The sequence below is a fragment of the Bacillus sp. FSL R5-0593 genome (genome assembly GCF_038603755.1).
Classification (GTDB): Bacteria; Bacillota; Bacilli; order Bacillales; family Bacillaceae; genus Bacillus; species Bacillus velezensis.
The window spans coordinates 574,731-625,000 of the sequence record NZ_CP152011.1 but is presented as its reverse complement, the minus strand read 5'-3'; the positions used below and the strand labels follow the sequence as shown (position 1 = coordinate 625,000).

Here is a 50,270-nt window from a genome sequence, read left to right as displayed (position 1 = left end):
TTTCACGTGTTCCGCCGTACTCAGGATCCACTCAGGAGAGAACGAAGTTTTGACTACAGGGCTGTTACCTCCTATGGCGGGCCTTTCCAGACCTCTTCATCTACCTCGTTCCTTTGTAACTCCGTACAGAGTGTCCTACAACCCCAAGAGGCAAGCCTCTTGGTTTGGGCTGGTCCCGTTTCGCTCGCCGCTACTCAGGGAATCGCATTTGCTTTCTCTTCCTCCGGGTACTTAGATGTTTCAGTTCCCCGGGTCTGCCTTCTCATATCCTATGTATTCAGATATGGATACCACTCCATTACGAGTGGTGGGTTTCCCCATTCGGAAATCTCCGGATCAAAGCTTGCTTACAGCTCCCCGAAGCATATCGGTGTTCGTCCCGTCCTTCATCGGCTCCTAGTGCCAAGGCATCCACCGTGCGCCCTTTCTAACTTAACCGTTAAAAAGAATCACTACGTGATATCTTGCATTACTAATTGAATGTGAATTACTTCTGTTATCTAGTTTTCAAAGAACAACATCTCGAAGAATCGAATGATCCTTCAAAACTAAACAAGACAGGGAACGTTCTGTTTATAAGACCCAAGGTCTTATATTCCGTTAAAATCCTTAGAAAGGAGGTGATCCAGCCGCACCTTCCGATACGGCTACCTTGTTACGACTTCACCCCAATCATCTGTCCCACCTTCGGCGGCTGGCTCCATAAAGGTTACCTCACCGACTTCGGGTGTTACAAACTCTCGTGGTGTGACGGGCGGTGTGTACAAGGCCCGGGAACGTATTCACCGCGGCATGCTGATCCGCGATTACTAGCGATTCCAGCTTCACGCAGTCGAGTTGCAGACTGCGATCCGAACTGAGAACAGATTTGTGGGATTGGCTTAACCTCGCGGTTTCGCTGCCCTTTGTTCTGTCCATTGTAGCACGTGTGTAGCCCAGGTCATAAGGGGCATGATGATTTGACGTCATCCCCACCTTCCTCCGGTTTGTCACCGGCAGTCACCTTAGAGTGCCCAACTGAATGCTGGCAACTAAGATCAAGGGTTGCGCTCGTTGCGGGACTTAACCCAACATCTCACGACACGAGCTGACGACAACCATGCACCACCTGTCACTCTGCCCCCGAAGGGGACGTCCTATCTCTAGGATTGTCAGAGGATGTCAAGACCTGGTAAGGTTCTTCGCGTTGCTTCGAATTAAACCACATGCTCCACCGCTTGTGCGGGCCCCCGTCAATTCCTTTGAGTTTCAGTCTTGCGACCGTACTCCCCAGGCGGAGTGCTTAATGCGTTAGCTGCAGCACTAAGGGGCGGAAACCCCCTAACACTTAGCACTCATCGTTTACGGCGTGGACTACCAGGGTATCTAATCCTGTTCGCTCCCCACGCTTTCGCTCCTCAGCGTCAGTTACAGACCAGAGAGTCGCCTTCGCCACTGGTGTTCCTCCACATCTCTACGCATTTCACCGCTACACGTGGAATTCCACTCTCCTCTTCTGCACTCAAGTTCCCCAGTTTCCAATGACCCTCCCCGGTTGAGCCGGGGGCTTTCACATCAGACTTAAGAAACCGCCTGCGAGCCCTTTACGCCCAATAATTCCGGACAACGCTTGCCACCTACGTATTACCGCGGCTGCTGGCACGTAGTTAGCCGTGGCTTTCTGGTTAGGTACCGTCAAGGTGCCGCCCTATTTGAACGGCACTTGTTCTTCCCTAACAACAGAGCTTTACGATCCGAAAACCTTCATCACTCACGCGGCGTTGCTCCGTCAGACTTTCGTCCATTGCGGAAGATTCCCTACTGCTGCCTCCCGTAGGAGTCTGGGCCGTGTCTCAGTCCCAGTGTGGCCGATCACCCTCTCAGGTCGGCTACGCATCGTCGCCTTGGTGAGCCGTTACCTCACCAACTAGCTAATGCGCCGCGGGTCCATCTGTAAGTGGTAGCCGAAGCCACCTTTTATGTCTGAACCATGCGGTTCAAACAACCATCCGGTATTAGCCCCGGTTTCCCGGAGTTATCCCAGTCTTACAGGCAGGTTACCCACGTGTTACTCACCCGTCCGCCGCTAACATCAGGGAGCAAGCTCCCATCTGTCCGCTCGACTTGCATGTATTAGGCACGCCGCCAGCGTTCGTCCTGAGCCAGGATCAAACTCTCCGATAAAGTAGTTTGACTGACTACGCACATCGCTGTGCGATTTATTTAAAACTTTGAATTAACAGGTACGTTTTGTCTTGTTTAGTTTTCAAAGATCATTATAATGGAGCGGGTGATGAGAATCGAACTCACGACATCAGCTTGGAAGGCTGAGGTTTTACCACTAAACTACACCCGCGTTTGAATTGGCGCGCCCGAGAGGAGTCGAACCCCTAACCTTTTGATCCGTAGTCAAACGCTCTATCCAATTGAGCTACGGGCGCTTATCAGGCGACTTAACTATCATACTACCAATCAGTTATGATGTCAAGTGTTTTTTTATTTCTTTTCGAAGTCTTTTTCTCGACCTCATTCATTATACACGCTTTTGAGAATTTGTAAAGTCTTTTTTTAAAAGATCATTTTCTCATTTGTCGTTTTCGCTTTGTTCATCAGCGACGTTTAATAATATACCACGCACTTTAAATTAGGTCAACACTTTTACGAAACTTTTTTCTCACTTGTTATTCCCTTCTATATAATAAATAAAAAAGCAGGATTCCTAGGAACCCCGCGTCTATTCAGATTACCCGCTCACCTTGGCTTCCGCGCTATTACGATCTGTTTTTTCATAAGCACGGAAGTTTTGTTCAAGCTGTTCGAGTGACAGACCTTTCGTTTCCGGAAGGAACCTTTTCACAAATATAACGGACGCTATCCCTAACAAGACAAAAATGAAGAAGGTTGCAGACAATCCGATGTTTGCGAGCAGGACCGGAAAAGTGAAACCCACAAGGAAGTTCACGATCCAGAGGCAGAAGACAGTGACCCCCATACCAAGTCCCCGCAATCGAAGCGGGAATATCTCCGACAGCATCAGCCAGGTCACCGGAGAGACAGCCCCCTGCTGAAACGCAAGGAAAGTGACTGTTAATGAAAGAACCACATAAGGAAGAGCGGGCGATCCTTTCAGCACGACAGACAGAACTCCGATCAAAAGCAGCACCGCAGTCGTTCCGATCAGCCCCGTCATCAGCATCGGGCGGCGGCCGACTTTGCCGAGAAGCCATATTCCTACAAAAGTTGCGAGCACCGAAATCACACCGTTAGCGATATTGCCGATTAATGCGGCTTTTGTCTCGAAACCGGCATCTTTTAAAATTTGAGTTCCATAATACATAATTGAATTCACGCCGGTGAGCTGCTGCACTACCGCAATTCCGATCCCGACAAACACAATGCGGCGCACCCACGGAACGGCAAGATCCTTAAAGGCGGCCTGCTCCATCTCAGCTTCCTTATGAAAGGCAGATTCAATCTCAGCGAGCTCAGACTTCGCTTTCTCTTCATTCCTTATTCGCCGGAGAACGTGCAGAGCATCTTCTTTTCTTCCTTTAGAAACCAGCCAGCGCGGACTTTCAGGAACTTTCAGCATACCGAAAAACAAGAATACCGCAGGAAGAGCCGCGATAACGAGCATATAACGCCAGGCGTGAGAGGTATCACCAAGCACATTGCCGATAATAGCATTACACATAAAGGCAAGCAGCTGGCCCGTTACAATCATCAATTCATTTTGGGTAACCATTCTCCCTCGGCTTTCCGCCGGCGACATTTCAGCCAAATACGCCGGAACGGTTACGGATGCTCCCCCGACGGCAAGCCCCAGCAGAAAACGGGAGATGACCATAACAGATACGTTAGGCGCCAGTGTACATCCAAGCGTCGCTGCAAAGAACAAAACGGCAAGGATAAGGATATTTTTACGTCTGCCGTTATAGTCCGACAATCTCCCTCCGAAAACTGCTCCGATCGCAGCCCCCAAGAGCAGGGAGCTCGCCACCATCCCTTCAGTCAAAGCGGTAAGATTAAGCTGGTCAGCTTCCGCCATAAACGGCAGCGCCCCATTAATTACACCTGTATCGTAGCCGAAAAGTAGACCCCCGAACGTCGATATTAAAATGATGGTTCTCAAAAATGAATGCTGGCTGCTATTTTTATTCATCTTCAAATCCTCCTAGTTTTTACATAGAGATAATATCAGAATATTCAGTTATCAATATTTGCACCCATAACGTCTGCATACAAGTTCTGACCGTACAAAACAGTTATATAAGAAGAAAATAATCCGAAAGCGTTATCATTTATAGTGATTATCCACTCTCCCCTCTCGTCAAATTGTTATTTTATAGTTACTTTGTAGTAAAGTTATAATGATATTATTGGCATTTATGTTATTATCATAATTTTAAAAGCGCTTTCAGTCAATGAATATTTCAGAAAATTTTATAACTTACCTTTATATTACCTATATGTAACCAATTTATGTTTTTAATCAACTCATTTTCACTATACGATCAATAGTTAATCTCTTTTTGATAATTAATTGATCATATATTGAAAACCCCCAATCAGCAGTTGGGGGTTTTTGATTTATTCTTCGTTTATTGTAACGATCGTTCTTCCTCTCGCTTCTCCTTTTAAAAGAGCAGGAAGCGTATCCGGCAGCTCTTCAAGTGTAATTTCCTTTTGAATAAAGGCCTCCAGATCTGCAGGCTTGAAGTCATCAGCTAAACGCTGCCATGTTTTCTTTCTTGTCTCCATCGGACAGAATACGGAATCGATTCCCAAGAGACTGACGCCGCGCAATATAAACGGAAAGACTGTAGCCGGGAGTTTCGTTCCCGCTGTCAGTCCGCTCACAGCAACTGATCCGCCGTACTGAATCTGGCTGAGAACTGAAGCAAGCGGCTCACCTCCGACCGGATCGACGGCCGCTGCCCATTTTTGTTTTTGCATCGGTTTTAACGTGCCGTTATACACTTCGTCACGGTGAATGACCGTCTTTGCTCCGAGGCTCTTCAAATAGCCGCTTTCGTCTTCTTTTCCCGTACTGGCCTCGACCTCGTAACCTAAGGTTGAAAGAATGGAGACGGCAAAGCTTCCGACGCCGCCTGTCGCTCCTGTCACCAGCACCTTCCCTTTTTCAGGAGCGGCATGGTTTTCTTCAAGACGCTGGACGGACAATGCGGCAGTGAAGCCGGCGGTTCCGATCGTCATGGCTTCTTTAAGTGTCAGACCTTCAGGCAGCGGCACGATCCAATCTGCCGGAATGCGGGCCATCCCGCTATAACCGCCAAAGCGGGAAACACCTATGCCGTAGCTTGTCGCAATGACTTTATCCCCCTCTTTGAAACGGGCGTCATCTGAGGAAACGACGATTCCTGCTAAATCAATTCCCGGCACGAAAGGGTACGACGTTACGATCTTGCCGTCAGGAATGGCAGCCAAGCTGTCTTTATAATTCACCCCTGAGTAGCAAACCTTAATCAGCACTTCACCCTCGGGAAGGTCCTGAACCGCCAGCTCCCGTACGCTGACTGAAAACCGGTCTTCACGTTGATCGACTACTAACGCTTTAAATTGATCTGTCATCACTACGTCTCCTTAAAATGAATTGAATGGCTTTGGAAAAGCATAAAATAAGTTTGATTTGTTTTCAAATGTCCTGCCCCGTGTAGTATGATCAAAAGTAAAAACAGCGAAAGAGTGGTTACGCATCATGTCTGATAAACAAAACAAAGATAACAAAAACAACAACAGCAGCAATCAGCCATTACCGGACATTATTCATACCGCCGTTTTCAAGGCGCCGATACAAGTTGTCTGGGATACGGTCTCCACTGCGGACGGCCTGTCTCTCTGGTTTATGCCGAATGATTTCACACCTCAAGAAGACAGTGAGTTTCAGCTGGAATCTCCGTTCGGTCCGTCTCCGTGCAAGCTGCTGGATATTGAAGCGCCGTACCGCCTTTCTTTTTCGTGGGATACGGAAGGCTGGATCGTTTCTTTTGTCTTAAAGGAAACGGAAAGCGGAGATACGGAATTCACTCTCATTCACGGCGGATGGAAAGAGCCGGAAGCCGTCATCAATAAAGTCAATCGGAAAAGCTCCGAGATTCACAGTACGATGGATCAAGGATGGAACGGGCTTGTCAACACGAAACTTCGCGGGGCGGTTGAGGCTTAACACAAAAGGACGGACACGCTTCCCGTCCTTTTTTTGATGCCGATACATAAAAACTGACTTTGCAAAGACACTAACAGAAGAACCGAAAACTTCTTTCAGGGGGCGCTGTTTATGTATTATTACAAAGAAGAGCTGATCAATATCATTAAACCGGACAAGCCGGACCCGGCCGCGGCCAAGGTGCTTCAGGAAATTTTAGGCGGGCACTACGGAGAAATGCGGACGATGATGCAATACTTTTTCCAAAGCTCTAATTTCAGAGGAAAAGAAAAACAGTTCCGTGACCTGCTTCGCGGTGTATTTTTAGAAGAGATCGCACACGTTGAGCTTGTCCAGCATACGATTAATGCGCTGCTCGACGAAAGCGGCGCTGAGGGCCCCGGAAATCAGGCGGCAGATCAGGCGCCGCTTGACGAAGCAGTTAAACACGCCAATCCGCACCATTTTATCATCGGAGCGCAAAGTTCTCTTCCTGTAGACGCCGGCGGCAATCCATGGAACGGGTCTTGGGTATACAACCACGGGAATCTGATTTCCGATTTATTGGACAATGTCGTGCTGGAATCAACCGGCGTGCTGCAAAAGACACGCATTTATGAAATGAGTTCAAATCAGACGTTCAGAGAAACACTCGGTTTTCTGATCGTCCGTGACAACGCCCATCAAAATGCATTTACAAAAGCGTTGGAAACACTGGGTGTCGATTGGGGCAAATTATTTCCCGTGCCGAATTATGATATTGAAAAATACCCGGAATGCCGGAAATTCGTTGAGATGGGTTATCATAATACCCAATTTAATTTCAGACTGGATCCGACACGGATCGGAGAAATTCTGCAGGGAACGACGCCGAGCCGAAACGGCGGCGAATTAAGTGTGTCCGAGCCTCCTAAAGGTTTCCCCGTGCCGGAACTTCCTGAACTTCCGAATGAGCACAGCCCCGGACTGAAAGATATGAACTTGTAACAAAAAACGCCTGTTTCGGGCGTTTTTTGTTTTTCTGAATATGAGGTTTGAATGTGATTAAAACGGGGAATATAAGCCGGGAGATCTTGCCATACGGCCGTTATTATAATGTGAGCACATTGCTGTACATACTTCGTTTCGAAAGTTGTCCTAATTTTCCAGCCGGCCGCTGGGTATGTTTGAATGATAATGGGAATTATGTAAAGAGAACAATGTCTTTTCTAAGGAGGCAGCGAATGTCTAAGCAAGGAAACTTCCAGAAAACTATGTCACTTTTTGATCTTATTTTAATCGGCATGGGAGCCATATTCGGTTCGGCATGGCTGTTTGCCGTCAGTAACGTCGCCTCTAAAGCGGGCCCATCAGGCGTTTTTTCCTGGCTGATCGGCGGGGGAATCATCTTATTGATCGGCTTGGTTTATGCGGAACTGGGCGCCGCGCTGCCGCGGACCGGGGGAATTATCCGGTATCCCGTATATTCACACGGACACCTCGTCGGATATTTAATTTCCTTTGTCACCATTGTGGCATACACGAGCCTTATTTCTATAGAAGTCACGGCAGTCCGCCAATACGTGGCGTATTGGTTTCCCGGTTTGACCGTAAAAGGCTCCGATTCTCCGACAATTGCCGGGTGGATATTGCAATTTGCGCTGCTCTGCCTGTTCTTCCTCCTCAATTACTGGAGTGTCAAAACCTTTGCGAAAGCAAACTTCATTATTTCGATTTTTAAATATGTCGTACCGATTACGGTAATTGTGGTACTGATTTTTCATTTTCACCCGGGCAATATGACCGTTCACGGATTCTCGCCTTTTGGTTTCACCGGAATTCAGGCCGCGATTTCCACAGGCGGCGTCATGTTTGCATATCTTGGGCTGCATCCGATTGTGGCTGTCGCGAGTGAAGTGCAGAACCCCAAGCGGAACATTCCGATCGCATTGATTGTCTGTATTATCGTGTCTACTATTATTTACACCGTGCTGCAGCTCACTTTTATCGGGGCGATCCCGGCGGATACCCTGAAGCACGGATGGCCGGCTATCGGGACTGAATTCTCCCTTCCGTTCAAAGATATCGCCGTTTTGCTCGGTTTGGGGTGGCTGGCGACATTGGTCATTTTAGATGCGATTTTATCACCGGGCGGTAACGGAAATATCTTTATGAATACGACTTCACGTCTCGTCTATGCCTGGGCCAGAAACGGAACATTATTCAGCATTTTTTCTAAAGTCAATAAAGAAACCGGGACACCGCGTGCCTCCCTTTGGCTTTCGTTCGGTCTGGCTGTTTTTTGGACGCTTCCGTTCCCTTCTTGGAACGCTCTTGTCAACGTATGCTCCGTCGCATTGATTCTGTCTTATGCGATTGCGCCGATTTCTTCTGCGGCGCTGAGAGTCAACGCGAAGAATATTAACAGACCGTTTTATTTAAAAGGGATGAGCATCATCGGGCCGCTGTCGTTTATTTTTACCTCTTATATTGTATATTGGTCCGGATGGCGCACCGTATCCTGGCTTCTCGGTTCTCAAATTGTCATGTTTCTGATCTATCTCTGTTTCAGTAAATATGCTCCCAAAGATGATGTCAGCATACGGCAGCAGCTGAAATCAGCATGGTGGATCGTCGGCTTTTATGTCATGATGCTGATTTTCTCCTATCTCGGCTCGTTCGGCCACGGATTGGGCATTATCAGCAATCCGCTTGACCTGATTCTGATCGCCATCGGTTCGCTCGGTATTTATTACTGGGCAAAATATACGGGACTGCCGAAGGCTATGATCGACAGTGATAAATGACGAATACCGGAAAGAAGTATGGTCTTCTTTCCGGTATTTTTATTTTAAGGGATGACAAAAAAGCGAACATGCGATAAAATGAATGACAGTCATTCATAAAAGGAGGAACCCCTCTATTGGCAAAACAAAGCTCGGGAAAATACGAAAAGATCCTGCAAGCCGCGATTGAAGTCATTTCTGAAAAAGGATTAGACAAAGCATCCATTTCAGAAATCGTCAAAAAAGCCGGAACGGCCCAAGGTACGTTTTACTTATATTTTTCTTCTAAAAACGCACTGATATCCGCGATTGCAGAAAACCTGCTCGACACTACGCTGGACAGAATAAAAGGGAAAACGGACGGTTCTGAAGATTTTTGGACGTTGCTGGACATTTTGGTAGATGAGACATTTCACATCACCCGGCTTCATAAAGATATTATCGTTCTCTGTTATTCCGGTCTTGCCATCGATCATTCGATGGAGAAATGGGAAGCCATTTATCAGCCTTATTATTCCTGGCTGGAAGGCGTGATCAATACGGCCATTGAACAGGGTGAGGTCCACAGCGGCATTCATGTCAGATGGACGGCCAGAACAATTATCAACGTTGTCGAGAACGCGGCTGAACGGTTTTATATCGGCTGTGAACAGGATGTCGATCTCGAAGTATATAAAAAAGAAATATTCAGCTTTCTCAAAAGAAGCTTGCAGAAATGATTGGCGGAGACCGATCATTTTTGACCGCCGTAAAAATGACTGACATTCATTCATAACTGAGGTGACTGTATCATGTATTGGCTGCTTGTATTGATAGCCGGACTGTTAGAAGTAGTTTGGGCGTCCGCCCTGAAGCATGCGGATTCGCTCTTTGATTGGATTGGTATTTTCCTTCTGATTGCCGTCAGCTTTCTGATGCTGATCCGCTCTTATAAAAAAATTCCGATGGCTGCCGCATATACCGTTTTTGTCGGAATAGGCACCGTCGGCACATATGTAACGGGCGTCATTTTAGGCGAATCGTTTTCAATCGGGCAAATATTCTTTTTGGCTTTGCTGTTGTCCGGCATTTTAGGAATGAAGGTATTTACGAAAGAAACTGAAACAAGGGGTGAACATTAATGGCATGGCTGCTGTTATTTATTGCCGGAGCGGAGGAAGTTGTAGCGGCCGTTGCCATGAAACATATTGACGGTTTTAAAAAAAAGTGGCCGCTGATTGTCATGGTAACAGGCTTTATGCTTTCATTCTTTTGCCTTTCCGGAGCGATGCAGGTTCTTCCCACAGGTGTCGCGTATGCCGCTTGGACCGGCATGGGAAGCATCGGCGTTTCGGCCGTGGGCATACTTTGGTTTAAAGAAAAATTCAATCTGTCACAATTGGTGTCTCTGGGGCTTATCCTCATCGGTGTCATCGGCTTAAAACTGACAGCGTGACGGCCTGAGACAGCTTTTTAAATAAAAAAACAAAGGACCCTTAAGCGGGCCCTTTGTTTTTTTATGCTGTTTTGATCTGTTCCGCTTTTCCCGCTCCGACTCCGAAAATGAAGATCAGTACGGAGACTGCGATCAGCATGAATAACGGAACCGTCCAGCCGTGCGTGATGTCATGCAGCAAACCGAATACGAGCGGCCCGAACGCGGCAAGCAGGTATCCGAATGACTGAGCCATGCCGGAAAGCGCCGCGGCTTCATGAACATGCCGGGTCCGCAGGCTGAAGAACATCATCGCCAAGCTGAACGCACATCCTCCCGCAATTCCGATCAAAATGACCCATAGCGGAGTGAGAGCCGGGCTTCCGAAAAGAACGCCGGCAATGCCGATAAGGAAAAATAAAGCTGTCAGTCCGGCGAGTGAGCGCTGATTTTTCATTTTAGCGGCAGCGATCGGCACGATAAAAGTAATCGGCAGGACTGAGAATTGCATTAATGAAAGCATCCATCCCGCCTTACTTGAGCTGAGTCCATTCTGCTGAAGAATTTCCGGCAGCCAAGCGATGACGGTGTAAAAAATAAGGGATTGCAGCCCCATGAACATCGTCACCTTCCAAGCTAGCGGAGACCGCAGCAGACTGCTTTTCTTCTCTCCGTTTGTCCCAGTCGTGCGGACGGGCAGTTCGCGTCCTCGCATTTGCGGAATCCACATGACAAACGCAATGAAAGAAAGGATAGCCCAGCAGCCGAGCGCGCCTTTCCAGCCTAACCCCGCTGAAGAGGCGATCGGCACGCTGATGCCGGATGCAATCGCGCCGCACAGATTCATAGAAACCGAGTAGACGCCGGTCATGATGCCTAAATTTCCGGGAAACTTATGTTTAATGAGACTCGGCAGCAGGACGTTGCATACGGCGATCGACAATCCCAACAGGATCGTTCCGAAAAAGAGAGTGCCGATTCCGGCGATGGAGCGCAGCAGAGTTCCGGCTGTCAGGACAATTAATGATGACAGTAACACAATCTCGGTCCCGAAGCGCCGGGACAATAAAGGAACAAACGGCGACAGACATGCAAAGGCCAAAAGCGGCACTGTCGTAATGGTGCCGGCAGCCGCATTGGTCATGCCGAGGCTGTCCCGAATTGAGGAAACGAGCGGCCCGACCGATGTCAGAGGCGCTCTGAGGTTGGCCCCTATCAATATGACTCCGATGACCAGCAATATCAGTTTTTTACGCTGACTTGCTTGCAGAATTTGATGTTCGTCTTTAATTTTCATGTTCATCCTCCATGTGTATTGTATCTTTAAATACTGTGATGTATTGGTTGACGGCCTCCATGGCCTGATCCGGTTTCTGTCCGATAATCGCGGCGGCAAGCTGGGTGTGGATCCGTATAGCAGGGGTGATTTCCAACAGGTTATGGACTGACGCACAAAGCGCCTCCGTCATATGCTCGTATAGATCAGAAAGCATGTTGTTATGGGCCGCCTGTACAATGGTTTTGTGCAGTTTAATGTCAGCCTCGGCATACCGTTTTCGATCTTCATTTTGCAAGGCCGCTTCACATTCATCCAAGCACACCTTCAGTGCTTTCAGGTCTTCGTCATTACGCCTTTCCGCCGCCAATCGTGCAGCTTCTCTTTCGAGTGCGTATCTGACTTCTAATGTTTCAAGCAAATTTGATTTTTTAATATGGCGGTAAAATGCCGCGCCGAGAACACTGGATGAGCTGACATACGTACCGCTCCCCTGCCTTGTCTGAAGCAGGCCGGCATGTACGAGCGCCCGAATGGCCTCACGCAATGTGTTTCGGCTCACATCAAATTGCTTCATTAAATCCAGCTCAGGGGGAATGCGCGTCCCGACCGGCCATTTATCCGATTGAATTAACGATTCAATTTGCGTCACCACTTGTTCTACGAGCGACAGTCTGCTTGTTTTGGATATCTCCATCAAAACACCTCTGAAATTTGTAGGATGATTCTATCATTGGGTAATATAACATAAAAGAAGCGAAGATGTAAATCAGCGGCAACAAAAAAAGAGTGAGTTTTTCTCTCACTCTTCGGCGCTTTTATGAACGTTTTATATTGACTGAGGTCACGACAAACTTGTCATGACGGTGGCGGGAAAATGAATATTCAAAGGGAGTGCCGTTGTCCAAAAAGCCTACATGCTCGACTTCAAGTATCGGATCATCCGGCCGGCAGCCGAGATATTGCTGATCCATATCATCCGACTTGCACGCTCTGATTTTTCTGTGTGAGCCTGCGATTTTGAGCTGGAGTTCCCGCGTAATATGATCGTAGATGGAATGGTTGAGCACCTCGTCATTAATGCCGGGTATAAGGCTCGCCGGCATGTACGTTTTTTCAAGAACGTACGGTTCGCCTTCAACAATTCTGAGCCTCACTACATAATAGACGGGAGTCTTTTCATCAATGGCCAAATGTGCGGCGACATCTTGAGACGGAAACTGCACTTCAAACCGGATGACCTTGCTCTTGATATTTTTTCCTTTTAACAAATTGCTCAGGCCGAGAATTTCGTTGCTGACTACGTGAACGTGCTCATCCTGCATGGCTGATTGAATGATAAACGTGCCGTGCCCTCTTTTTCTGAAAAGCATTCCTTCAGCCGCAAGTGTATCAAGCGCCCGCTTCATCGTCATCCGGCTGCACCCGAACTCCGCAGCGAGCGTCTTTTCATCCGGGATCGGCTGATCTATGTCATATACACTGCTTTTAATCCTCTTTCTCATTTCGTTGGCGATTTTTTCGTACTTATTCATCGGTTTCCTCCGGCTGTATAATGTTTGATCTGTATAGACTCCTTACGGTTATCATAAATTTTTTTCCCTGCTTCATCAATGACGTTACAGCCGCCGATATTGAAATTGAAAGGATTTCCTCGAATTTTCTATGGAATCTCCCTCACTATTATGGTAGAATTTTTTGCAGTAACGGACACAACCGAATATTGCATACATTGTATAACCTCAATGATATGGTTTGAGGGTGTCTACCAGGAACCGTAAAATCCTGATTACAAAAATTGTCCCGTACACTTTTTGTAATCAGGATTTTTTATTTTCTAAAAAATAAAAAAAGGAGTATCTGTACATGAATTTCAAAGTATTTCTGCTTGCAGCATCTACCATCGCAGTCGGATTGGTTGAATTAATTGTGGGCGGTATTCTTCCGCAAATCGCTTCCGACTTAGATATATCCATCGTCAGCGCGGGGCAGCTGATCAGCGTGTTTGCGCTCGGTTACGCGGTATCCGGCCCGCTGCTTTTGGCGGTGACGGCAAAGGCTGAACGAAAGCGGCTTTATTTAATCGCACTGTTTATTTTCTTCCTAAGTAATCTGGTGGCTTATTTCAGTCCCAATTTCGCCGTACTTATGGTGTCACGGGTTCTCGCTTCCATGAGCACAGGGCTGATTGTCGTCCTTTCTTTAACGATTGCTCCTAAAATCGTGGCGCCTGAATACAGAGCGCGGGCGATCGGCATCATTTTCATGGGGTTCAGCTCCGCAATCGCTTTAGGCGTGCCTGTCGGCATTATCATCAGCAATGCCTTCGGATGGCGCGTTCTGTTCTTGGGAATCGGCGTATTATCTCTCGTTTCCATGCTGATTATCAGCGTCTTTTTTGAAAAAATACCTGCTGAAAAAATGATTCCGTTTCGTGAGCAGATCAAGACGATCGGGACCGCCAAAATTGCCAGCGCACATCTTGTCACCTTGTTTACATTGGCGGGGCATTACACACTCTATGCCTACTTTGCGCCTTTTTTGGAAAGAACGCTTCATTTGAGTTCCGTTTGGGTCAGTGTATGCTACTTTTTGTTCGGTCTGTCAGCGGTATGCGGCGGCCCGTTCGGAGGGTGGCTGTATGACCGTTTAGGAGCATTTAAAAGCATCATGCTTGTGACCGTTTCTTTCGCTCTGATTCTGTTTATTCTTCCGCTGACAACGGTTTCTTTAATCATTTTCCTGCCTGCGATGGTGATCTGGGGATTGCTCAGCTGGAGCCTTGCGCCGGCGCAGCAAAGCTATTTAATCAAAATTGCGCCTGAGTCTTCCGATATTCAGCAAAGCTTCAACACGTCCGCTTTGCAGATCGGCATCGCGCTCGGGTCAGCCATCGGCGGCGGCGTGATCGGACAAACCGGTTCTGTCACAGCAACAGCCTGGTGCGGCGGTTTGATTGTCATTATCGCTGTCGCGTTAGCTGTATTCTCTTTAACGAGACCCGCTTTGAAAAGAAAATCCGCATAAATGTGAGACCGCAAAAAAGCCAAAGGAGTTCCTTCGGCTTTTGCGGTCTTTTTATTTTGCGGCAGCAAGCTCGTCTTCTGTCACCCATTTATGATTGGTTACTTTTTGGCCGCCGTCAGTCGGTGTATAGTCGACCATATAAACGGTTGTCTTTTTGGCTGAATCAATAACGGCTTCGGCGCCCTTCATGCCTTTCATATGGGATGCCTCGATCACGGCCTTGTCACCCGGTTTTAACGTTTTATTACCGGCGCCCTTCAGCTCTTCCTGAATGACCCATTTATGATCTTCGACGCGCTTTCCTCCCGTTTCCGGAGTGTAAGATACACTGTAAACCGTTGTATCATAAGCACCTTTTACGGTTCCTTGCGCATTTTTCATGCCTTTCATATGAGAAGCTAAAATCATAACGTCACTGCCGACTTTATAAGTCGGATTTTCGGCCTTCTTTAAACCTTTCGGCACCTCGGATGAACCTGAGTGATTCATGTCTTCGTGAGAGTGCGTTTCTTTGTCTTTCGCTTTTTCGCTTCCTCCTGAAGATTGGCTGTTGCATCCGGCAAGCGCCAGAACGGGGATCAGGAGAAACATGCTGAATAAAAATAGTCTCGCTTTCATTTCAAGAACTCCTTTGCCTTTTTGATTTTTCACTTTCCCTTTCGTTTCTTCAGTAAAACAAAAAGATGGCCTGTCATTTCTCCTAATTCTTCAAATCTCTCTTTATTGCCTTTCATCAGGTGAAATTGTTCACAAAATGTACACATTAATGGAGATGCAGTATAATTCAATTATCAGATAATAGGGGGAACTCATCATGAAAACGAAGGTTTTTGCGGTGGTATTGGGCGCTGTTTTAATGATTGCGGGGTTGGTTTTGGCAGAAGTTTCGCTTTATATGGAATACATCACAATGCTCGGAGCTATGATTTTTTCTTCTATATTTATGTCAGAGCCGAAAAGAAAATTTCGCGTCATCAAAGGGGTTTGACTTTTCTATTACCGCCGTCTTCTCAGGACGGCGGTTTTGTTTTGCATGTCACTCAGTCTATCCGCACAGCCGTTTCTTCTGTGCCGTCCTGATATAAAACGAAATGCGGGGCTGTTTGTGCTTTATCACCTGCAAATTCAATTTCAAGCGGCAGCGCCCTGACAAAATAACGGGTTTCCGTCATTGGGAATAATTCGAATGGAGTCTGCCCGTCTATTGTAAGATACAATCGGTTTTCTTTTACCGCCACCGATGCATGTGTGTCATCCTGAAATGAGTAATTGCCGGTAAATCTGCTGTAAATCGCAGGATCGATATCTGCTTTTTTCTGATCTGCCGGACGTTTCGGAATCACGTATGGCTGATCAAATAAGATGTTTACAGCCGCGGCAATCACAGCTTGTTCAAATTGATACGATTGTTCCATATTGCTGAGATAAATCAATGTTTTATTCTGGTCAATATACCGGATCATCAGAGTTGAATAGCCCGGCCAGCCTCCGTCGTGACTGATAACCTTCCCTTTTTGGGGGCTGTTTTGAATCATCCAGCCAAATCCGTATCCGAATTGCTCTTCTTCATTCCAATAGCCCGGTGTAAACGCTTGATCTTTAGACTCTTTGCCGATGATTTCTTCCGTATAAAGAGCCTGATCAAACAGATATAAATCTCTAATAGCGGAGTTAACGGTTCCGTCACCTTGAATTCCGTCAAGAAAGACGACATAATCAGTTTCCTCAAGTTCATCCGGCAGCACATATTCTCCGGAATGAACATCATACACATAGCCATATGCATAGTTCGGAATGTTTTCTTTACTCAGCCTTCTGTTATAAATCCGCGTATCGTGCATACGAAGCGGATGAAATACGGCTTGTTTCATAAATTCAGCAAAACTCATGCCTGATACAATTTCTATAATAACCGCTAACACCACATACCCCGTATTACTGTAAAGCCACTCCTTGCCCGGCGGGAAATAAGCATCCGGCTTATGCTGCTTGAGCATATTGATCACATCTTGATTAACGGCAATTCTGTCCCGGTCCCAATGTGTTAAGAACAACTCCATATAGTCCGGCAATCCTGACGTATGATGGAGTAAATGCCGAATGGTAATGCCCGGATAAGGAAAATCAGGAAGCCACCGCTCTATCATATCGTCATAACACAGCTTCCCTTGCTGCTCTAAAATGATAACGCCCAAAGCTGTAAACGGCTTCGATACTGAGGCCAATTCAAAGACCGATTGGTCATTCAGCATCCTCTTTGTTTTCAGTTCTGCAGCGCCGAATGAACCCTGGTATAAGATGCGGCCGTTTTCCGCTGCCAATACAGCGCCGTTTATTTCATGTCTTTCGTCTAAAGTGCTGAAAAGCTGTTCAAACGCTTGTTTTTTCTTATCGTTCATTTCACGAACCTCCATACACAAGCTGATTTACTCTTTTATACGAACGGCCGCTTTAGAAGTTTCAATATTTCCCCTTTCCTGAACACCAGTCAGTATACTGCCGTTCAGGCAGCCGCGGAGGTTTGATGAATGTCTTTTATTCACACAATACTGTGCAGGCTTCGAATTCAACATGCTTCTCGTCTTTATTTGCACCGGCAATTTCCATGGTCGAAAACATCGCACAGACGACGGCTTTGTATTCGTTCATGACGGTTTGAATTTCAATCAGGAACCGTTCGGATGAAGCCGCGTATTCCGTTACGTACTCTTTCATTTTGCCGATAATATCATCTGCCTGACGGCTGAAGCCGGCCGCCTCCAAGTCACTCTCAAACTGGTTTTTGTTGATCATATGAATATGCATTTTTTAAAGGCTCCTTTCAGCAGCATTTTGTGTTAGATCTACTGTAAAGGACAGGTTTGGATAAACTTTTAATAAAATATGAACAAAATATGAATTGGCTCATCGGCCTGACCGGCGGGCTTTCGGCTGTGCTCCGTTTCATTTGGACTACATGAAATAATGACTTCTTTACTCTGTTAAAAACAGCTCATATATGATCTAATACCAGTAAAATGTTTAGGAGGCGGCCTATGTCAGCAGCAGGAAATCGGCAAAAATTTTGGGTCATGGCGATGCTTATAGCGGTCTTCACCGTGTTCGTTTTCTCTTTTTCTGAGAATCATTCACAAAAGAACTGGCACACGGCGGTTGACCAGGCGTCAGTGAATGTCTTCGGCCAGCAGATCTTTGAAAAAGACCGTCTGGCAAAAACACTCGACGCACGTGAGGCAGAATCTCTTTTGACTCTTGTGAAACTTGCAAATGCAGAACATCACATCATCTAAAAGCCATTATAAAAAGCCTGTTTCCCTTTGACAGAGGAAACAGGCTTTTTCCATGTATTATTGAGCATGTTTTTGTTCAATAAACCGGTCGATCCGGGCAAGGACATTCTTCATGTCCGTACATTCTCTAAAGCTTTCATTAATGGCTTGAATGCCTTGTTTGTATTTTCCGTTATGCAGCACTTCTTCCGCTGCAAGCCTTACCTTTTCAGCGCTTACTTCATCTTTTTGCACGGTATAGCCTGCATCCAATTCAGTCAGGCGGCGCGCAACCATCGGCTGGTCTTTATCGTGCGGGATGACGACCAGCGGCACTTGATAATGAATGCCTTCATTTACACTGTTCATTCCGCCATGCGTGACAAACACGTCGGCCTGCTCCAGCACTTCAAGCTGCGGCACGTACGGGGCGATGATAAAGTTTTCCGGCGCCTGTTTGATTTTCGACAGATCGGCTTTTTCCCCGGCGGCAATGACTACTTTTCCTTCAAAATCTGAGAACGCGTCTATGCACAGATTGAAAAACGCTTCCGTGTCCCCGAGCACCGTTCCCATTGAGATATAAATGACTTTTTCATTCTTTAATGCGTCAATCGGGAAGTCGACGCGCCCTTTTCTCTTCGGAAAACTCGGACCGATAAATAAATACTCATCTCCGAATGTCTCACTTTCAGGCTGAAAATATCTGCTTGTATAGACGACGTTCAATTCACCTGTGTTGTTCATAAATTGAACCATGCTGTCAGGGGCGACACCGTATTTGTCTTTCATCTCGGCCAACAGCTCTTCACATTCCCTGTCCGGCTGAAACGGCACGCCCGATTCCGGGTGGAGCGGCAGTATTTTCAGACGGTCTTCATTGAACAGGAAGGACGCTGAAGAAGAGATGCCGGGAATGTTGAGATAATCCCGCACCAGCTCTCCCGCACCGAATTTATCATAATAGACGGCGTCGAATTGAATGTCCTCTGCCAGCCGCTGCACAATATGTAAAATCTCCAGTGACGTTTTGATATGAACCTTTAAAAATGCAAGTATGCCGGACGGACTGCCGGGATCAATAGGTGTCATTCTGAGCAGATCGCTGTGAAGATGAACTTTCGCCCCTACTCCTTCCAGTCTGCTTTTGTATTTTTCCGTTGAGATATAATGAACGTGATCGCCCCGTTCGCTGAAGGCCTTTGTCATACCCAATGTCGGGTTTACGTGTCCTTCTGCAGGAAAATTGATCATCAGAATATGTTTCGCCATTTTTCAAACTCCTTTGCCTTTTTTGCGTCTCTTCCATATCCATCATAAATGACGCGGAAAAAATCATGCAAGGAACATCCGTCAGGTCTTTATGACGGTTCGATGACATCGGCAAAAAAAAGACAAGGCTTTTCCCCTTGTCTATCGTGATGATTCGTCTGTTTCTTCCGCTCTCAGCACGCCTTTCAGATGTTCTTCATCATGCTTGAGATGCTCCGTCATATATTGCACGGCTTTTGTTTTGTCGCCCTTTTTTATTTCTTCAAAGATTTTTCGGTGCTCATGCAGAATAACCTCCGCACGTTCATCGCCTTTAAAATTAAGAACTCTGCAAAAATGAATCAGCACATTGACATGCTCAAGCAGCATGGCCAGCCGGCTGTTATGGCTGAATTCCACAAGGAGCTGATGAAACGTCTCGTTCAAGGAAATAATCTCAGTCTCTTTGACGCCTTTATTGATGGCTTCTTCCGTCTCCCGCAGCTGTTTTTCAATGAGGTCAATTTCACTCTCAGCCGCTTCATCAATTACCAGTTCGACTGCCAGTGATTCAAGTGACATTCTGATTTTATAAATCTCTTCAACATCCTTAACGGACAAAGAATAAATGACAAAGCCGTTTCGATCGTCTGCCGTCAGAAGCCCGTCCTTTTCAAGGAGCCGCATGGCTTCTCTGACCGGCGACCGGCTGACTCCGAAATCCTTGGCCAGCTGAGTCTCATTCAGCCGTTCACCCGGTTTAAAAATCCCGTCAAATATCATTTTTTTCAATTGGGAATAAAATTGCAGATAATACGGGATTGGCTTATCTAATTTAAAATTATCCATCTTTCCTACCTCTTCATACAATTTAGGCCTTATTGTTACCAAGATCATATAACAGTTTATCTATGGAAGCAACATTCCCGAGCTTGTCAGCATATCGGAGGTGGCGTAATATGGAATTATAATGAACGACGGTCGACGGTCTGCCGTAAACCGAAAACAATTCATTCAGAGGTGACGGAAACATGAAAACATACAAGATTGCCAGCATACCGGGGGACGGTGTGGGGAAAGAAACAGTCCCTCAAGCGGAGCGGGTGTTGAATGCGATTGCCGAATTACATGGAGGCATTGCCTTTGATTTCACTTCTTTTCCGTGGAGCTGCGAGTATTATTTGGAGCACGGGACTATGATGCCGGATGATGGATTAGAAAGGTTACAGCACTTTGATGCTTTGTTTTTGGGGGCGGTGGGGAATCAAAAACTCGTCCCCGATCATGTTTCGCTGTGGGGGCTGCTCATCAAGATACGCCGGGAATTTGAACAGGTGATTAATGTGCGGCCGGCGAAGCTCCTGCCGGGAATCACTTCCCCCCTCGTTAACCCGAAGGATTTTGATCTGATAGTCGTCCGCGAAAACAGTGAGGGCGAGTACAGCTCTGTCGGCGGCAGAATCTATCAGGGTGAGGACGAAATCGCCATACAAAACGCGGTCTTTTCCCGCCGGGGTACGGAAAGAGTGATGCGGTATGCTTTCGAACTGGCGGAAAGTCGGCGGAAACACGTCACAAGCGCGACGAAATCAAACGGTATTGTTCACTCGATGCCGTTCTGGGATGACATCTTTAAAGAGGTCAGCCGTGAGTACGCCGGGATTGAGACGGATTCCCAGCACATCGATGCACTGGCGGCCTTCTTTGTCACGCAGCCGGAACGCTTTGATGTCATTGTCGCTTCGAATCTGTTCGGAGATGTGCTGACAGATATCGGTGCGGCGATTATGGGAAGCATCGGAATCGCTCCCGCAGCCAACATCAATGTAAACGGCAAATATCCTTCCATGTTTGAGCCTGTTCACGGCTCCGCCCCGGATATTGTCGGAAAAGGAATTGCCAATCCTATAGGCCAAATATGGACGGCGAAATTAATGCTCGATTCATTCGGAGAAGAGGAACTGGGCCATCTCCTCTTACAATCTATTGAAACGGTCACAAACAGCGGCATTCTGACTCCTGATGTCGGCGGAAAACATTCAACGGAAGATGTCACTTCCGCTATTATTTCCCAAATCAAGTACAGATAATACGAAAAAACCGCGGGCAGAAAAACTGCACAGCGGTTTTTTTCGTCTCAGACGGGACGGATCGCGCAGAAACAGGCCGATTCACCTGTGAAGCCCGCAATACGGCCTGATTGATCCTTTTCTACAGAAAAAAACCGCTGTATATCATGAGGAGCATCCAGCATCTGTTTTTCCAGTAATGCGGCTTTCTCTTCAGTCAGGCCTGCCCGTTCACACCAGACGGTAAATTGAAATGGTTTCAAAAAGCAGACAGCGGATTCAATCCGGAAGCCGGCTGTCTCCAGAAAACGGAGCCATTCTGTTTTTTTCCACGCCCGAAAGTGGCTCTGATCCCGTTTCTTTTCAATGTCATTATAAAAATGGTCATATTCATCCTTTTCAGGTGCGGTATTATCAATGAGAAGCAGTCTGCCGCCCGGTTTGACAATCCGAAACGCTTCATGAACAAAGGCTCTGACATCGGGAAAATGATGCGCCGCGATTCTGCATGTGACGATATCGAAAGCAGCATCGGAAAACGGCATCTTTTCAGCATCGCCTTTTTCGAATGACACGTTCGTCCATCCGTTTCCGGTTATAAATGCTTCAGCGGCTGCTAACATTTCTTCCGTGAGGTCATAGGCGATAACAGAGCGTACGAGAGGAGCGAGAGCGTTAGCCGTATGTCCGCCTCCCGTCGCGATATCCAGCACGTCCATATGCTTTTCGGCACCGGAAGCTGAAACGAGATACGCCAAATCCTCTCCTGCGGCGTGTCCTGGACTAGTCACATATTTCGCGGCGTTTTTGGCAAATTGCCGCTGCGCCTGCTGTTTAATTGAATCCTCCATTATACTCGGGCCCCCTTTTCTTTCTGCTTGCTGCCTTAATCAAAATAAACGGGTTCGTCCGGATGTTTGAGATACGCAAACATCTTTTCAATCTGACTTTCTGTATTGCGGGCTTCAGATAGCGGCGGCAGTTCCGTTTCCGCAAAAAAGCCGGCGGCGCTTGTTTCTGTTCCCTCCCTGATCCGGCCGCCGATGATCTCGCATTTGATAAAAACTTTGTAAACGTGGGCGGCGGACGGCGGATGGGAATGGCATTTCTTATCCATTACAGCTAACAGTTTAACGGGCTTTACGTCGATTCCTGACTCCTCTTTTACTTCTTTGACAGCGGTCTCGCCCGGAGAAATCCCGATATCAGCCCATCCGCCCGGCAGCGCCCATCTGCCGTCGCTTTTCTCTCTTACCATTAATATGCTCTGATCTTTAAAAACTGCCGCTCTGATATCAACTTTCGGAGTGGGATAGCCCGTGTCACCGGCGAATACGTCTTTGATGACCCTTTTATCGATGCCGGTATGATGCGCCATGATATCCACGCTTATTTTTCTTATTTCTTCAAATCTCTCAATATCATATATGTCTTTGGAATAAGCCAACCCCGCTTGCGCCGCGGATTGAAGCTGTTTTGCCCATTCAAGCCATTTTGGCTCCATTTTTTCACCGCCCGTTATGTTAATTGACGAAACCCTGAGGGTCCGAGTATTGCACCTTGAGAGTACCGGTGCCCATGATCCGTTTCTGCTCCTTGTTTTCTGTGTATGACGGAGCGAATCCTGCCGGAAAATCAGAAAAAAGCAGGCCGATCTCGTCATAATGGAACAGGGTTTGTTTTTTTACGTGGCACAGTTTTGCAAATTCACCCGTTGTGAAGTATTTTCTGACGTCTTCGCTCATAATGCCTCCTTGACTATACGGTAACCATATCCTTTATGATGATCATTGAGAAGGCTGATTCACAAATGGCTTACGTAATGAAAGCTTTACCGTCTCAAAAAAAGCGGAAGAGGAGTATCAAGTATGACGATTGAAATCAGAACAGTCACGGAAGAAAACCGTGCTGATATACTGGCGCTTCATGTAAGGGAAAGCCAGATTTCATTTATTGAAACCGCGGAAGAGTGCTTACAAGATGCTGAGGATTGCCGGCATTATCAGCCGGCCGGTCTTTATGTTAACGGGGAATTGGTCGGCTTTGCCATGTACGGATGGTTTCCGGAATATGATGAGGAAAATGAAAACGGCAGAGTATGGCTTGACCGTTTTTTTATTGATGAACGTTATCAGGGACGAGGATTGGGCAAGCTGTTGCTTGATGCCCTTATCCGCCATCTCGTTCGAATATATGATTGCAGACGGATTTATTTAAGCCTGTTTGAAGATAATGTGCACGCATTGCGGCTTTATCAAAGATTCGGCTTTTCATTCAATGGAGAGCTGGACTTCAATGATGAAAAAGTGATGGTGAAAGAGCTGTAAACCCTCTGTATAAAAGCAATTCGTCTTCTTGTCAATACCTTAAATTTGAGGTAACATAAAGATATTAGACGACGGTCGACGGACTACGGTCGATTATTAAAACCTGGTACAGCGGAGCGGAACATGGTGATCAGGCATCTAAATGGAGGAGAAGATTGTGCTTATTATACTCGTTATGTTTCTTCTCGGGATTATTCTCGGGTTTATCGGCGCGGGGGGAGCCGGTTTTGTCATTGCACTTTTAACTATACTGTTTCACGTACCGATTCATACGGCTTTAGGCACCTCCCTTGCCGGAATGGCTTTCACAAGTTTATCGGGGGCATTCAGCCACTACCGTGAAGGCAATATTCAGATGAAGATCGGTCTCATCGTCGGCGTTTTTGCGGCATTCGGTTCGTTTTTCGGGGCAAGGCTTACTTCCCTTATCCCCGCAGATTTGCTGCATTACTTGACGGCGGGCATGCTGTTTTTATCTGCTCTGCTTATTTTAGTCCGGTTATTTATTGTAAAAGAAACACAAGAAGATTCCGGACGGCAAAGCAATCTGAACATATGGGTGAAAGCCGTTGTACTCGGTGTCATCGCAGGAATCTTGTCCGGAACGTTCGGGATCGGCTCTGCCCCTTTCATCCAAATCGGCTTAATGATTCTTTTGCGCTTATCCATCCGCCAGTCGGTCGGCACCACCATGCTTGTCATTATCCCGCTTGCGGTCGGCGGAGGACTCGGTTATGTGACGGAAGGATTTGTCGATTATATGCTGTTGGTCAAAGTGCTGATCGGAACGATGTGCGGCGCATATGTCGGAGCGAAATTCACCAACCTCGTGCCGAAAGTCATTCTGAAATCAGCCATCTTTTTAACACCGGCCATCGCCGGTCTCATGCTTTTATTTTAAACTGAAACGGGAGGCGGCCGCCTCCCGTTTTGTTCTGTTCTTCATCTGTTTTCGAAGAGCTTTTTCAGCTTTGCTTCCGTTTCGGTATGATCTACCGGTGTATACACACTGCAGCGCAGATCACTGTTGCCCTGAACCTGAAATGAAGTCAGGTTAAAGACCATTTTTCCCGCCTTCGCGTGGCGGAACTCAATTAATACTTCGGGTGCCGAGCTGACTTCGCTCTCATTCCACAGCGTATGAAATTCCGAATACGTTTTCTCCATTTCTTCTATAAACTGAGAATACCACGTATCAGCTACATACTGGCCGTAATACGTTCTGAAAATGGCGATGAATCCTTTCACAAAGTGCTCCCAGTTTACGGCTAAACTTCTTAATTCTTTTCTGGAAAACAATAGCTCTATGAGATTCCGCTTTTCAGGAGGAATTTGTTCAAAATCTAAAAACACGTGCGCCGCAGCCTGGTTCCACCCTACGATATGACACCGCCTGTCCGAGATAATGGTGGGACAATAACGGAGCTCCTGCAGGATTTTTGAAAGCGACGGGCTGATAACCGCTTCTTCCTCCGCGGCAAACGGCTGCTTTACGCCCTCCTCAATGGCAAGCGCGTATAAATAATTTCTCTCATCTTTGTTCAGCTGCAGCGCATCGGAAACGGCGTCCAATACGGCTGCGGACACTTTAATGTCTCTGCCCTGCTCCAGCCACGTATACCACGTGGTGCTTACGCCGGCCAATTGCGCGACCTCTTCTCTTCGGAGTCCGGGCGTTCTTCTCCGTGTGCCCATCGGCAGCCCGGCCATCTGCGGAGAAATTTTGGCCCGCTGCGTTTTTAAAAACTCTGAGAGCGCCTGCAATCTTCCTTCTGGTATCATACCGAATCTCTCCTCTCTTACCCTGGTATTTATTATACTAGGATAATCAACAACTTGTAATAGGATAATTGCGAGTTACAATAAATACATACCGAAGGAGGAATGACCATGAAAAGAGTTGTGATCACCGGAATGGGAGTGATTTCACCTCTCGGCAATGATGTGCATACATTTTGGAAACACCTGACGGAAGGAAAATCGGGAATCTCTTTCATCGATTCGTTTGATGTCTCCGGCTCCAAGACGAAAATAGCCGGTACCGTCCGTGATTTTGACGCAGAAGAAAGATGGGGCAGAAAAGAAGCGAGACGGCTTGACCGTTTCAGCCAGTTTGCTTTAGCTGCAGCGGAACAGGCGCTTGAAAGCTCCGGGATTCAGCTCGATCAGATTGACCGTGAACGCCTCGGCGTGTACGTCGGCTCTGGAATCGGCGGCATCACGACTTTGATTGATAACGTTCATACTTTAAATGAACGGGGAGCGCGAAAAGTGAGCCCAAGCCTTGTCCCCATGATGATCTCAAATGCGGCCGCCGCTCAAATCAGCATCAGATTAGGCGCGCTCGGCCCCTCACTTTCTCCCGTCACCGCGTGTTCCATCGGCAATACGTCGATCGGGGAAGCATTCAACGCCATCCGGAATGATGACGCAGATATCATGTTTGCCGGGGGAGCGGAAGCGGCGATTACGAATTTGTCATTAGCCAGCTTCGGCAATGCCCACGCGCTGTCAGCGAGAAACGAAGACCCCGCCGCTGCAAGCCGTCCGTTTGACGCGGATCGTGATGGATTTGTCATGAGTGAAGGCGCGGGCATCTTAGTATTGGAATCATTGGATAGTGCAATCGGCAGAAATGCCCCGATCCTTTGTGAGGTGCTCGGCTACGGTGCGAGCTCTGACGCCTATCATATGGTGGCCTCCCATCCGGAAGGAACGGGCGCATACCTGGCGATGAAAAACGCTTTGAAAAAGGCGAATGTTTCAGCGGAAGACATTGATGTCGTAAGCGCCCATGCGACAAGCACAAAAGCCGGAGATCTTTCTGAAACATTGGCCATCAAGACATTATTCGGGGAGCTTGCGTATGATATTCCGGTTACGGCCAACAAATCAATGCTCGGCCACATGCTTGGCGCGGCAGGCGGCGTTGAAGCCATCGCTTTGACAGAGAGCTTGAGACACGGCATCATCCCCCCGACAATCAATCTGCAAAACCCTGATTCGGCATGTGATTTGGACTATGTAGCAGACGGGCCCCGCCAGCAATCGTTAACGATCGGCCTTTCCAACTCATTCGGCTTTGGCGGGCATAATTCGGCGATCGTGCTGAAGAAATATGAATAACGGGCATCAAAAAAAGGAGTGAATCATTTCACTCCTTTTTTGCTTTCTCCGGTTTTGTTGTTAAGGCGAAAAAAGCGATGGAACCGATAACGGATGTCGTGAACATAATTGCCCCCATCGGGACGGCCGTCGCTTCATTCATCCCCACAAGCGGCGACACGATGGAACCGAGAAGAAGCGGAAGCATGCCGAGCAGTGCGCTTGCGCTTCCCGCGCGGTGTCCCTGCTTTTCCATCGCCAATGTAAAGGTGCTTGTCAGCGTCATGCCGATCGTAATCATATAAATAAAAATTGAAATCACCAGTGCCGCCAGCGGTCCGTGAATGATCGTCATGACGAGCAGAACGGCAGTCGCCGTCATCGCTGTAATCACGCCGATTCTCAACAGGCTTTTTTCGTGAATGATCCCGCCGAAACGCCCGATGATAAAGCTTCCGGTAATGATCGCCAGACCGTTTATGCCGAATAAAACACTGAATACCTGAGGCGAGACTCCGTAAATATCCTGATACACGAAAGGCGTTCCGGAGACATACGCAAAGCTCCCGCCGTGAATAAAACCGACCGTCAGCGCATAGCCGATAAATGACCGATCCTTCAGCAGGCTTCCCATTGTCCGCACGGAATTTCCGATGGAGCTCGGAATCCGTTTTTCCGGCGGCAGGGTTTCTGTCAGCTTGAGCGCAATGATGAGAACAAGCAAAAACCCGATAAAAGTTAAAAAGAGAAAAATCGTATGCCATGATGCAAACGGAAGCAGTAATATCGCGCCTCCCGTCATCGGCGCCACCATCGGCGCGACGGCGGTAATGACCATCAGCAGCGAGAAAAATTTAGAAAGCTCTCTTCCCGTAAACACATCTCTGACGATTGCACGGGATAAAACGAGTCCTGCCGAAGCGGTGAATCCTTGAAGAAAACGGGCAATCACTAATGTAGTAATGTTCGGTGCAAGCGCGCAAAACAGAGAAAACAAAGCAAATAAAAAAATACATAGTAATAACGGTTTTCTTCTTCCCTTCGCGTCACTTAACGGGCCGACAACAACCTGTCCGATTGTCAGTCCGATCAGACAAGCGGTTAAACTGAGCTGGACAAGCGATGCGCGGGCGCTTAAATCTTCAGCGATTTCAGGGAAACTCGGCAGATACATATCTATATTGAGCGGCCCCAGTATCGCAAGCATTCCGAGAAGAAAAGCCAGCGCAAGCCGCTCCTTACCGGTCGGATTATGCAGCATATCGTTCCCACCTTTCCTTTGTCAATCTCTCAAAACATTTGTATATTGTATCATAATTTTTTCTTTATTTTTAAAAGTTTTCAAAGGGCGCAAAAAAAACCAAGGGCTGTAACAGCCCTTGGGTCCGGGTCACGCGGTAAAAGGTTTTACGCGTGTTTTTCTTTAAATGCTTTTGCGTATTGATCAGCCGCTATAATGGCATCCGCCACGTCGTCAGCCGTCACGTCAAAAGCGGCATGAATTGTTTCTTCTTCAATCGTCGCGGCTTCTGCCACTTTCATAATGTCCTCTTTAGATGCGTCTTTCAATTTGATGTCTTCAAGTGTGACAGGCAGCCCCAAGCTGATATAAAACGCGATATACCGCTCAATTTCCTCAAGCGAACGTTTTTCCAGCGCCAATTGAACGAGCGTGCCGAATGCCACTTTTTCACCGTGGGTCAAGTGATGGATTTCACCTTCAAGCGCGGTAAATCCGTTATGAATGGCATGTGCCGCAGCTAAGCCGCCACTTTCAAATCCCAGTCCGCTCAGAAGTGTATTGGCTTCAACCACCGCTTCCAATGCGGGCGTAACGGCTTTCGCTTTCACAGACTCATAAGCGAGATGGCCGTATTTGAATAATACCGCTTCACATTTTTCCGCGATAGCCTCTCCGGCGATTGTCGGAATTCCGCCTGCCATCGTTTTACCGCCATTGGCGATGACACTGCGCGCCTCTATCCACGTCGCCATTGCATCGGCAATCCCTGATGCTAAAAAGCGCGGCGGAGCTTCCGCGACGATTTTCGTATCGACCAGAACCAGGTCAGGATTCTTATGATAGAAACGATAGTTTTCGAACGCGCCTTGTTCAGAATACACGACAGACAGCCCGCTTGTCGGAGCATCCGTTGAAGCGGCCGTCGGCACGATAACGGTATAGCCGTTTATTTCATCTGATACGGCTTTGGCCGTATCAAGCGTTTTACCGCCGCCGACTCCGATGACAATAGTCGCGCCTGCTTTTTCTGCGATGCCGGCAATTCTTTTCATTTCTTCCTGGGAGGCTTCGCCGTTGAAAACCGCCTCTTCAGAAGAGATATTGCTTTTCTTTAATTCAGCCGTCACCTTGTGGCCCGCGATATCCCATACGGTTTTGTCCGCGATGACGACGGCTTTTTCACCAACGCCCTCCAGATGTCCGCCGATCGTTTTAATGGCGTTTTTTCCCTGCACGTATTTGGCCGGACTGATAAAAATTCGTTCCAATGTCATCATCCCTTCTTCGTTGTCTCTCATTACATTTCTCTTATTGATAGAGCAGAAATGAAAACTCTTCTGATATAATTCCTCGTTTTAACTTGATTTAAACCTCATATACACTGCAGAAAAATCAATTTTCACGACATTGACAAGATGTGAAGGTGTCTATATAATCTTCGATATTGAAGCTGATCATTCTTTACTGAATGAACAAACGAGATTGTGAATGATTCGTCTTAAAAATTATTTAGTTCTGCTGGATAATTTTTGAGGCGTTTTTGTTTTTTATATATTTTTGACTGCGGAGGAGGTTTGCACATGAAGAACATTTGCAAGGATATACTGATGATTATGGCCGGAGCCTTTCTTATTGCGGCGTCCGTGGAATTTTTCGTCATCCCGAATCATTTAGGGGACGGCAGCACCGTGGGAATCGCTCTCGTGTTATATTATCTTTTCCATATACCTGCAAGTATTACGACTCTGGTTGTAAATTTGATTTTTATCGGGCTGGCTTATAAATTTTTAACGAAAAAAACGATTTTATACACGATACTTGGTACGGGAATGACTTCTGTTTTTCTCAGCATCGTCAGCTTTATTCCGTTCGGCGTGCACGATATGGTGCTCGGGATTGTATTCGGCGCTCTGCTGATGGGAGCGGGGCTGGCATTGATCTTTATCGCTGACGGATCTACCGGCGGGACCACGCTGTTGGCGTATTTATTAAATTACACAAAGGGCTTTAACATCTCCAAAAGCATGTTTTATATGGATTGTGTCATCATTTTCGCATCCGTTTTAGCGATCGGTATCAATCATATGCTGTATACGTTTATATTCGTATATCTGTGCGCCAAAATCGTCGATATTGTCATTGAGGGTTTCCATAATAAAAAAGCTCTCACCATTATGTCTGACCAATACGAAGAAATCGCCAAAGCCATCACCTCCGAGTACGGCAACGCGGCGACGATTTTTTACGGATACGGGTATTACGGCAGCAAAGACAAGCGCATTATCTATGTTGTCATTAAAAAGAACGAATTGCTGAAAATCAAAAAACATGTTCAAAAAATTGATCCGAAATCATTTATCGTTATTCATGAAGTAAAAGAAGCTGTCGGAGGGCAATTCGGGTTTACAAACCTGCCCGCCGCCGGAAATGAAAAATAACCGCCTGCAGTGTATAGCTGCAGGCTTTTTTTATTCGGCTCTTCCCCGCTTAAAGGTTTTTACATCTTTCAATCGAAGTAGTAAATGAAACCTTTTTTGATGGAGGAACATAAAAAATGAATATCAAAACTGACAGGCTCGTAATCCGGACATTTGAACCGGAAGATTGGCAGGATGTCTATGCGTACACCTCAAATCCGAATGTCATGAAATATATACCAGAGGGTGTCTTTACCGAAGAAGATGCCAGGAAATTCGTTACTGAAAACAGCGGTGAACATGCCGGGAAGTTTCCCGTTTTATTGAAGGATGAGAAAACGGTCATTGGCCACATTGCTTTTTTTCAGTATTTTGGCGATCATACGTATGAAATCGGCTGGGTGTTTCACCCGGAATACCAGGGCAAAGGATATGCTTCAGAGGCGGCGCGCGCCGTGCTGGCATTCGGGTTTAACAAGATGAAATTACACCGGATCATTGCGACATGTCAGCCGGAAAACATGGCTTCGCACCGGGTGATGGAAAAGATCGGGATGAGACGGGAAGGCTTTTTTAAAAAATGCATCCCCCATGATAATGAATGGTGGGACGAATATTATTATGCCGTTTTAGAAGAAGAATGGGAAGTCTCCAAACTGGAATAAAAAGGCTTATACCCTTTGCTTTTACAGATAAGTGTGTGCTACACTGTTTGTAACAAATACGAAGGGATGATGGGTGGACAATGATTAACTAATCTTATTTTGACCGTTTGAAATCAAATATTTCAAATCAGAAAAAATAGGATTAGTCTGCCCATTTTCTATACGATACGAAAGCTATGTAAAAATAGCTTATTTGATCATGCACAGGTACGGCTAATCCTTCCAAATCAATTGGGAGGATTTTTTTGGTCCTCCCTTTAAAGCGAGGGATTGACATATGAAAGAAATGTTAAAAATAAGCGGCATCAGTTATGAAATCAACAGCGTTCCCCTTTTTGAACAAATCAGCGCGAGCGTTCAGCAAGGTGACATCATCGGCGTTATCGGTAAAAACGGCGCCGGCAAATCGTTATTGCTGCAATTGATCTGCAATCAAAAAGCGCCGTCACAAGGACAGATCCAGATGATGCAAGATGTGAACATATATATGGTGGAACAAGAAACAGAAGCTTATGATTCCGGCCATCCGGAGCCTGCGGAGGCAGCCTTGTTAGAAAAGTGGAACGTACCCGCACGCGCCTTTTCGCAATTAAGCGGCGGAGAAAAATTGAAAGCCCGTCTTGCCAAAGGTTTCTCCTCCTCAAGCAGCCTTTTGTTATTAGATGAGCCGACGAACCACCTCGATCAGCACAGTTTGGAAATACTGCTAAATCAGATCAAGAATTACAAAGGCACCATTATTTTTGTTTCGCATGATCGTGCTTTTATAGATGCAGCGGCGACAAAAATCTGGGCCATCGAAGGAAAGAAACTCATTGAACATAAAGGGAATTATTCAAGCTATATGGAGGTCCGCAAACAGAGAAGGCTGACACAGCAGCGCGAATATGAGAATCAGCAGAATATGGTCAAAAGGATTGAAGCTCAAATGAACGAGCTGAGCGCCTGGTCAAAAAAAGCCCACGCCCAATCAACGAAAATAGAAGGCTTTAAAGAATACCATCGCGTAAAAGCAAAACGCACGGACGCCCAGATTAAATCAAAGCAGAAGCGTCTTGAAAAAGAGCTTGAAAAAGCGAAAGCAGAACCGGTTGAAGCGGAGTATGAAGTCCGTTTTTCCATTGAGCACCGCAAAAAAGCGGGAAAGCGTTTTTTAGAAGTAAGGGATGTCACAAAGTCATATGACGGACGAACGCTTTTCAAAAACGTGAATTTCACTGTGATGCACGGTGAAAAGATCGCGATTACAGGCCCGAACGGCAGCGGGAAAACAACATTATTGAAGGTCATCCTCGGTCAGGAAAAAGCGCAGGGCGGCATATGGATTTCTCCGTCTGCAAACGTCGGATATTTAACGCAGGAAGTATTCGACCTTCCGCTTGATAAAACCCCCGAACAGCTTTTTTACAAAGAAACGTTCGAAGCTAGGGGAAATGTCCAATCCCTCATGAAGCATTTAGGATTTACCGCAGCGCAATGGACGGAACCCATCGGCAAGATGAGCATGGGAGAGCGGGTCAAATGCAAACTGATGGCGTTTATTTTAGAGGAGAAAGATGTGCTGATTCTGGATGAGCCGACAAACCACCTTGATCTGCCGTCACGCGAGCAGCTTGAAGACACTTTGGCCCGATACGACGGAACGCTCATCATCGTATCTCATGATCGTTACTTTGTCGAAAAGACGACGGACATCCGGCTTGATATCTCAAACGGCAGCGTCCGAAAACAATGGAAAGAATCTCCCTCCGTCAGAGACGATGCTGAAGAACTGCGATTAAAGCTTGAGACCGAACGGCAGGAAGTCCTCGGAAAACTCAGCTTCATGACTCCGGCTGATAAACAATATCGTGAGCTTGATCAAAAATTCAAAGAGCTGACGGAAGAAATCAAGAAATTGAAATGAATGTAAAAACCCGTGATTGTCACGGGTTTTGTTTTGGAAAGCTCACGTATCATGAAGAATAATTTCAAACTGATTTGTACAACCTACGTTCAGATTAATTATGAGCATGGTTCAGGGGGGCGAAGAATGGCCAAACGCATCGGAATTACGGGAAACATTATGGCTGATCAATCCGGCCCTTTCCCGGGTTATAATAGGGCATATGTCAATAATGATTATATTCAGTCTGTTTCTGAGGCCGGCGGTGTGCCGTTTATATTGCCGGTGATTCAAGAGACGGCGCTTTTAAAGGAACAGGTCTCTCATGTTGACGGGATCATTCTGTCCGGCGGTCAGGATATAGACCCGCTGTTTTACGGCGAAGAACCTTTACAGGCTTTAAGAAAGACCTTTCCTGATCGAGACGCCTACGAGAAGGAGCTGATTCTCACGGCGGTTGCTTTAGAAAAGCCGATTCTGGCCATCTGCCGGGGGATGCATATGTTAAACGTCACTTACGGGGGAACTTTATATCAAGACCTGACACACGCTTCGTTTGCTGACATTAAGCATGATCAAGAAAAAGATCCGCCGTTAAAAACCCATCATGTTTCTTTTGAAAAAGGGACACGTCTTCATTCCTTGTTTGGTGATTCAGCGCGGGTGAATTCATTCCATCACCAGATCATAAAAGAGACGGCGCCTTTGTTTAAAGTGGCGGCTTATGCGAAAGACGGGGCCATTGAAGCGATTGAACGGACGGGTGAATTATTTGTCGTCGGCGTGCAATGGCATCCTGAAATGCTGACAAAAAAACATGAAGACATGAAAAAGCTTTTTTCTCTTTTCATGGATGCGGTCAGCACATAAAAAAAGCAGATCATAACGATCTGCTTTTTCATTTTATTCTTCCGGTTTCTCCGGTGTTTTGCCTTGTGTCAGCTTATGGCCTTCGATATCCACGTTCGGAATGATTTTATCCAGCCACTTCGGCAAGTACCAGGCCGCATGTCCCATCAGCTTCATGGCACTCGGAATAATGGTCATTCTTACAATGAACGCATCAAAAAGAACACCGAAGGTCATTGCCAAGCCCATGGATTTGATCGTAGCTTCTCCCGCAAAGATGAATCCCGCAAAGACAAAAATCATGATCAGTCCCGCCGCTGTTACGACAGGTCCGCTATGTTTCAATCCGGCATGAATGGCTTGTACCGGATTTTTTGTTTTGACATATTCTTCTCTCATTCTGCTGACTAGGAATACTTGATAGTCCATCGCCAGCCCGAAAAGAATACCGATTGCTAAAATAGGCAGGAAGGCGAGAATCGGGCCTTTTTCCGGAATGCTGAGCAAGCCGGTGAAATTCCCATCCTGCAGGACGAATACCGATAAGCCGAGTGTAGCGGTCATCGTCAGCAAAAAGCCGACGACGGCGGCAAGCGGCACGAGAAGCGAGCGGAAAACAACGGTCAGCAATACAAACGCAAACCCGACAATGAGAATGGCGAATTCCGGAATCGCATCGTTTAACCGGTCTGAAATATCAATGTTCACCGCGGTTGACCCGGTGACGAGCAGGCGGATGCCGTTTTTGTCTGACAGTTTCCGTATATCCTGCACTAACTCTTTCGTTGCCTTATCATTCGGTCCGGTTTCAGGCACTGCCGTAATAATGGCATAGTCCCCTTTTTCGTTCGGCATGGCCGGTGTGACGCTCGCCACATTGTGCAAGTCCTTCATTTCTTTCACGGCGTCTTGAAATGCTTCACTTTTGTTCCCCTTGACCCCTTTTGCATCGGCAACAATTGTCAGCTTGCCGTTAAAGCCTTCTCCGAATCCTTTAGACAACAGATCATAGGCGCGGCGATCCGGGCTGTCTTTCGCTTTCATTCCCGCATCAGGCAGCCCCAGCTCTAAATGCATGGCCGGCAGACTGATGACGGCTAAAAGAATGATGCTGAAAATGCTTAACAGAATAGGCTTCTTTGTAACGAAGCGCCCCCAGGCATTCGTGTCGGCGCTTTTCTTTTCTTTCTTCTTGTATGATTTCGGAATCATTCGTTTTCCTGCGATTGACAACACCGCAGGCACCAGCGTTACTGATGCCAATACAGCCATCAGCACACTGAGTGCCGCAGTCAATCCCATGGCAGACATGAACGGAATGCCGACAACAGTCAATCCGCAAAGCGCGACGATCACGGTCAGTCCCGCAAAAACGACGGCGCTGCCTGCCGTTCCCGCGGCTTTCGCGATCGATTCATTTTTTTGTACACCTTCGCCCAAAAACTGACGATGCTTCGTAAAGATGAACAGCGCATAATCAATTCCGACGGCCAGTCCGATCATTCCGGATAATGAGAGACTGACCGAGGCTATCGTAAAGAACTGTGTCCCAATTAACGTCAGTGCGACGCTTACACCTAACCCAATCAGGGCGGTGACAATCGGAAGCCCCGCGATGACTAATGAACCAAACGTAATGGCCAGAACAACGAATGCCAGCACAACGCCGACAATTTCAGATACACCGCCGATTTCAACACCGGCCCCCGGCACATCGCCGCTGAGCTCCGTCTGCAGACCCTTGTCTCCTGCGGCGGACAGACTGTGTTTAATATGTGAAACAGACGCATCCGTAATGTCATCCGCCGCTTTTTTGTACGTAATATCGGCATATGCCACTGATCCGTCTTTAGAAATGGTTCCTGTCTCAAAAGGACTTGCAATCGAAGCGACTGAATGATCTGTTTTGATCTTCTTTAATGTCTCTTCAATCGCTTGTTTTTCCGGTTTTGACGTCAATTTCTTCCCGTCTTCAGCTCCGAAAATAACCCGTATACTTCCTTTATCGGGACCCTTTGAAAATTCTTTTTGAATGATATCCATCGCCTTTTCAGAAGGTGTGTCGGGAATTGACATATCCTCAGAAAAAGCAGGTTTTAACGAGATGGCGATCACAATCGAAGCGATCAGTATCACGAGCCACGCACTGATCATTTTTAATCGGTTGCGGGCAGACCATCCCCCTAATTTATATAAAAAACCAGACATCGAATACTCCTCTCCAATCATTACTTTCTGCCTAATTGTAGTTCACATTCACATAAAAAAAACGTACATAGGGGCATGTACGTTTGGGCAGTTTTTCATTATATATTCAGTTTCAGAATGCCTTTTTGCATGGCAATAGTGACGGCTTCCGTCCGCGAATCAGCGCCTAATTTGTTATAAATCGATGTTAATCTCGCTTTTACCGTCCGCTCTGAGATTCCTAAATCGAAGGCGATCGCTTTGCTTTTATGTCCTTGCGCAACGGCTTCTAGAACTATGATTTCCTTGTCCGTCAGCTGTGTTTCATTGGCATTTGCCCGTTCCATTTTCATTTCCCGGAAACGCCGCAAGATGTCCGGCTGCAGAAGCACTTCTCCCCTGACCGCCGCATCCATCGTATGAAATAAGGTTTCTGAGCTTGTATCTTTCAGCAGATAACCGTTCGCGCCTGATTCAATGCCTTCTATCATCAGATGATCTTCATTATAGGTCGTCAAAATAATGATCGGCACATCAGAATGCTCTTTTATCTGTTTAATGGCTTCCAGCCCGCTCATTTCCGGCATGTACAGATCCATGAGAATGACATCTGGCTTTAATTCCTTTGCGAGGCGGACGGCGGTTTTCCCGTTTTCCGCTTCTCCCGTTATGGTGTAATGGTCATTTGTTTCTATCAAAAGCTTCAGACCTTCTCTGACGACAAGATGGTCATCTGCTATTAACACTTTATACATGTTCCGCCTCTCCTTGAATTGGTATGATGATCTCAATTTGAGTTCCCGCTGATCTGGCGCTTGTTATACGGAAAGTGCCGTTCATCATATTGACGCGTTCTTGTATCCCAAGCAGCCCGTAATGTCCGCTTTTTCTCATTTTTGTCCCGGCATCAAAACCTTTCCCGTCATCTTTGACGGTTATGCGGATCTGTCCCTTTTCTTCTTGAACGGATACCCAGACATTCTTTGCTTCTGCATGCTTGGCGGCGTTTGTCAGGCCTTCTCCGATCATGTAATGGCAATTCTCCGCCGTATGAACGTCAAGCACATGATGCACGCTGTAATCTAAAAAACAAGACAGCCCGGAGGCTTCTGTAAAATGGTTGATTTGTTCAGTGATGCTTTCTTTTAAGAACCCGATCTTTTCTGATGTGCTGCGAAGGTTGTCAATGGCCGAGCGCGCATCAGCCAATGTGCCTTTCACTCTGTCCATTGACTGGCGGATGATGTCTTTCGCTCTGTCAGTGTTGTCTTTTGAAAGATGAACATGCACCGCTTCAAGCTGCATATGCAAGCTGACCAATCCCTGCGCAAGCGTATCGTGCAAGTCTCTCGCCATCCGCTGTCTTTCATTCTGAAGCGTCAGCTGTTTCACTTGCCGGTGAGCGAGCTCTAATTTTTCAAGCGTCATCTGTGTTTTTATTTTTTCATCAACTTGCGCGAAAAATGTGGCCGCATACGTGATAATCACGATCATGATGGGAGCGGCGATAACGATGAAACGCAGCAGATGATGCGGATGCTCCTGGTGCAGGGCTGTTATGGACATTAAAATGAAAAGATAGAGTATGAGCAGCGTTTTTCCCTTATCCGCCATTCCGATAATCTGCCCGATTAAAAAGGCATAGAGACCGACGACAACCGCGATATAGCCCCCGGTCATCAAGTTAGCCGATGTATATATGATAAATCCCTGTATGATGAAATAAAGAAACGTTTTTTTCTTCACCCAGCGATGGGAATGCCAGTGCAGCACGGTAAAAATGACGATCAATATCGTGAATAACAGCAGCAAAAAAACCGTCCAGCTTTCATAAATGTACTGCAAAGAGACTGATGCGGCATATACCATTAAAATAAACGCCAGACCGGGCACCCGAAGCGCAAGCATATGCAATGAACGTCTGTCACGGGAGACGTAGTCTTCTTGATGTTTTGTACGAAACAATCTCTGTCCACTTCCTTTTAGCCGACCGGCCTCACGAGGTTTTATTCTATTTGTCATCATACCATAAGTGCCTGCTTCTCACCTTCCCCTTCTTTCCTGCATGACGGGTGAAAGAAAAAACAGCCTGCGGGATTGTTCGCAAGCTGCTTTTTTGTTCATATCTTTTTTATGACCTTTCCCGGGTTTCAGCGGTCTCGTCTCCCGCGCGGCAAAACCGCCCGCGCATCAGAAAAATGTTCATGACACCAACAGCCGTTCCATGTGAACAAGAGGAAGCGATTGTGCCTCCTCTTTTTTTGACTCTCCGCTTTTTCTGATAAACAAAATTTGTAAGACTAGACCTCTTTTCTCAGGGGAAATTAACTACGTATTTCTACAAGGGAGGTTTCAGACGATTATGGATAAGCGTGAATTAGCGGCTCACGAGTCGCTGGACTTACATGAAATCATTAACTTCAAGACGCTTTGTGTCGCGAAATCCAAGCTCATGCAAGGGCTTGTGTTTGATCAGGATCTGAAAACGTTAATGGAAAAAGACGTTCAGCAAGCCTCTCAAGACCTTGCTGATCTGCAGGCGGTTTATGAACGGGCAACGTTTCAGGCCCCCGTTCCTCAAAACCGGCCGACTTCGATCATCAATTGAAAGGAAGGTAAGCATCATTGAATCATGACCATTTAGATCCGATCAATTCATTACATGTCCCTGAACTTGCGGATATGACATTCGCAATGGATTTTCTCATACGCGCCAAAGAAGGCGTCAGAAATACCGCCGTCGCTTTAACAGAAACCGCTTCACCTGATGTAAGAGCTTTGCTGCGCAAACAGCTCATGCAGGGAATCACGATGCATCAGGAGATAACAGACTTGATGGTCAGCAAAAAGTGGTTTCACCCGCATGATCTGAGCGAACAGTATAAATTGGATCAGCTCTCTGCGAAAAATACCCTCATGGTCGGAAATATGAATCTGTTTCCCGTTGAAACGAACAGAAAAGGGATGTTTGACCGCACACCTGATGAACACTAACACTGGAGGTATTACAGCATGAAGGCCGTAACGTATCAAGGAGTGAAAAACGTCGTTGTCAAAGACGTGCCTGATCCGAAGATTGAAAAACACGATGACATGATTATAAAAGTCACAAGTACGGCAATTTGCGGATCAGATTTACATTTAATCCACGGACTCATCCCGAACTTGCAGGAAGACTACATCATCGGGCATGAACCGATGGGCATCGTGGAAGAAACCGGTCCCGGCGTGACGAAAGTCAAAAAAGGCGACCGCGTCATTATTCCTTTTAATATCGCCTGCGGAGAATGCGTTTATTGTAAAAATCACCTGGAAAGCCAATGTGATCAATCAAATGAGAACGGCGATATAGGCGCTTATTTCGGCTATTCAGGAAATGCCGGCGGCTATCCGGGCGGCCAGGCCGAATATTTACGCGTCCCTTTTGCGAACTTTACTCATTTTAAAGTCCCCGAAACATGTGAAGAACCGGATGAGAAACTGAGTGTTATTTCCGATGCGATGACAACCGGCTTTTGGAGCGTTGACAATGCCGGCGTAAAAGAAGGCGATACAGTTATCGTTCTCGGCTGCGGGCCCGTGGGCCTTTTCGCTCAAAAATTCTGCTGGTTAAAGGGAGCGAAACGCGTAATAGCCGTAGACTATGTCAACTACCGTCTCCAGCATGCGAAACGGACGAATAAAGTGGAAATCGTGAACTTCGAAGACCACGAAAATACGGGCAGCTACCTGAAGGAAATCACCAAAGGCGGCGCCGACGTTGTCATTGACGCCGTCGGCATGGACGGGAAAATGACAGACCTTGAGTTCCTCGCCAGCGGATTAAAACTTCAGGGCGGGGCGATGAGCGCATTGGTCATCGCGTCCCAAGCGGTGCGAAAAGGCGGAACGATCCAGATTACGGGCGTGTACGGCGGCAGATACAACGGGTTTCCCCTTGGCGATATCATGCAGCGAAACGTCAATATCCGATCAGGACAAGCTCCCGTCATCCACTATATGCCGTATATGTTTGAACTGGTGTCAACCGGCAAAATTGATCCGGGCGATGTTGTAAGCCATGTCATTCCGCTCAGCGAAGCGAAGCACGGCTATGAGATGTTTGACACGAAAACAGATGATTGCATAAAAGTTGTACTCAAACCTTAGAGAACGGAGGCTACAGAAATGACCAGCGCCTTACATGAATTACTTGAAATTCAGGAAATGGCTTCTTTTAAGTCACTTTGTCTGACGAAGTCCAAAACCATGAAAGCGCTCGTATCCGATCCGCAGCTGAAAGAAATCATGCAGCAGGATGCGGATACATCAACAAGGCAATTGCAGGAATTTGCCTCAATTTTATCTGATGCACAGCATGAATGAGGAGATGAATGACGAATGAATCCGATTATTGAATACTTGACGGGAATGAATGCACTGACAGACCAAATTGTCGCAATGGATTTATTGAATTCGGCAAAAAGCGGTGTCAGAAACTATGCGATGGCGGCGACGGAAGCCGGAACGCCTGAAGTGAAAGCGATCCTCACCCGGCACTTAGAAGAAGCCCTTGACATGCACGAGCAAATCTCACGCTATATGATGGAAAAAGGCTGGTATCACCCGTGGAACACAAATGAACAAGTCCGACTCAATTTGCAAAATATTGATACTGCGCTCCGCCTGCCCGTCCTATAAATCGTTTTGCTGCTGAGACTGCACCCCTGACTCAAGCTTCAGTATTTCAAACTGTGAGCTGCCTTTTACAGCGCCCAGGCGGCTCTCAGTTTTTTTATGCCTTCTTGTATATCGGTTTCAGAAACCCCCGCGAAACCGAGAGAAACTGTTTTTTCAGGGACCTGTTTTTGATAGGTAAGAGACACGGGATAGATTTTGACGCCTTGTTCCTCCGCCTTTTCAATCAGCTCTTTTTCGCTGAAAGGCAGATGAACGTCAAGTAAAATCCGCAGCCCGGAATTTTCTCCGCGAATCCTGACGTATTGTCCCAGCTCGCGCCGCACGGCCTCTAATAATACCGCTCTTTTTTTCCGGTACAGCTTTCTCATTCTGTTAATATGTTTCTGCCACTCTCCGCTTTTGATAAATTGAGCCAGCGTCAGCTGACTGTGGCAGGAGACGGTCTGTTTATATAAAGAAGCGATTTCCCTGCCTTTTTCGATAAGCGGCAAAGGAAGAATCATATAGCTGATGCGCAGCGAAGGAAGCAGAGATTGGGAAAACGTTCCCATATAAATGACACGGTGATGCTGATCAAGCCCCTGCAATGATGGGATCGGCTGGCCGTTGTATCTGAATTCTCCGTCATAATCATCTTCTATAATGAACGATTGATGTTCCTCCGCCCATTTCAGCAGCTGAATCCTTCTGTTTACCGGCATAATCGTTCCTAACGTAAATTGATGAGAAGGCGTGACATATACAAGACGCGGCCGCTCTTCATTCAGCTTCCGGATACAGACTCCTTCATCATCGACGGGTATCGGAATGATCTTCATGTGATTGACTTTAAAAATCTCCCTCGCTCTCGGATAACCCGGATCTTCATATCCGATGGATAGATTTACTTCAAATATTTTGCACAGCATTTGCAAAAGAGCAGGGTTCCCGGCGCCGACTATCACTTGTTCAGGAAGACAATTCACGCCGCGCGACTGATATAAGTACTCCGAAATGAGCGTTCTCAATTCAAGCTCGCCCAAATCATCCCCGGGCCGATACAGCTCATGCCCGTATTGATCTAAGCTTGCAACCATGCTTTTGCGCCATGCCGAAAAGGGAAAATGAGCGGCATCCACAGTGCCGTAGTGAAAATCAATCCATTGGCAGTCTTCCTTCGCCTTTGTTTGAACAGGCGAAGCGCCCGGCTTTTTCACATAGACGGCGTCCGAGTCATAATCGGCAAACCATCCGCTTCTCGGCTTACTGACAATATAGCCTTCGGCGGCAAGCTGTTCATAGGCCCGCTCCACAGTCGTCTGACTGATGGAAAGCTGACTTGACAAAAGCCTTTTTGAAGGAAGCTTCAGTCCTTTAGGAAGACGGCCCTGATGCATATTTTCCTTAAAATGCCGATAAAGCTGCTGATAAAGCGGAATATCCAGATCTCTATTTAAAAATGGCGTGATATCCATTTTTGCTCCCTCCAAACTGGCATTCTTCTTTTTATAAAAACTGGCCATTTGTATAAGGCCAATTTCAGTTTATAGTCATTATAAACTTTGAAAATGGGTTTAGAAATATATATTGGAGTGATTGGAATGAAGAAAGCCGCAAACGGCTGGATTAACGGATTTATCGGCGTGCTCATTTTCAGCGGCTCGCTTCCTGCGACCCGCTTGGCTGTAGCGGACTTTGACCCGGTATTTCTCACCGTATGCCGCGCCGCGATAGCCGGTATATTGGCAGGCGCTCTGCTCCTCATTTTTCAGGAGAAACGCCCTGCCAAAAGCGACATCATTTCACTAATAACAGTAGCGCTCGGCGTCGTGATCGGTTTCCCGCTGCTTACAGCCTTAGCGCTTCAGCATGTCACATCCGCTCATGCCATTGTCTACATCGGGCTTCTCCCGCTTGCGACGGCGATCTTCGGCGTACTGCGAGGAGGCGAACGGCCCAGGCCGGTCTTTTGGATTTTCTCGGCTGCCGGCAGCATCCTCGTAGCCGGATATGCTCTGCTGCAAGGAGGAGAATCCTCTCCGCTCGGTGATACGTACATGATCGCTTCGATTATCGTGTGCGGTCTCGGTTATGCTGAAGGCGCCCGCCTCTCCCGGCGGCTTGGCAACTGGCAGGTGATCTCTTGGGCACTCGTTTTATCGCTTCCCCTTATGTTCATCCTGTCTTTCTGCTTCATGCCGGACTCATGGTCAAACATCGGCGCGCCCGCACTGCTCAGTCTTGCATATGTCTCAATATTCAGCATGCTGATCGGCTTCGTATTCTGGTATCGCGGACTCGCCCAGGGAGGCATCGCCGCGGTCGGACAGCTGCAGCTTCTGCAGCCTTTCTTCGGACTGTTACTGGCCGCCATGATTCTCCATGAAAAAGCAGGATGGGAACTTGCGGCGGTGAATGCCGGCGTTATCGCTTGCGTGGCGGCCGCCCGGCGGTTCGCAAATCAATCAGAAAAGGCCGAACAATGAACTTGTTCGGCCTTTTCATTACATTCCGCCCATAGGGAGCAGAAGTCTGTATCTCTTTCACATGATCCGGGTATTTTTCAGGCAGGCTGAACTCCCTTAAACGCACTCATCACCAGATCATGCACATAGGAATCATTCACCTCATCACCTGTGATCAACAGACGATAGAAAATCGGTCCGTAAATGAGATCGATGCTTACGTCAATATCAAGATTCTCTCTTAATTCACCTTTTTGAATTCCCTTTTCCAGAAGGCCTTTCGCTTGGAGGCGGCGGGGCTGGAAAAATCGCGTGCGATATTCTTCCGCCAATTTTGCATCCAGTTGCCCCGCACCGATTAATTCCTTAATAACGGTTCCTTCCCGGCTCGTCAAAAACCTTGCTAAATTCGTGGCGTGGGTCAATATATCTTGCACTGTTGATCCTGTATCGGGCACAGGCAGTCTGTCCGTAGCGGTCGAAAGAAAGCTGTCCATGATAACGGCAGCCTTGTTTGACCACCATTTATAAATCGTTGCCTTACTTACTTTGGCACGCTCAGCAATTTTATCGACTGTCACCGCGTCAAAGCCATTTTCCAACAATAGATCATAGGCTGCAGAAAGAATCGCCTTATGTGTTCCTTCATCGCGCGGCCGTCCTCGTTTACTCTGCACATGAATCATTCCTTCCCGAATTATAAACGATACGTTCAGTATACTTAACCTGTATAAAAAAAGAAAACAGAAACCCATTTACAAAACTGAACGTTTAGTATATTATTTGTTTATAATAAAACTAAACGTTTAGTTTACAAAGTAACCTGAGGGAAGTCATGATGAAATGCAGACTCCTAAAGCCTCTGCGTAAAGGAGATGAATCAGCAAATCATTTATCAAGCATCATAAAAACCACTTAAAAAGGAGTTCATTCATATGGCTAAAGAAAACAAACAGACAGCAGATCAGGGAATTTCAGCTGGTTTAACCCTTCTACTCGCAACTGCATGCGGAATCATTGTCGCTAATCTTTATTATGCACAGCCCTTGGCAGGAATCATTAGTGCGGCAATCGGGCTTTCTCCAAGCAGCGCCGGACTGATTGTCACACTGACTCAAATCGGATACGTTGCCGGCTTACTGTTTCTCGTCCCTTTGGGAGACATTATCGAAAACAAAAAACTTGTCGTTGTATCGCTCCTTCTAAGCGCAGCCGCTTTGACACTGACAGCATTTGCGAAGCATGGAACACTGTTTTTAGCCGCTGCGTTTTTCATCGGACTGGGATCCATCGCAGCCCAAGTGCTAGTTCCGTTCGCATCATACCTTGCACCGGACGCCGCACGCGGCCGGGTTGTCGGCAATGTCATGAGCGGCCTGCTGCTCGGTATTATGCTTTCCCGTCCGATATCCAGTCTGGTCGCTGATATATGGGGGTGGAATGCCATATTTGCTTTATCCGCCGCGTTAAGTGTTGTCCTGGCAATCGTCTTATCAAAAGTGCTTCCTGTCAGAAAACCAACAGCAAACACAAGCTATACCGTCTTACTCGGCTCAATGTGGAAGCTGCTGCGCACGACTCCGGTCTTACGCCGCCGTGCCATTTATCATGCGTTTGTATTTGGCGCTTTCAGCCTGTTCTGGACGACTGTACCTTTATTATTGTCCGGTCCTGCTTTTCATTTTTCTCAAAAGGCAATCGCGCTGTACGCATTAGCGGGCATTGCAGGTGCAGCGGCTGCACCGATAGGCGGCCGTCTGGCTGATCGCGGCCTGACCCGGCTTGCCACCGGAATCGCTCTCGGTGCTGTCATCGTTTCTTTATTACTCCCGCTCATGATTCAAAGCAGCTCCCACGTCGGCATAGCAGTTCTGGTGGCCGCAGCTATCCTGTTGGATATGGGTGTATCTGCCAATCTGGTACTCAGTCAGCGTGCTATTTTTTCGTTGGCACCTGAATTTCGCAGCCGATTAAACGGATTATTTATGGCCATCTTCTTTCTGGGCGGCGCTGTAGGATCATCAATCGGAGGATGGGCATACGCCTCAGGCGGGTGGAGTATCACATTATGGATTGGAATCGCTTTTCCGGTCATCGCATTGCTTTATTTCACCACGGAGAAATAAGCCATTCACCAAAAATAAGCCGTCAGAACCAAGCTGACAGCTTTTTTTGATGTATTCTTCTTTACATCCATCCGAACAAAAAATCCGGATTCATAAAAAGATGATATTGATTCTTTACGCCCCGCTCACATAGCAGAAACGGTAAAACCATGTCATAATATGTTAAGAAATAATTGCGCCATAGGCAGGTGAAACACATGAAGAAGTATTTATATAAACACCTTTTGTTAGCTCTCGTTTCGTCCGTTTGCTTTTTATTGGTCTTTTATGTGGGTTTAAAATTGACACAGGAAGACACACCGCCGTTGTCTTCTTACCCGTTTTACCTTTTTATTTATCTTTACATCGCAGCCGGATATTTGACGGTCGGCCTTGTTTTAGCTTGTATGACTGATATCTTGAAGAACCGCTGGACATTCAATAAACCGTCTACCATTCTATTGAAACTTATCGTTTACTTACTCATACCGTATGCTATTTTTCATTCTTTCTTCATTTTAATGGCGCCATTGATTTATGTGCTGTTTGAGTCGTTATTCATCCTGAGAAAAGCTTCATAACCTGCGCATGCTGCCGGTATGTTTTTAACATGCTTGTCAGTTGTTCGCAGTGATCCGTTTGATGTTTTCTTCCATCAAGCCGGAAATGAGCTGTTCATTTGTATGAGGAATCTGTTTGAGCTGTTGTACGACCAGCCCTTGTCTTGCAGCTGAATGATTTTGACTCAGCTTTGCTTTCCCCTCTATTTTGCTGATTTTGATTTTAAAGCCTTTTACCCCTTTGTTCATGCCTGCCAGCAATTTCGCATCGACATCCTCTAATTTGTACGGGCTGTCGGGGCTTTCGTATTTCAATACGAGATCACTCATCGACTGCACGGTTTCTTCCTCATCCAAAAGCTCCGCCTCTCCGTAAACATGAACCGCCACATAATTCCAAGTGGGTACAGCCTGATTCGTCTCATACCATTTAGGTGAGATATAACAATGAGGCCCTTGAAAAACGGCTAACACGTTTTGGCCATCAATCTCTTTCCATTGGGGGTTCGGCAATGCAAAATGACCGTATAAGCATTCGTTATTCTTACTCATCATCAATGGCAGGTGGGTTGCATACGGCATGCCTTCCGCCGTTGAAAACAATGCTGCGAAACCATACTCTTTGATGACATTGCACGCTTCAGCTTCACTCAGCTGAAATGGAGCGGGAATATACATACAAAACTCTCCTCTCGAACATGGATTGATAAAGCGCTTTCCGTTATAATAAGATATCAACTGACATTTAAAAAGGTACAGTTAGGAATAAATACACATGTCAGAGGAGAACATCTGATGAAAAATATGATTTTCGCTTTCGAAAGCGACACCCCGAAATACAAACAAATTTACGAACAATTTAAAACATTGATTGAGCAGGGAAATATTCAGGCAGATGAGCGGCTGCCTTCGATTCGGGAGCTGGCAGATTCCCTGCGGGTAAGCCGTAATACAACGCTGATGGCTTATGATCTTCTTTTAGCGGAGGGATACATTCGCGGAGAAACACGCAAAGGTTATTTTGTAAATGAAGTAGAACCTTCTTTATTTCAAAAAGAAAACGATGTTGTCCACGCTGAAAAAACCGAATCAACTCAGCCGGTCCTGATTGACTTTCGCGCCGGAGCCGTCGATCAAAAGCATTTTCCTCTGAAAACATGGAGAAAATTATACAATCAAGTTTTGACATCAGAGAAAAGCTTCCTGTACGGTGAACCGTTCGGCGAGAGAGACCTGCGTGAACAAATTGCCGCTTATCTCTTGGAATCCCGCGGAGTGAAAACAGATGCGGATTCCATTATCATCGGCAGCAGCACGCAGCAGATGCTGATATATCTCAGCCGGATTCTGAAAGAAGATTTTTCGGGAATGATCGTTGAAGACCCCGGATTTGACGGTGCCAGAGCGGCTTTTCAATTTCACGGGCTTTCTCTGGAAACGATGCCTGTCTATGAAAACGGAGCTGATTTTTCTCAATTACATGCAATGAAAGAAAAATTAATCTATGTGACCCCATCCCATCACAGCCCTTACGGCGTAAGCATGTCCATTCAGCAGCGCCAAACGCTGATCAATTGGGTGAATCATAGAGAGGGTTATATTCTTGAGGATGATTATGACAGTGAATTCCGTTATACACAGCAGCCGTTTCCCGCTCTTGCTTCCATTCAATCAGACCGGGTGATTTATTTAGGGAATTTCTCAAAATCCTTTCTTCCGGGCATCCGCATAAGCTATATGGTTTTGCCGCAGCGCCTTTTGCGCCGGTATAAAGAACGGTTTATTCATTTCGAAAGCACCGCTTCTTCGCTTAACCAGCTGACCATGGCTGAATTGATGAAGGCCGGTGAATGGACCCGCCATATTAAGCGCATGCGCATTGTTTACAGGCGAAAAATGCAGCACTTGATTTCACATGTAAAGCAGCAGTTCGGCGATCATGTGACGATCATCGGCGAGCAGTCGGGATTGTATATATTGGTGAGAGTTCACCTGAACTATACAGAAGAAACATTAATCGAACGCGCTTTTCAGTACGGAGTGAAGGTATATCCTACCGCCGTTTATTTCGTTGCCGAAAAACCCGAACCGCCGATCATAAAGCTAGGTTTCGCCCATCTCGATACGGATCAGATCACACAGGGCGTACAGCTTTTGAGAAATGCTTGGCTGTCATGAAAGAAAAAAGGCGCCGAACGGCGCCTTTTTTTATTTCGTATTTCTTGTGAATTTCGGCAGTCCAAATATGATGGCGGCGATGCCGCAGATTCCGATTAAAACGGGATAGAAAGAGTATGGCAGGATGCTGACTGGTGAAATATTCCCGAATTTTCCGGCTGATAACAGCTGCGCGCCGTAAGGAATCAATCCTTGTATCATACACGAAAAGATATCCAGAATACTTGCCGATTTTCTGTTGTCGATGTTGAATTTATCAGCGATATTCTTTGCAATCGGCCCGGCTGCGATAATGGAGATCGTATTATTGGCCGCAGCCAGATTCGTCACGCTGACCAGTCCGGCAATGCCGGCTTCGGCGCCTTTTTTCGAACGGATTCGTTTCGTGATGAACTCCAGTAAAAAGTCGATCCCGCCGTTTTGTTTCATCACGCCGACCATCCCGCCGATCAGCATGGACAGGATGATCAGATCGCTCATTCCGGCAATTCCATCCGTAATCGCCTTAAAATAAGAGTCAAGCGTCAGGCTGCCGCCCGCTAATCCGATGATTCCCGTCAAAACCAATCCGCCGAATATGACAGCCATCACATTAATACCGATTAACGCAAAAACCAACACGGCGACATAAGGAAGCACCTTAATCCAGTTGTAAGATTCAGCACCCGTATGGCCGGCGTGGCCTGCCGGAATAAAAAATAAGATAATAACAGTCACAATGGCAGCAGGCAAAACAATCAGAAAGTTCGTTTTGAATTTATCCATCATTTGTGTTTTTTGCGTCCGGACTGACGCGATGGTCGTATCAGAAATAAAAGAAAGATTATCTCCGAACATAGCTCCGCCGACCACAGCCGCCATCGTAATCGCGCCGGAGATGCCAAGCTCTCCGCTCAAACCCGCGCTGATCGGCGCAACCGCCGCAATCGTGCCCATTGATGTTCCCATCGATATAGAAATAAAACAAGCAATGATAAACAGCCCCGGCAGCAAAAACTGCTGCGGAATAACGCTCAAAGCAAGATTGACAGTTGAATGCACCGCCCCCATCGCTTCAGCCGCTGAAGCAAAGGCACCTGCCAATATAAAAATCAAAACCATAATGATAATATCAGGATGTCCCGCACCGGAAGCGAACCATTCTATTTTTTGATTGAGCGATTTCTTCCGGTTAAATAACAGCGCAAAAGCTGACGCAATGATCGCGGCAATCAAGATCGGCAATTTATAAAAATCTCCGGTCACCAGACCAGAGCCGACAAAAAGCCCTACGAATAAGACTAAAGGCAATAACGCCCAAGGGTTCTTTTTATTGTTCATCTGGGTAAACCACCTCTTTTCAGCATTAAAGTCGCTAATCACAGTCTAAGCAACATTTCACACTTTAAAAGTCTGCAGTAAAAAAGTCAAGCTGAAAAAAGGATAAGTAATGATTGATAAGATAGAAAAGGCTGTTTTGTTTCCACTCTTTAGAAAATAAAAAAACCAAGGCTCGTTTCCCTTGGTACATTTCATGCGGCCCCGCGTCCGGGACACCTTCTCTTCATTCAGAAATACATTCAGCTTTCAATCTGTTTTTAAGTTTCGCTTCATTTTCAAGGATATCTTCGTAATCCTCAATCTTCCTGTTTAATCGTTTTATGGTTTCATCAATTTCCCTCTGTTTCTCCGTCAGCCTTTTCCTTTCATTTATAAGGATGTTTTTTCGGGGTTCGATCGTATGATCGGCTCCTTCAATAAATAAAGCGGTATATTCAATCAGCGCCTCAATCGACAGCCCGGCACTTCTCATGCATTTTATAAATTGAATCCAATTCACATCATCTTCGTCATAATTGCGGATGCCGCTTTCATCGCGTTTTACCGGAGGAATCAGTCCTATACTTTCATAATACCTAAGCGTTGCGGCTGATAACTCAACCTGCTTTGCAGCCTGCGCAATCTTCATATTTTTACCACCCGTCCTTCATACCTTTCATAAGCGTGCCATTATAGAATATCATTTCATAAAAAAATAAACCAAACTCCTTGACTTAAAGTCCGCTTTAACATTTAAAGTAAAATCGAACAGAGGATTCATCACTTTATCTTGGAAAGGAAGATAACCATGTGCAATAATCATCCGACTCGTGTATTAAGCGCTCCGCATGCAAAAGCTAAATTTGAGCGGACAACGATTGAGAGAAGAGCATTACGGCCGCACGATATCCTGATTGATATTAAGTACAGCGGGATTTGTCACTCAGACATCCACAGTGCATTCGATGAATGGGGCGGCGGAATCTTTCCGATGGTTCCCGGACACGAAATTGCCGGAGTTGTGGAAGCCGTGGGTGAAGAAGTCACCACATTTGCCGTCGGCGACCGTGTGGGTGTCGGCTGTTTTGTAGACTCCTGCGGGGAATGTGA

General features: G+C 46.7%; 50 protein-coding genes, 2 tRNA genes, 2 rRNA genes, 1 pseudogene and 1 riboswitch (2 of these 56 cut by a window edge). Of the genes and pseudogenes, 27 read left to right on the top strand and 28 right to left on the bottom strand.

The annotated features are described in order from the left end of the window. The 6 genes from NYE36_RS03110 to NYE36_RS03085 form a co-directional block, all read right to left on the bottom strand. Window positions 1-438, bottom strand: a 23S ribosomal RNA gene (locus NYE36_RS03110) (it extends 2,492 nt beyond the left edge of the window). Window positions 439-613: 175 nt separating this feature from the next. Continuing rightward, window positions 614-2,163, bottom strand: a 16S ribosomal RNA gene (locus NYE36_RS03105). The 16S and 23S rRNA genes sit together here with 2 tRNA genes alongside, the layout of an rRNA operon. Before the next feature lie 98 nt (window positions 2,164-2,261). Continuing rightward, window positions 2,262-2,335 (bottom strand) — tRNA-Gly (locus NYE36_RS03100). Window positions 2,336-2,343: 8 nt separating this feature from the next. Then, a tRNA-Arg gene (locus tag NYE36_RS03095) sits at window positions 2,344-2,420 on the bottom strand. Window positions 2,421-2,722: 302 nt separating this feature from the next. Next, complete coding sequence (locus NYE36_RS03090) at window positions 2,723-4,141, bottom strand: sugar porter family MFS transporter (protein WP_094032157.1); 1,419 nt, start codon at window positions 4,139-4,141, stop codon at window positions 2,723-2,725. A 428-nt stretch (window positions 4,142-4,569) separates the two neighbouring features. After that, entirely contained in the window at window positions 4,570-5,571 is a 1,002-nt protein-coding gene (locus tag NYE36_RS03085; protein ID WP_007409291.1) for an acryloyl-CoA reductase, read from the bottom strand. Window positions 5,572-5,698: 127 nt separating this feature from the next. On the opposite strand from NYE36_RS03085, the gene NYE36_RS03080 reads away from it, so the two are divergent. From NYE36_RS03080 to NYE36_RS03055, 6 genes are all read left to right on the top strand, one after another. Beyond that, window positions 5,699-6,166, top strand: coding sequence for an SRPBCC domain-containing protein (locus NYE36_RS03080; RefSeq protein WP_020955414.1), 468 nt, complete (start codon window positions 5,699-5,701; stop codon window positions 6,164-6,166). A gap of 111 nt (window positions 6,167-6,277) precedes the next feature. Then, window positions 6,278-7,132 carry a manganese catalase family protein gene (locus NYE36_RS03075; RefSeq protein WP_047935379.1) on the top strand — a complete coding sequence of 285 codons (855 nt, stop codon included), beginning with the start codon at window positions 6,278-6,280 and terminating at the stop codon, window positions 7,130-7,132. Between the two features lie 236 nt (window positions 7,133-7,368). Beyond that, complete coding sequence (locus NYE36_RS03070; protein WP_015239284.1) at window positions 7,369-8,931, top strand: APC family permease; 1,563 nt, start codon at window positions 7,369-7,371, stop codon at window positions 8,929-8,931. A gap of 116 nt (window positions 8,932-9,047) precedes the next feature. Next, a complete protein-coding gene (locus NYE36_RS03065) occupies window positions 9,048-9,629 on the top strand; it encodes a TetR family transcriptional regulator (RefSeq protein WP_007409294.1) in 582 nt (193 codons plus the stop codon). A 72-nt stretch (window positions 9,630-9,701) separates the two neighbouring features. Further along, window positions 9,702-10,031, top strand: coding sequence for a multidrug efflux SMR transporter (locus NYE36_RS03060; protein WP_003156023.1), 330 nt, complete (start codon window positions 9,702-9,704; stop codon window positions 10,029-10,031). Next, a complete protein-coding gene (locus NYE36_RS03055) occupies window positions 10,031-10,345 on the top strand; it encodes a multidrug efflux SMR transporter (protein ID WP_003156024.1) in 315 nt (104 codons plus the stop codon). Before NYE36_RS03060 ends, NYE36_RS03055 begins: the two co-directional genes overlap by 1 nt. Window positions 10,346-10,406: 61 nt before the next feature. Here NYE36_RS03055 and NYE36_RS03050 read toward each other — a convergent pair whose 3' ends face one another. The 3 genes from NYE36_RS03050 to NYE36_RS03040 form a co-directional block, all read right to left on the bottom strand. After that, complete coding sequence (locus tag NYE36_RS03050) at window positions 10,407-11,621, bottom strand: MFS transporter (RefSeq protein WP_047935377.1); 1,215 nt, start codon at window positions 11,619-11,621, stop codon at window positions 10,407-10,409. Then, entirely contained in the window at window positions 11,611-12,297 is a 687-nt protein-coding gene (locus NYE36_RS03045) for a FadR/GntR family transcriptional regulator (protein WP_031378597.1), read from the bottom strand. The genes NYE36_RS03050 and NYE36_RS03045 overlap by 11 nt, the downstream gene beginning before the upstream one ends. A gap of 121 nt (window positions 12,298-12,418) precedes the next feature. Then, a complete protein-coding gene (locus tag NYE36_RS03040) occupies window positions 12,419-13,135 on the bottom strand; it encodes a GntR family transcriptional regulator (RefSeq protein WP_007409298.1) in 717 nt (238 codons plus the stop codon). A 177-nt stretch (window positions 13,136-13,312) separates the two neighbouring features. Next, window positions 13,313-13,412, top strand: a riboswitch (purine riboswitch). Window positions 13,413-13,466: 54 nt separating this feature from the next. Here NYE36_RS03040 and NYE36_RS03035 point away from each other — a divergent pair. After that, window positions 13,467-14,627, top strand: a complete 1,161-nt coding sequence (locus NYE36_RS03035) for an MFS transporter (RefSeq protein ID WP_007409299.1) — start codon at window positions 13,467-13,469, stop codon at window positions 14,625-14,627. A gap of 51 nt (window positions 14,628-14,678) precedes the next feature. On the opposite strand, the gene NYE36_RS03030 is transcribed toward NYE36_RS03035, so the two are convergent. After that, a complete protein-coding gene (locus tag NYE36_RS03030; protein WP_014417056.1) occupies window positions 14,679-15,245 on the bottom strand; it encodes a YdhK family protein in 567 nt (188 codons plus the stop codon). 196 nt (window positions 15,246-15,441) lie between these two features. Here NYE36_RS03030 and NYE36_RS03025 point away from each other — a divergent pair, with 196 nt between their 5' ends. Further along, the gene (locus NYE36_RS03025) at window positions 15,442-15,615 is read left to right on the top strand and encodes a hypothetical protein (protein ID WP_007409301.1); all 174 of its coding nucleotides are present in this window, start codon (window positions 15,442-15,444) and stop codon (window positions 15,613-15,615) included. 52 nt (window positions 15,616-15,667) lie between these two features. On the opposite strand, the gene NYE36_RS03020 is transcribed toward NYE36_RS03025, so the two are convergent. Together NYE36_RS03020 and NYE36_RS03015 are read right to left on the bottom strand one after the other, a co-directional pair. Further along, on the bottom strand, window positions 15,668-17,026 hold the full coding sequence (locus NYE36_RS03020) for a serine hydrolase (RefSeq protein ID WP_061581829.1): 1,359 nt from the start codon (window positions 17,024-17,026) through the stop codon (window positions 15,668-15,670). 136 nt (window positions 17,027-17,162) lie between these two features. After that, window positions 17,163-17,432 carry a hypothetical protein gene (locus NYE36_RS03015; protein WP_007409303.1) on the bottom strand — a complete coding sequence of 90 codons (270 nt, stop codon included), beginning with the start codon at window positions 17,430-17,432 and terminating at the stop codon, window positions 17,163-17,165. A 230-nt stretch (window positions 17,433-17,662) separates the two neighbouring features. On the opposite strand from NYE36_RS03015, the gene NYE36_RS03010 reads away from it, so the two are divergent. Then, entirely contained in the window at window positions 17,663-17,917 is a 255-nt protein-coding gene (locus tag NYE36_RS03010) for a hypothetical protein (RefSeq protein WP_007409304.1), read from the top strand. A 57-nt stretch (window positions 17,918-17,974) separates the two neighbouring features. On the opposite strand, the gene NYE36_RS03005 is transcribed toward NYE36_RS03010, so the two are convergent. Both NYE36_RS03005 and NYE36_RS03000 read right to left on the bottom strand, forming a co-directional pair. Then, a complete protein-coding gene (locus NYE36_RS03005; protein WP_094032159.1) occupies window positions 17,975-19,168 on the bottom strand; it encodes a macrolide family glycosyltransferase in 1,194 nt (397 codons plus the stop codon). A gap of 141 nt (window positions 19,169-19,309) precedes the next feature. Then, on the bottom strand, window positions 19,310-19,996 hold the full coding sequence (locus NYE36_RS03000; protein WP_094032160.1) for a GntR family transcriptional regulator: 687 nt from the start codon (window positions 19,994-19,996) through the stop codon (window positions 19,310-19,312). A 182-nt stretch (window positions 19,997-20,178) separates the two neighbouring features. Between NYE36_RS03000 and NYE36_RS02995 the strand changes: the two genes are divergently transcribed. Beyond that, on the top strand, window positions 20,179-21,237 hold the full coding sequence (locus NYE36_RS02995) for a tartrate dehydrogenase (RefSeq protein ID WP_094032161.1): 1,059 nt from the start codon (window positions 20,179-20,181) through the stop codon (window positions 21,235-21,237). A 47-nt stretch (window positions 21,238-21,284) separates the two neighbouring features. Here the strand turns inward: NYE36_RS02995 and NYE36_RS02990 are convergent, their stop codons facing one another. From NYE36_RS02990 to NYE36_RS02980, 3 genes and pseudogenes are all read right to left on the bottom strand, one after another. Continuing rightward, on the bottom strand, window positions 21,285-22,067 hold the full coding sequence (locus NYE36_RS02990; RefSeq protein WP_094032162.1) for a class I SAM-dependent methyltransferase: 783 nt from the start codon (window positions 22,065-22,067) through the stop codon (window positions 21,285-21,287). 35 nt (window positions 22,068-22,102) lie between these two features. Next, window positions 22,103-22,720 carry an NUDIX hydrolase gene (locus NYE36_RS02985; RefSeq protein WP_053573704.1) on the bottom strand — a complete coding sequence of 206 codons (618 nt, stop codon included), beginning with the start codon at window positions 22,718-22,720 and terminating at the stop codon, window positions 22,103-22,105. Window positions 22,721-22,862: 142 nt separating this feature from the next. Then, a pseudogene (locus NYE36_RS02980) lies at window positions 22,863-22,961 on the bottom strand (MerR family DNA-binding transcriptional regulator); the annotation flags it as partial. A gap of 123 nt (window positions 22,962-23,084) precedes the next feature. Here NYE36_RS02980 and NYE36_RS02975 point away from each other — a divergent pair. Both NYE36_RS02975 and NYE36_RS02970 read left to right on the top strand, forming a co-directional pair. Continuing rightward, window positions 23,085-23,543, top strand: coding sequence for a GNAT family N-acetyltransferase (locus NYE36_RS02975; protein ID WP_094032163.1), 459 nt, complete (start codon window positions 23,085-23,087; stop codon window positions 23,541-23,543). Window positions 23,544-23,700: 157 nt separating this feature from the next. Continuing rightward, window positions 23,701-24,444, top strand: coding sequence for a sulfite exporter TauE/SafE family protein (locus NYE36_RS02970; RefSeq protein ID WP_007409313.1), 744 nt, complete (start codon window positions 23,701-23,703; stop codon window positions 24,442-24,444). Window positions 24,445-24,485: 41 nt separating this feature from the next. Here the strand turns inward: NYE36_RS02970 and NYE36_RS02965 are convergent, their stop codons facing one another. Then, on the bottom strand, window positions 24,486-25,325 hold the full coding sequence (locus NYE36_RS02965; RefSeq protein WP_007409314.1) for a helix-turn-helix transcriptional regulator: 840 nt from the start codon (window positions 25,323-25,325) through the stop codon (window positions 24,486-24,488). A gap of 108 nt (window positions 25,326-25,433) precedes the next feature. Here NYE36_RS02965 and fabF point away from each other — a divergent pair, with 108 nt between their 5' ends. Further along, window positions 25,434-26,669, top strand: coding sequence for a beta-ketoacyl-ACP synthase II (gene fabF, locus NYE36_RS02960; protein ID WP_033575020.1), 1,236 nt, complete (start codon window positions 25,434-25,436; stop codon window positions 26,667-26,669). Between the two features lie 28 nt (window positions 26,670-26,697). On the opposite strand, the gene NYE36_RS02955 is transcribed toward fabF, so the two are convergent. Both NYE36_RS02955 and NYE36_RS02950 read right to left on the bottom strand, forming a co-directional pair. Beyond that, the gene (locus NYE36_RS02955) at window positions 26,698-27,909 is read right to left on the bottom strand and encodes a Bcr/CflA family efflux MFS transporter (RefSeq protein WP_012116945.1); all 1,212 of its coding nucleotides are present in this window, start codon (window positions 27,907-27,909) and stop codon (window positions 26,698-26,700) included. A gap of 146 nt (window positions 27,910-28,055) precedes the next feature. Next, the gene (locus tag NYE36_RS02950) at window positions 28,056-29,189 is read right to left on the bottom strand and encodes a glycerol dehydrogenase (RefSeq protein WP_007609719.1); all 1,134 of its coding nucleotides are present in this window, start codon (window positions 29,187-29,189) and stop codon (window positions 28,056-28,058) included. 282 nt (window positions 29,190-29,471) lie between these two features. On the opposite strand from NYE36_RS02950, the gene NYE36_RS02945 reads away from it, so the two are divergent. The 4 genes from NYE36_RS02945 (at window position 29,472) to NYE36_RS02930 (ending at window position 33,728) form a co-directional block, all read left to right on the top strand. Beyond that, window positions 29,472-30,329: a YitT family protein gene (locus tag NYE36_RS02945; RefSeq protein ID WP_032866769.1), complete on the top strand. Its 858-nt coding sequence runs from the start codon at window positions 29,472-29,474 to the stop codon at window positions 30,327-30,329. A 116-nt stretch (window positions 30,330-30,445) separates the two neighbouring features. Next, complete coding sequence (locus NYE36_RS02940) at window positions 30,446-30,973, top strand: GNAT family protein (protein WP_265451429.1); 528 nt, start codon at window positions 30,446-30,448, stop codon at window positions 30,971-30,973. 277 nt (window positions 30,974-31,250) lie between these two features. After that, window positions 31,251-32,879, top strand: coding sequence for an ABC-F type ribosomal protection protein (abc-f, locus tag NYE36_RS02935; RefSeq protein ID WP_040238486.1), 1,629 nt, complete (start codon window positions 31,251-31,253; stop codon window positions 32,877-32,879). Between the two features lie 126 nt (window positions 32,880-33,005). Further along, complete coding sequence (locus NYE36_RS02930; protein ID WP_015416922.1) at window positions 33,006-33,728, top strand: gamma-glutamyl-gamma-aminobutyrate hydrolase family protein; 723 nt, start codon at window positions 33,006-33,008, stop codon at window positions 33,726-33,728. Between the two features lie 33 nt (window positions 33,729-33,761). Here the strand turns inward: NYE36_RS02930 and NYE36_RS02925 are convergent, their stop codons facing one another. The 3 genes from NYE36_RS02925 to NYE36_RS02915 all read right to left on the bottom strand — a co-directional run bounded on the left by NYE36_RS02925 (window position 33,762) and on the right by NYE36_RS02915 (window position 37,859). After that, entirely contained in the window at window positions 33,762-35,915 is a 2,154-nt protein-coding gene (locus NYE36_RS02925; RefSeq protein ID WP_061581823.1) for an MMPL family transporter, read from the bottom strand. A 98-nt stretch (window positions 35,916-36,013) separates the two neighbouring features. Next, window positions 36,014-36,649, bottom strand: coding sequence for a response regulator transcription factor (locus NYE36_RS02920; RefSeq protein ID WP_040238492.1), 636 nt, complete (start codon window positions 36,647-36,649; stop codon window positions 36,014-36,016). After that, the gene (locus NYE36_RS02915; protein ID WP_040238494.1) at window positions 36,642-37,859 is read right to left on the bottom strand and encodes a sensor histidine kinase; all 1,218 of its coding nucleotides are present in this window, start codon (window positions 37,857-37,859) and stop codon (window positions 36,642-36,644) included. Before NYE36_RS02915 ends, NYE36_RS02920 begins: the two co-directional genes overlap by 8 nt. Before the next feature lie 397 nt (window positions 37,860-38,256). Here NYE36_RS02915 and NYE36_RS02910 point away from each other — a divergent pair, with 397 nt between their 5' ends. From NYE36_RS02910 to NYE36_RS02890, 5 genes are read left to right on the top strand one after another with little or no spacing between them, the layout of a single operon-like run. Further along, the gene (locus NYE36_RS02910; protein ID WP_015416919.1) at window positions 38,257-38,502 is read left to right on the top strand and encodes a hypothetical protein; all 246 of its coding nucleotides are present in this window, start codon (window positions 38,257-38,259) and stop codon (window positions 38,500-38,502) included. A 17-nt stretch (window positions 38,503-38,519) separates the two neighbouring features. After that, window positions 38,520-38,888, top strand: coding sequence for a spore coat protein (locus tag NYE36_RS02905; RefSeq protein WP_015416918.1), 369 nt, complete (start codon window positions 38,520-38,522; stop codon window positions 38,886-38,888). 18 nt (window positions 38,889-38,906) lie between these two features. Further along, window positions 38,907-40,043 (top strand): zinc-dependent alcohol dehydrogenase, encoded by a 1,137-nt coding sequence (locus NYE36_RS02900; protein WP_014417028.1) that lies wholly within the window; start codon window positions 38,907-38,909, stop codon window positions 40,041-40,043. An 18-nt stretch (window positions 40,044-40,061) separates the two neighbouring features. After that, on the top strand, window positions 40,062-40,259 hold the full coding sequence (locus NYE36_RS02895) for a hypothetical protein (protein ID WP_015416916.1): 198 nt from the start codon (window positions 40,062-40,064) through the stop codon (window positions 40,257-40,259). A gap of 15 nt (window positions 40,260-40,274) precedes the next feature. Further along, entirely contained in the window at window positions 40,275-40,574 is a 300-nt protein-coding gene (locus NYE36_RS02890; RefSeq protein WP_014417026.1) for a spore coat protein, read from the top strand. A gap of 65 nt (window positions 40,575-40,639) precedes the next feature. On the opposite strand, the gene NYE36_RS02885 is transcribed toward NYE36_RS02890, so the two are convergent. After that, window positions 40,640-42,028, bottom strand: coding sequence for a PLP-dependent aminotransferase family protein (locus NYE36_RS02885; RefSeq protein WP_199022388.1), 1,389 nt, complete (start codon window positions 42,026-42,028; stop codon window positions 40,640-40,642). A gap of 126 nt (window positions 42,029-42,154) precedes the next feature. On the opposite strand from NYE36_RS02885, the gene NYE36_RS02880 reads away from it, so the two are divergent. Next, window positions 42,155-43,039 carry a DMT family transporter gene (locus tag NYE36_RS02880; protein ID WP_015416914.1) on the top strand — a complete coding sequence of 295 codons (885 nt, stop codon included), beginning with the start codon at window positions 42,155-42,157 and terminating at the stop codon, window positions 43,037-43,039. Window positions 43,040-43,116: 77 nt separating this feature from the next. On the opposite strand, the gene NYE36_RS02875 is transcribed toward NYE36_RS02880, so the two are convergent. Beyond that, entirely contained in the window at window positions 43,117-43,695 is a 579-nt protein-coding gene (locus NYE36_RS02875; protein WP_021495037.1) for a TetR/AcrR family transcriptional regulator, read from the bottom strand. Window positions 43,696-43,953: 258 nt separating this feature from the next. Between NYE36_RS02875 and NYE36_RS02870 the strand changes: the two genes are divergently transcribed. Together NYE36_RS02870 and NYE36_RS02865 are read left to right on the top strand one after the other, a co-directional pair. After that, window positions 43,954-45,144 (top strand): MFS transporter, encoded by a 1,191-nt coding sequence (locus NYE36_RS02870; protein ID WP_040238504.1) that lies wholly within the window; start codon window positions 43,954-43,956, stop codon window positions 45,142-45,144. A 197-nt stretch (window positions 45,145-45,341) separates the two neighbouring features. Beyond that, window positions 45,342-45,704, top strand: a complete 363-nt coding sequence (locus NYE36_RS02865) for a hypothetical protein (protein WP_040238506.1) — start codon at window positions 45,342-45,344, stop codon at window positions 45,702-45,704. Window positions 45,705-45,740: 36 nt separating this feature from the next. On the opposite strand, the gene NYE36_RS02860 is transcribed toward NYE36_RS02865, so the two are convergent. Beyond that, window positions 45,741-46,361, bottom strand: a complete 621-nt coding sequence (locus NYE36_RS02860; RefSeq protein ID WP_199022387.1) for an FMN-binding negative transcriptional regulator — start codon at window positions 46,359-46,361, stop codon at window positions 45,741-45,743. Between the two features lie 117 nt (window positions 46,362-46,478). Between NYE36_RS02860 and NYE36_RS02855 the strand changes: the two genes are divergently transcribed. Next, window positions 46,479-47,861 carry a PLP-dependent aminotransferase family protein gene (locus NYE36_RS02855; RefSeq protein ID WP_199022386.1) on the top strand — a complete coding sequence of 461 codons (1,383 nt, stop codon included), beginning with the start codon at window positions 46,479-46,481 and terminating at the stop codon, window positions 47,859-47,861. Between the two features lie 30 nt (window positions 47,862-47,891). Here the strand turns inward: NYE36_RS02855 and NYE36_RS02850 are convergent, their stop codons facing one another. Both NYE36_RS02850 and NYE36_RS02845 read right to left on the bottom strand, forming a co-directional pair. After that, entirely contained in the window at window positions 47,892-49,181 is a 1,290-nt protein-coding gene (locus NYE36_RS02850; RefSeq protein WP_199022385.1) for a Na+/H+ antiporter NhaC family protein, read from the bottom strand. 223 nt (window positions 49,182-49,404) lie between these two features. Continuing rightward, window positions 49,405-49,809 (bottom strand): MerR family transcriptional regulator, encoded by a 405-nt coding sequence (locus tag NYE36_RS02845; protein WP_251257292.1) that lies wholly within the window; start codon window positions 49,807-49,809, stop codon window positions 49,405-49,407. 159 nt (window positions 49,810-49,968) lie between these two features. Here NYE36_RS02845 and NYE36_RS02840 point away from each other — a divergent pair, with 159 nt between their 5' ends. Then, on the top strand, window positions 49,969-50,270 hold the 5' end (the start) of the coding sequence (locus NYE36_RS02840) for an NAD(P)-dependent alcohol dehydrogenase (RefSeq protein WP_251257293.1). Its footprint extends 748 nt past the window's final position; the window shows 302 of its 1,050 coding nt (coding positions 1-302); its start codon is at window positions 49,969-49,971; the stop codon falls past the right edge of the window.

Excerpts from the sequence above, each read along its gene's own strand:
- NYE36_RS03090 (WP_094032157.1), bottom strand. The coding sequence starts at position 4,141 with ATGAATAAAAATAGCAGCCAGCATTCATTTTTGAGAACCATCATTTTA.
- NYE36_RS03085 (WP_007409291.1), bottom strand. The coding sequence starts at position 5,571 with ATGACAGATCAATTTAAAGCGTTAGTAGTCGATCAACGTGAAGACCGG.
- NYE36_RS03080 (WP_020955414.1), top strand. The coding sequence starts at position 5,699 with ATGTCTGATAAACAAAACAAAGATAACAAAAACAACAACAGCAGCAAT.
- NYE36_RS03075 (WP_047935379.1), top strand. The coding sequence starts at position 6,278 with ATGTATTATTACAAAGAAGAGCTGATCAATATCATTAAACCGGACAAG.
- NYE36_RS03070 (WP_015239284.1), top strand. The coding sequence starts at position 7,369 with ATGTCTAAGCAAGGAAACTTCCAGAAAACTATGTCACTTTTTGATCTT.
- NYE36_RS03060 (WP_003156023.1), top strand. The coding sequence starts at position 9,702 with ATGTATTGGCTGCTTGTATTGATAGCCGGACTGTTAGAAGTAGTTTGG.
- NYE36_RS03055 (WP_003156024.1), top strand. The coding sequence starts at position 10,031 with ATGGCATGGCTGCTGTTATTTATTGCCGGAGCGGAGGAAGTTGTAGCG.
- NYE36_RS03050 (WP_047935377.1), bottom strand. The coding sequence starts at position 11,621 with ATGAAAATTAAAGACGAACATCAAATTCTGCAAGCAAGTCAGCGTAAA.
- NYE36_RS03045 (WP_031378597.1), bottom strand. The coding sequence starts at position 12,297 with ATGGAGATATCCAAAACAAGCAGACTGTCGCTCGTAGAACAAGTGGTG.
- NYE36_RS03040 (WP_007409298.1), bottom strand. The coding sequence starts at position 13,135 with ATGAATAAGTACGAAAAAATCGCCAACGAAATGAGAAAGAGGATTAAA.
- NYE36_RS03035 (WP_007409299.1), top strand. The coding sequence starts at position 13,467 with ATGAATTTCAAAGTATTTCTGCTTGCAGCATCTACCATCGCAGTCGGA.
- NYE36_RS03030 (WP_014417056.1), bottom strand. The coding sequence starts at position 15,245 with ATGAAAGCGAGACTATTTTTATTCAGCATGTTTCTCCTGATCCCCGTT.
- NYE36_RS03025 (WP_007409301.1), top strand. The coding sequence starts at position 15,442 with ATGAAAACGAAGGTTTTTGCGGTGGTATTGGGCGCTGTTTTAATGATT.
- NYE36_RS03020 (WP_061581829.1), bottom strand. The coding sequence starts at position 17,026 with ATGAACGATAAGAAAAAACAAGCGTTTGAACAGCTTTTCAGCACTTTA.
- NYE36_RS03015 (WP_007409303.1), bottom strand. The coding sequence starts at position 17,432 with ATGCATATTCATATGATCAACAAAAACCAGTTTGAGAGTGACTTGGAG.
- NYE36_RS03010 (WP_007409304.1), top strand. The coding sequence starts at position 17,663 with ATGTCAGCAGCAGGAAATCGGCAAAAATTTTGGGTCATGGCGATGCTT.
- NYE36_RS03005 (WP_094032159.1), bottom strand. The coding sequence starts at position 19,168 with ATGGCGAAACATATTCTGATGATCAATTTTCCTGCAGAAGGACACGTA.
- NYE36_RS03000 (WP_094032160.1), bottom strand. The coding sequence starts at position 19,996 with ATGGATAATTTTAAATTAGATAAGCCAATCCCGTATTATCTGCAATTT.
- NYE36_RS02995 (WP_094032161.1), top strand. The coding sequence starts at position 20,179 with ATGAAAACATACAAGATTGCCAGCATACCGGGGGACGGTGTGGGGAAA.
- NYE36_RS02990 (WP_094032162.1), bottom strand. The coding sequence starts at position 22,067 with ATGGAGGATTCAATTAAACAGCAGGCGCAGCGGCAATTTGCCAAAAAC.
- NYE36_RS02985 (WP_053573704.1), bottom strand. The coding sequence starts at position 22,720 with ATGGAGCCAAAATGGCTTGAATGGGCAAAACAGCTTCAATCCGCGGCG.
- NYE36_RS02975 (WP_094032163.1), top strand. The coding sequence starts at position 23,085 with ATGACGATTGAAATCAGAACAGTCACGGAAGAAAACCGTGCTGATATA.
- NYE36_RS02965 (WP_007409314.1), bottom strand. The coding sequence starts at position 25,325 with ATGATACCAGAAGGAAGATTGCAGGCGCTCTCAGAGTTTTTAAAAACG.
- fabF (WP_033575020.1), top strand. The coding sequence starts at position 25,434 with ATGAAAAGAGTTGTGATCACCGGAATGGGAGTGATTTCACCTCTCGGC.
- NYE36_RS02955 (WP_012116945.1), bottom strand. The coding sequence starts at position 27,909 with ATGCTGCATAATCCGACCGGTAAGGAGCGGCTTGCGCTGGCTTTTCTT.
- NYE36_RS02950 (WP_007609719.1), bottom strand. The coding sequence starts at position 29,189 with ATGAGAGACAACGAAGAAGGGATGATGACATTGGAACGAATTTTTATC.
- NYE36_RS02945 (WP_032866769.1), top strand. The coding sequence starts at position 29,472 with ATGAAGAACATTTGCAAGGATATACTGATGATTATGGCCGGAGCCTTT.
- NYE36_RS02940 (WP_265451429.1), top strand. The coding sequence starts at position 30,446 with ATGAATATCAAAACTGACAGGCTCGTAATCCGGACATTTGAACCGGAA.
- abc-f (WP_040238486.1), top strand. The coding sequence starts at position 31,251 with ATGAAAGAAATGTTAAAAATAAGCGGCATCAGTTATGAAATCAACAGC.
- NYE36_RS02930 (WP_015416922.1), top strand. The coding sequence starts at position 33,006 with ATGGCCAAACGCATCGGAATTACGGGAAACATTATGGCTGATCAATCC.
- NYE36_RS02925 (WP_061581823.1), bottom strand. The coding sequence starts at position 35,915 with ATGTCTGGTTTTTTATATAAATTAGGGGGATGGTCTGCCCGCAACCGA.
- NYE36_RS02920 (WP_040238492.1), bottom strand. The coding sequence starts at position 36,649 with ATGTATAAAGTGTTAATAGCAGATGACCATCTTGTCGTCAGAGAAGGT.
- NYE36_RS02910 (WP_015416919.1), top strand. The coding sequence starts at position 38,257 with ATGGATAAGCGTGAATTAGCGGCTCACGAGTCGCTGGACTTACATGAA.
- NYE36_RS02900 (WP_014417028.1), top strand. The coding sequence starts at position 38,907 with ATGAAGGCCGTAACGTATCAAGGAGTGAAAAACGTCGTTGTCAAAGAC.
- NYE36_RS02895 (WP_015416916.1), top strand. The coding sequence starts at position 40,062 with ATGACCAGCGCCTTACATGAATTACTTGAAATTCAGGAAATGGCTTCT.
- NYE36_RS02890 (WP_014417026.1), top strand. The coding sequence starts at position 40,275 with ATGAATCCGATTATTGAATACTTGACGGGAATGAATGCACTGACAGAC.
- NYE36_RS02885 (WP_199022388.1), bottom strand. The coding sequence starts at position 42,028 with ATGGATATCACGCCATTTTTAAATAGAGATCTGGATATTCCGCTTTAT.
- NYE36_RS02880 (WP_015416914.1), top strand. The coding sequence starts at position 42,155 with ATGAAGAAAGCCGCAAACGGCTGGATTAACGGATTTATCGGCGTGCTC.
- NYE36_RS02870 (WP_040238504.1), top strand. The coding sequence starts at position 43,954 with ATGGCTAAAGAAAACAAACAGACAGCAGATCAGGGAATTTCAGCTGGT.
- NYE36_RS02865 (WP_040238506.1), top strand. The coding sequence starts at position 45,342 with ATGAAGAAGTATTTATATAAACACCTTTTGTTAGCTCTCGTTTCGTCC.
- NYE36_RS02860 (WP_199022387.1), bottom strand. The coding sequence starts at position 46,361 with ATGTATATTCCCGCTCCATTTCAGCTGAGTGAAGCTGAAGCGTGCAAT.
- NYE36_RS02855 (WP_199022386.1), top strand. The coding sequence starts at position 46,479 with ATGAAAAATATGATTTTCGCTTTCGAAAGCGACACCCCGAAATACAAA.
- NYE36_RS02850 (WP_199022385.1), bottom strand. The coding sequence starts at position 49,181 with ATGAACAATAAAAAGAACCCTTGGGCGTTATTGCCTTTAGTCTTATTC.
- NYE36_RS02845 (WP_251257292.1), bottom strand. The coding sequence starts at position 49,809 with ATGAAGATTGCGCAGGCTGCAAAGCAGGTTGAGTTATCAGCCGCAACG.